50 protein-coding genes (2 of these 50 cut by a window edge) are annotated in these 57,671 nt (G+C 55.5%); 27 read left to right on the top strand and 23 right to left on the bottom strand.

All coding sequences use genetic code 11. The annotated features are described in order from the left end of the window. Positions 1-532: the 3' portion of a LacI family DNA-binding transcriptional regulator gene (locus A6U95_RS07450; RefSeq protein ID WP_065684033.1), read on the top strand. The gene continues 449 nt to the left of window position 1, outside the view; 532 of the gene's 981 nt are visible here — the last part of the coding sequence; its start codon lies beyond the left edge, outside the window; the stop codon is at positions 530-532. Positions 533-765: 233 nt separating this feature from the next. Continuing rightward, positions 766-1,950 (top strand): MFS transporter TsgA, encoded by a 1,185-nt coding sequence (gene tsgA, locus A6U95_RS07445; protein ID WP_021181688.1) that lies wholly within the window; start codon positions 766-768, stop codon positions 1,948-1,950. A 55-nt stretch (positions 1,951-2,005) separates the two neighbouring features. Here the strand turns inward: tsgA and A6U95_RS07440 are convergent, their stop codons facing one another. Beyond that, the gene (locus A6U95_RS07440) at positions 2,006-3,289 is read right to left on the bottom strand and encodes a cytosine deaminase (RefSeq protein WP_065684032.1); all 1,284 of its coding nucleotides are present in this window, start codon (positions 3,287-3,289) and stop codon (positions 2,006-2,008) included. Between the two features lie 286 nt (positions 3,290-3,575). Here A6U95_RS07440 and nirB point away from each other — a divergent pair, with 286 nt between their 5' ends. The 4 genes from nirB to cysG all read left to right on the top strand — a co-directional run bounded on the left by nirB (position 3,576) and on the right by cysG (position 8,962). Then, entirely contained in the window at positions 3,576-6,125 is a 2,550-nt protein-coding gene (nirB, locus tag A6U95_RS07435; RefSeq protein ID WP_065684031.1) for a nitrite reductase large subunit NirB, read from the top strand. Then, on the top strand, positions 6,122-6,451 hold the full coding sequence (nirD, locus tag A6U95_RS07430) for a nitrite reductase small subunit NirD (protein ID WP_065684030.1): 330 nt from the start codon (positions 6,122-6,124) through the stop codon (positions 6,449-6,451). Before nirB ends, nirD begins: the two co-directional genes overlap by 4 nt. Before the next feature lie 253 nt (positions 6,452-6,704). Further along, positions 6,705-7,505, top strand: coding sequence for a nitrite transporter NirC (gene nirC / locus A6U95_RS07425; protein WP_065684029.1), 801 nt, complete (start codon positions 6,705-6,707; stop codon positions 7,503-7,505). A gap of 53 nt (positions 7,506-7,558) precedes the next feature. Then, complete coding sequence (gene cysG / locus A6U95_RS07420) at positions 7,559-8,962, top strand: siroheme synthase CysG (protein ID WP_065684028.1); 1,404 nt, start codon at positions 7,559-7,561, stop codon at positions 8,960-8,962. Positions 8,963-9,089: 127 nt separating this feature from the next. Here cysG and trpS read toward each other — a convergent pair whose 3' ends face one another. The 12 genes from trpS to pilM form a co-directional block, all read right to left on the bottom strand. Further along, positions 9,090-10,094, bottom strand: coding sequence for a tryptophan--tRNA ligase (gene trpS, locus A6U95_RS07415; protein ID WP_021181695.1), 1,005 nt, complete (start codon positions 10,092-10,094; stop codon positions 9,090-9,092). Positions 10,095-10,096: 2 nt separating this feature from the next. Next, positions 10,097-10,795: a phosphoglycolate phosphatase gene (locus A6U95_RS07410; protein ID WP_065684027.1), complete on the bottom strand. Its 699-nt coding sequence runs from the start codon at positions 10,793-10,795 to the stop codon at positions 10,097-10,099. Further along, on the bottom strand, positions 10,788-11,465 hold the full coding sequence (rpe, locus tag A6U95_RS07405; RefSeq protein ID WP_065684026.1) for a ribulose-phosphate 3-epimerase: 678 nt from the start codon (positions 11,463-11,465) through the stop codon (positions 10,788-10,790). The genes A6U95_RS07410 and rpe overlap by 8 nt, the downstream gene beginning before the upstream one ends. A gap of 26 nt (positions 11,466-11,491) precedes the next feature. Then, positions 11,492-12,313, bottom strand: a complete 822-nt coding sequence (gene dam, locus A6U95_RS07400; RefSeq protein WP_024527566.1) for an adenine-specific DNA-methyltransferase — start codon at positions 12,311-12,313, stop codon at positions 11,492-11,494. Between the two features lie 84 nt (positions 12,314-12,397). Beyond that, positions 12,398-13,393, bottom strand: coding sequence for an SPOR domain-containing protein (locus tag A6U95_RS07395; protein ID WP_065684025.1), 996 nt, complete (start codon positions 13,391-13,393; stop codon positions 12,398-12,400). Positions 13,394-13,673: 280 nt separating this feature from the next. Further along, a complete protein-coding gene (gene aroB, locus A6U95_RS07390) occupies positions 13,674-14,771 on the bottom strand; it encodes a 3-dehydroquinate synthase (RefSeq protein WP_024527568.1) in 1,098 nt (365 codons plus the stop codon). Between the two features lie 94 nt (positions 14,772-14,865). Next, positions 14,866-15,387 carry a shikimate kinase AroK gene (aroK, locus tag A6U95_RS07385; protein WP_005271698.1) on the bottom strand — a complete coding sequence of 174 codons (522 nt, stop codon included), beginning with the start codon at positions 15,385-15,387 and terminating at the stop codon, positions 14,866-14,868. A gap of 552 nt (positions 15,388-15,939) precedes the next feature. Continuing rightward, a complete protein-coding gene (gene hofQ / locus A6U95_RS07380; protein WP_074423326.1) occupies positions 15,940-17,187 on the bottom strand; it encodes a DNA uptake porin HofQ in 1,248 nt (415 codons plus the stop codon). A gap of 9 nt (positions 17,188-17,196) precedes the next feature. Beyond that, on the bottom strand, positions 17,197-17,544 hold the full coding sequence (locus tag A6U95_RS07375) for a DNA utilization family protein (RefSeq protein ID WP_065684024.1): 348 nt from the start codon (positions 17,542-17,544) through the stop codon (positions 17,197-17,199). Next, entirely contained in the window at positions 17,537-18,043 is a 507-nt protein-coding gene (locus A6U95_RS07370; protein WP_065684023.1) for a hypothetical protein, read from the bottom strand. The genes A6U95_RS07375 and A6U95_RS07370 overlap by 8 nt, the downstream gene beginning before the upstream one ends. After that, entirely contained in the window at positions 18,036-18,572 is a 537-nt protein-coding gene (locus tag A6U95_RS07365) for a PilN domain-containing protein (protein WP_065684022.1), read from the bottom strand. The genes A6U95_RS07370 and A6U95_RS07365 overlap by 8 nt, the downstream gene beginning before the upstream one ends. Continuing rightward, positions 18,572-19,414, bottom strand: a complete 843-nt coding sequence (gene pilM, locus A6U95_RS07360) for a pilus assembly protein PilM (protein ID WP_065684021.1) — start codon at positions 19,412-19,414, stop codon at positions 18,572-18,574. The genes A6U95_RS07365 and pilM overlap by 1 nt, the downstream gene beginning before the upstream one ends. 121 nt (positions 19,415-19,535) lie before the next feature. Here pilM and mrcA point away from each other — a divergent pair, with 121 nt between their 5' ends. Beyond that, on the top strand, positions 19,536-22,094 hold the full coding sequence (gene mrcA, locus A6U95_RS07355) for a peptidoglycan glycosyltransferase/peptidoglycan DD-transpeptidase MrcA (RefSeq protein WP_065684020.1): 2,559 nt from the start codon (positions 19,536-19,538) through the stop codon (positions 22,092-22,094). 115 nt (positions 22,095-22,209) lie between these two features. On the opposite strand, the gene nudE is transcribed toward mrcA, so the two are convergent. After that, positions 22,210-22,764 (bottom strand): ADP compounds hydrolase NudE, encoded by a 555-nt coding sequence (gene nudE / locus A6U95_RS07350; RefSeq protein WP_065684019.1) that lies wholly within the window; start codon positions 22,762-22,764, stop codon positions 22,210-22,212. A 447-nt stretch (positions 22,765-23,211) separates the two neighbouring features. Here nudE and A6U95_RS07345 point away from each other — a divergent pair, with 447 nt between their 5' ends. From A6U95_RS07345 to pckA, 5 genes are all read left to right on the top strand, one after another. Then, positions 23,212-25,344, top strand: a complete 2,133-nt coding sequence (locus A6U95_RS07345) for an intracellular growth attenuator family protein (protein WP_065684018.1) — start codon at positions 23,212-23,214, stop codon at positions 25,342-25,344. Between the two features lie 84 nt (positions 25,345-25,428). Further along, positions 25,429-26,109, top strand: coding sequence for a GMP/IMP nucleotidase (gene yrfG, locus A6U95_RS07340; RefSeq protein WP_065684017.1), 681 nt, complete (start codon positions 25,429-25,431; stop codon positions 26,107-26,109). Further along, complete coding sequence (gene hslR / locus A6U95_RS07335; protein ID WP_065684016.1) at positions 26,106-26,513, top strand: ribosome-associated heat shock protein Hsp15; 408 nt, start codon at positions 26,106-26,108, stop codon at positions 26,511-26,513. The genes yrfG and hslR overlap by 4 nt, the downstream gene beginning before the upstream one ends. A gap of 25 nt (positions 26,514-26,538) precedes the next feature. Then, positions 26,539-27,417, top strand: a complete 879-nt coding sequence (gene hslO / locus A6U95_RS07330; RefSeq protein ID WP_024482748.1) for an Hsp33 family molecular chaperone HslO — start codon at positions 26,539-26,541, stop codon at positions 27,415-27,417. A 200-nt stretch (positions 27,418-27,617) separates the two neighbouring features. Then, positions 27,618-29,237, top strand: coding sequence for a phosphoenolpyruvate carboxykinase (ATP) (pckA, locus tag A6U95_RS07325; protein ID WP_065684015.1), 1,620 nt, complete (start codon positions 27,618-27,620; stop codon positions 29,235-29,237). A 182-nt stretch (positions 29,238-29,419) separates the two neighbouring features. On the opposite strand, the gene envZ is transcribed toward pckA, so the two are convergent. Next, positions 29,420-30,790 carry a two-component system sensor histidine kinase EnvZ gene (gene envZ, locus A6U95_RS07320; RefSeq protein WP_065684014.1) on the bottom strand — a complete coding sequence of 457 codons (1,371 nt, stop codon included), beginning with the start codon at positions 30,788-30,790 and terminating at the stop codon, positions 29,420-29,422. Next, the gene (ompR, locus tag A6U95_RS07315; RefSeq protein ID WP_004709363.1) at positions 30,787-31,506 is read right to left on the bottom strand and encodes a two-component system response regulator OmpR; all 720 of its coding nucleotides are present in this window, start codon (positions 31,504-31,506) and stop codon (positions 30,787-30,789) included. The genes envZ and ompR overlap by 4 nt, the downstream gene beginning before the upstream one ends. A 378-nt stretch (positions 31,507-31,884) precedes the next feature. Here ompR and greB point away from each other — a divergent pair, with 378 nt between their 5' ends. The 6 genes from greB (at position 31,885) to A6U95_RS07285 (ending at position 39,070) form a co-directional block, all read left to right on the top strand. Beyond that, positions 31,885-32,367, top strand: coding sequence for a transcription elongation factor GreB (greB, locus tag A6U95_RS07310; protein ID WP_024527581.1), 483 nt, complete (start codon positions 31,885-31,887; stop codon positions 32,365-32,367). Between the two features lie 125 nt (positions 32,368-32,492). Continuing rightward, positions 32,493-34,823: a Tex family protein gene (locus A6U95_RS07305; RefSeq protein ID WP_065684013.1), complete on the top strand. Its 2,331-nt coding sequence runs from the start codon at positions 32,493-32,495 to the stop codon at positions 34,821-34,823. A gap of 263 nt (positions 34,824-35,086) precedes the next feature. After that, positions 35,087-35,629 carry an RNA 2'-phosphotransferase gene (locus tag A6U95_RS07300; protein WP_065684012.1) on the top strand — a complete coding sequence of 181 codons (543 nt, stop codon included), beginning with the start codon at positions 35,087-35,089 and terminating at the stop codon, positions 35,627-35,629. 589 nt (positions 35,630-36,218) lie between these two features. Next, entirely contained in the window at positions 36,219-36,443 is a 225-nt protein-coding gene (gene feoA, locus A6U95_RS07295) for a ferrous iron transporter A (protein ID WP_024527584.1), read from the top strand. Positions 36,444-36,518: 75 nt separating this feature from the next. Beyond that, positions 36,519-38,831 (top strand): Fe(2+) transporter permease subunit FeoB, encoded by a 2,313-nt coding sequence (gene feoB / locus A6U95_RS07290; protein WP_065684011.1) that lies wholly within the window; start codon positions 36,519-36,521, stop codon positions 38,829-38,831. Beyond that, entirely contained in the window at positions 38,831-39,070 is a 240-nt protein-coding gene (locus A6U95_RS07285; RefSeq protein ID WP_065684010.1) for a FeoC-like transcriptional regulator, read from the top strand. The genes feoB and A6U95_RS07285 overlap by 1 nt, the downstream gene beginning before the upstream one ends. Positions 39,071-39,119: 49 nt before the next feature. On the opposite strand, the gene A6U95_RS07280 is transcribed toward A6U95_RS07285, so the two are convergent. Both A6U95_RS07280 and bioH read right to left on the bottom strand, forming a co-directional pair. Next, entirely contained in the window at positions 39,120-39,404 is a 285-nt protein-coding gene (locus A6U95_RS07280) for a YdgH/BhsA/McbA-like domain containing protein (RefSeq protein ID WP_065684045.1), read from the bottom strand. 300 nt (positions 39,405-39,704) lie between these two features. After that, positions 39,705-40,475 (bottom strand): pimeloyl-ACP methyl ester esterase BioH, encoded by a 771-nt coding sequence (bioH, locus tag A6U95_RS07275; protein WP_065684009.1) that lies wholly within the window; start codon positions 40,473-40,475, stop codon positions 39,705-39,707. A gap of 86 nt (positions 40,476-40,561) precedes the next feature. Here bioH and gntX point away from each other — a divergent pair, with 86 nt between their 5' ends. Both gntX and nfuA read left to right on the top strand, forming a co-directional pair. Continuing rightward, on the top strand, positions 40,562-41,245 hold the full coding sequence (gene gntX / locus A6U95_RS07270; RefSeq protein WP_065684008.1) for a DNA utilization protein GntX: 684 nt from the start codon (positions 40,562-40,564) through the stop codon (positions 41,243-41,245). Positions 41,246-41,303: 58 nt separating this feature from the next. Next, positions 41,304-41,879 carry a Fe-S biogenesis protein NfuA gene (gene nfuA, locus A6U95_RS07265; RefSeq protein ID WP_065684007.1) on the top strand — a complete coding sequence of 192 codons (576 nt, stop codon included), beginning with the start codon at positions 41,304-41,306 and terminating at the stop codon, positions 41,877-41,879. A gap of 73 nt (positions 41,880-41,952) precedes the next feature. On the opposite strand, the gene malQ is transcribed toward nfuA, so the two are convergent. Together malQ and malP are read right to left on the bottom strand one after the other, a co-directional pair. After that, positions 41,953-44,034, bottom strand: a complete 2,082-nt coding sequence (gene malQ / locus A6U95_RS07260) for a 4-alpha-glucanotransferase (RefSeq protein ID WP_065684006.1) — start codon at positions 44,032-44,034, stop codon at positions 41,953-41,955. 9 nt (positions 44,035-44,043) lie between these two features. After that, positions 44,044-46,449, bottom strand: a complete 2,406-nt coding sequence (malP, locus tag A6U95_RS07255; RefSeq protein WP_065684005.1) for a maltodextrin phosphorylase — start codon at positions 46,447-46,449, stop codon at positions 44,044-44,046. A 592-nt stretch (positions 46,450-47,041) separates the two neighbouring features. Here malP and malT point away from each other — a divergent pair. The 5 genes from malT (at position 47,042) to A6U95_RS07230 (ending at position 53,357) form a co-directional block, all read left to right on the top strand. Next, the gene (malT, locus tag A6U95_RS07250; RefSeq protein ID WP_065684004.1) at positions 47,042-49,756 is read left to right on the top strand and encodes an HTH-type transcriptional regulator MalT; all 2,715 of its coding nucleotides are present in this window, start codon (positions 47,042-47,044) and stop codon (positions 49,754-49,756) included. Between the two features lie 383 nt (positions 49,757-50,139). Beyond that, positions 50,140-51,129 carry an autotransporter outer membrane beta-barrel domain-containing protein gene (locus A6U95_RS07245; protein WP_065684003.1) on the top strand — a complete coding sequence of 330 codons (990 nt, stop codon included), beginning with the start codon at positions 50,140-50,142 and terminating at the stop codon, positions 51,127-51,129. Between the two features lie 114 nt (positions 51,130-51,243). Next, positions 51,244-51,570, top strand: a complete 327-nt coding sequence (gene glpE / locus A6U95_RS07240) for a thiosulfate sulfurtransferase GlpE (protein ID WP_021807441.1) — start codon at positions 51,244-51,246, stop codon at positions 51,568-51,570. Between the two features lie 158 nt (positions 51,571-51,728). Further along, entirely contained in the window at positions 51,729-52,565 is an 837-nt protein-coding gene (glpG, locus tag A6U95_RS07235) for a rhomboid family intramembrane serine protease GlpG (protein ID WP_024527602.1), read from the top strand. 33 nt (positions 52,566-52,598) lie between these two features. Continuing rightward, positions 52,599-53,357, top strand: a complete 759-nt coding sequence (locus tag A6U95_RS07230; RefSeq protein WP_021181740.1) for a DeoR/GlpR family transcriptional regulator — start codon at positions 52,599-52,601, stop codon at positions 53,355-53,357. 57 nt (positions 53,358-53,414) lie between these two features. Here the strand turns inward: A6U95_RS07230 and A6U95_RS07225 are convergent, their stop codons facing one another. Next, complete coding sequence (locus tag A6U95_RS07225; RefSeq protein WP_065684002.1) at positions 53,415-53,798, bottom strand: tautomerase family protein; 384 nt, start codon at positions 53,796-53,798, stop codon at positions 53,415-53,417. Continuing rightward, positions 53,798-54,106, bottom strand: coding sequence for a carboxymuconolactone decarboxylase family protein (locus tag A6U95_RS07220; RefSeq protein ID WP_021807438.1), 309 nt, complete (start codon positions 54,104-54,106; stop codon positions 53,798-53,800). The genes A6U95_RS07225 and A6U95_RS07220 overlap by 1 nt, the downstream gene beginning before the upstream one ends. 100 nt (positions 54,107-54,206) lie before the next feature. On the opposite strand from A6U95_RS07220, the gene A6U95_RS07215 reads away from it, so the two are divergent. Together A6U95_RS07215 and glpD are read left to right on the top strand one after the other, a co-directional pair. Then, on the top strand, positions 54,207-55,091 hold the full coding sequence (locus tag A6U95_RS07215) for a LysR substrate-binding domain-containing protein (protein ID WP_065684001.1): 885 nt from the start codon (positions 54,207-54,209) through the stop codon (positions 55,089-55,091). Positions 55,092-55,382: 291 nt separating this feature from the next. Further along, on the top strand, positions 55,383-56,891 hold the full coding sequence (gene glpD / locus A6U95_RS07210) for a glycerol-3-phosphate dehydrogenase (RefSeq protein WP_065684000.1): 1,509 nt from the start codon (positions 55,383-55,385) through the stop codon (positions 56,889-56,891). Between the two features lie 96 nt (positions 56,892-56,987). Here glpD and glgP read toward each other — a convergent pair whose 3' ends face one another. Further along, positions 56,988-57,671: the 3' end of a glycogen phosphorylase gene (glgP, locus tag A6U95_RS07205; RefSeq protein ID WP_065683999.1), read on the bottom strand. The gene runs 1,764 nt beyond the window's last position; only the last 684 of its 2,448 coding nucleotides appear in the window; its start codon lies beyond the right edge, outside the window — the gene reads right to left on this strand; the stop codon is at positions 56,988-56,990.

The following is a 57,671-nucleotide window of genomic DNA, read 5'->3' as shown; positions in this document are numbered from 1 at the left end:
CCTGGAAGATCGCTGTGTCACCTTCGATCACGTTTACGCCAGCCAGCTTGCTACCCAGCAGTTGATCGACGCGGGCCATCGGCGCATTGCCTGTATCAGCGGTCCAGTGCAGCGAGCCTCCAGCCAACAGCGGTTACAAGGGTTCCTCAATGCGATGCAGGCCGCCAATCTGCAACCGCTAGGCTGCCCGGAAGGGGTGTATGACCTGGAAAGCGGCTACCAGTGCGCTGACCAACTGCTGCGCAGTAAAGCGCTGCCTACGGCGATTTACTGCTGCAACGAAGAAATGGCGATTGGTGCCCTGCTGGCAATTAATGAGCGGCATTTGCGCGTACCACAGGATATCTCGCTAATCTGCTACGACAGCGGCGAGCGAGCGCCGTTTGTCCGCCCGGCGCTCACCAGCGTGCATTTCCCCATTACCGAGATGGCGCAATATGCCGCTCGTCTGCTGATAGATCCACTGACCGCGCCGGTGAGCTTTGAGCCGACCATCATCCAGCGCGATTCGATCGCCACACTCGGTAGCTGATCACATAAAAATCCAAAAACCTTTCATCTCTTGCATCAAAAAATCGATGCTCGTCACATAAACTCCCGTTGTCTATGCTAGGATCCGCCTCCTGGTGGCCTGATCGGGATCTTTTCCAGTTTTTACCAGGAAAAACCTGCGGCCTTATGCCAGCTTTAAACCCCAGGGATCTCAGGTTTCGGCCTGACGGCCCACGGGTATAAACCACAACAAAGATAATCAGGCCTATATACATGAATGACAGCAACCGCATCCGGCTAACCTGGATCAGCTTCTTCTCTTATGCGCTGACCGGTGCATTAGTGATCGTCACAGGGATGGTGATGGGAAACATCGCAGAGTATTTCAATCTGCCGGTTTCCAGCATGAGCAATACCTTTACCTTCCTTAACGCGGGTATTTTGATTTCAATCTTCCTCAATGCCTGGCTGATGGAAATCATTCCGCTGAAACGTCAGCTGATCTTTGGCTTTATCCTGATGCTGCTGGCCATCGCCGGGCTGATGGTAGGCAAAAGCCTGACCCTGTTCTCGCTGTGCATGTTTGTGCTCGGCGTGGTCAGCGGTATCACCATGTCGATCGGCACCTTCCTGATCACCCATATGTATGCTGGCCGCCAACGCGGTTCACGCTTGCTGTTTACCGACTCCTTCTTCAGCATGGCCGGGATGATCTTCCCGATCATCGCCGCAATGCTGCTGGCGCGTAGCATTGGCTGGTACTGGGTTTACGCCTGCATTGGGGTGCTGTACCTGGCCATCTTCGTGCTGACGCTGTGTTCCGAGTTCCCGGTTCTGGGTGACAAAGGGGAGAAAAGCAGCGAGCCGGTGGTGAAAGAGAAATGGGGTATCGGCGTGCTGTTCCTGGCTATCGCTGCGCTGTGCTACATCCTTGGCCAGTTGGGCTTTATCCAATGGGTACCGGAATACGCCACCAAAACCTTCGGCATGAATATCGACCAGGCGGGCAAGGTGGTCAGCAATTTCTGGACTTCTTACATGATCGGTATGTGGGTGTTCAGCTTCGTGCTGCGCTTCTTTGACCTGCAACGCATCGTCACCGTGCTGGCTGCGCTGGCAACGGGTGCCATGTACCTGTTTATCAGCACCGATAATCCTGAGTACCTGAGCTACTACATCATGGCTCTGGGCTTCGTCTCCAGCGCGATCTACACCACGCTGATCACGCTCGGTTCTCAGCAAACCAAGGTTTCCTCACCGAAACTGGTCAACTTTATCCTGACCTGCGGCACCATCGGCACTATGCTGACCTTCGTAGTCACCGGCCCGATCGTTGCCAGCAGCGGAGTCCATGCCGCGCTGACTACGGCCAACGGCCTGTATCTGGCCGTGTTTGTGATGTGTCTGCTGCTCGGTTTTGTGACCAAGCACCGCAACCATGGGCATACCACGCACTAACTGCTGCTAGTTTTCCCCATGAGGGTTCTGCCAACGCAGAACCCTTTTTTTATGTCTAACGCCTGAAGTCGACCTGTTCTTCCTGCTCCAGATACAGCGTGGTTTGCGCAGGCTGGGTGGCCGCGATGACCGCACCAGCACGGATCGAATAGCGTACCGGCGTCTGGCGGCGTACTGCGTCAAAACCGCTGTCTGCGGGTAAGATCACCAAATCGGCACTATTGCCTGCACGCAAACCGTAATCCGTCAGATTCAGGGTTCGTGCGCTGTGGGTGGTGATCAGATCCAATCCGTCATCGATCTGGCCATAGCCCATCAGTTGGCAGACGTGGAGCCCCATATGCAGCACCTGCAACATATTGGCGGTGCCCAACGGATACCAGGGGTCAAACACGTCGTCATGACCAAAGCAGACGTTGATGCCCGCCTCCAGCATCTCCTTCACCCGGGTGATGCCACGCCGCTTGGGATAGGTATCGAAACGTCCTTGCAGGTGAATATTCACCAACGGGTTGGCCACGAAGTTGATACCGGACATTTTCAGCAGCCGGAACAGCCTTGAGGTATAGGCCCCATTGTAGGAATGCATCGCGGTGGTGTGGCTGGCGGTGACCTTGCCGCCCATCTCCAGCTTCAATGCCAGCGCGGCCACGGTCTCCACAAAGCGGGACTGCTCGTCGTCAATCTCGTCGCAGTGCACGTCCACCAGCCGATCATATTTCTGTGCCAGGGCAAAGGCCTTGTGCAGCGACTCCACGCCGTATTCGCGGGTGAATTCAAAATGCGGGATAGCCCCAACCACATCCGCCCCGAGCCGTAATGCCTCCTCCAGCAAGGCTTCCCCATTGGGATATGACATGATCCCTTCCTGAGGAAAAGCCACGATCTGCAGCGTGATCCAAGGAGAGACCTCCTGCTTGACCTCCAGCATGGCGCGCAGCGCGGTCAGTGTAGGATCGGATACGTCAACATGGGTGCGCACATGCTGTACGCCGTTGGCGATTTGCCATTTCAGCGTCTGCCACGCGCGCTGCTTCACGTCTTCATGGGTGAGCAGTGCTTTGCGCTCTGCCCAGCGTTCAATGCCTTCAAACAGCGTGCCGGACTGGTTCCATGCGGGCTGCCCGGCGGTTTGCGTAGTATCCAGGTGGATATGCGGCTCGATAAACGGCGGCAGCGCCAGCCCGCCTTCGGCATCCAACACGTCGCTGCGCCACTCCAGACCCTCAGGCTGTGGAATGATATGCGCGATCCGCCCCTGCTCAATGGCCAACTGCCATAGCCCCTCATGCCCACTCAGGCGCAGATTATCGATAAACTTGACCGGATTGTTCGCCATTTTTTACCTCTGCTCGGCTCACCATTTCTTTCATCATACTGGGCAATGACGAGCTGACAAAATCACCGCTTGGCTTTCCTTCCCCCGGCTACTCCCCAATGAGTATTTTTTGCATTAACTGGCTCGATTCAGCTAAAGTTGAGTAAAAACCGCAACTTATCAAATATCGATAAAAATCATAGATATACCACCTTATAGGTATATAAAGGCTAACTTGACCTGCATCAATAAATTGCCTTCTGGGAGGAATAAGGTACATCCAGGAAATCAGAATTTTGAGGCAATAATGAGCAGAGTCCAACTCGCGGTCATCGGCAATGGCATGGTCGGCCACCGCTTTATCGAAGATCTGCTGGAAAAGGCAGACAAAGACCAGTTCGACATCACCATCTTTTGTGAAGAGCCGCGCATCGCCTACGACCGCGTGCATCTCTCCTCCTATTTCTCCCACCACACTGCCGAAGAACTTTCGCTGGTCCGCGAAGGCTTCTACGAAAAACAGGGCGTCAAAGTGCTGGTGGGAGAGCGCGCAATCACCATTAACCGCGCAGAGAAAGTGATCCACTCCAATACCGGCCGCACGGTGTATTACGACAAGCTGATCATGGCGACCGGCTCCTATCCGTGGATCCCGCCGATCAAAGGTTCAGAGACTCAGGACTGCTTCGTTTACCGCACAATTGAAGATCTTAACGCTATCGAATCCTGCGCCCGCCGCAGTAAACGTGGCGCAGTGGTGGGCGGTGGTCTGCTCGGCCTGGAAGCGGCTGGCGCACTGAAAAGTCTGGGCGTGGAAACCCACGTGATCGAGTTCGCGCCGATGTTGATGGCAGAACAGCTCGATCCGATGGGCGGCGACCAGCTGCGCCGCAAGATCGAGCGCATGGGTGTCAAAGTCCACACCGGCAAGAACACCACCGAAATCATCAACGGCGGCAAAAGCGCACGCAAAACCATGCACTTTGCCGACGGCAGCGAGCTGGAGGTCGACTTTATCGTCTTCTCCACCGGCATCCGTCCGCAGGACAAACTGGCTCACCAGTGCGGGCTGGCTACCGCCCCACGCGGTGGCATTGCGATTAACGATAACTGCCAGACCTCCGATCCGGACGTTTACGCCATTGGTGAATGCGCCTCCTGGCAGCAGCGCACCTTCGGCTTGGTAGCGCCGGGCTACAAGATGGCTCAGGTCGCCGCCGACCATCTGCTGAGCCGTGAAAACAGCTTCCAGGGTGCCGATATGAGCGCCAAGCTGAAGCTGCTGGGGGTCGATGTTGGGGGTATTGGTGATGCGCACGCACGTACCGAAGGCGCCCGCAGCTACGTCTATCTGGATGAAAGCAAAGAGGTGTATAAGCGCCTGGTCGTCAGCGCGGACAACAAAACGTTGCTTGGTGCGGTGCTGGTCGGCGATACCAGCGACTACGGTAACCTGCTGCAGCTGGCACTCAACAACATCGAACTGCCGGAAAATCCGGACAGCCTGATCCTGCCAGCCCATGCCGGCAGCAAGCCTGCCATCGGCGTAGATTCGCTGCCAGAGACCGCACAGATCTGTTCCTGCTTTGACGTCAGCAAGGGCGATATCATCAAAGCGGTGAATATGGGCTGCCATACCGTGGCGGCGATCAAGTCCGAGACCAAGGCCGGTACCGGCTGCGGCGGCTGTATTCCACTGATCACCCAGGTGCTGAATGCCGAACTGAGCAAACAGGGTATTGAGGTTAACCATCACCTGTGCGAACACTTTGCCTATTCTCGCCAGGAGCTATATCACCTGATCCGGGTTGAAGGCATCAAGACCTTCGACGAACTGTTGGCAAAATACGGCAAAGGCTACGGCTGCGAAGTGTGCAAACCGACCGTCGGTTCACTGCTGGCCTCCTGCTGGAACGAGTATGTGCTCAAGCCGCAGCACACCTCGCTGCAAGACACCAACGACAACTTCCTGGGCAACATCCAGAAAGACGGCACCTACTCGGTTATCCCACGCTCTGCCGGTGGTGAAATCACGCCGGAAGGTCTGATCGCCGTCGGCCAGATTGCCAAAGAATACAACCTGTACACCAAGATGACCGGCTCGATGCGTATCGGCATGTTCGGTGCGCAGAAAGACGATCTGCCCGCCATCTGGAGCAAGCTGATCGCCGCCGGTTTCGAAACCGGCCACGCCTACGCCAAGGCGCTGCGGATGGCGAAGACCTGCGTCGGCAGTACCTGGTGCCGCTATGGCGTGGGTGACAGCGTTGGCTTTGGCGTACAGCTTGAACACCGCTACAAAGGCATCCGTACTCCGCACAAGATGAAGTTTGGCGTTTCCGGCTGCACCCGCGAGTGTGCCGAGGCGCAGGGGAAAGACGTTGGCATTATTGCCACCGAGAACGGCTGGAACCTGTATGTCTGCGGCAACGGCGGGATGAAACCGCGCCATGCCGACCTGCTGGCAGCCGATCTCGACAACGAAACGCTGATGCGTTACCTCGACCGTTTCATGATGTTCTACATCCGCACCGGCGATAAGTTGCAGCGTACCTCGGTCTGGCTGGAAAGCCTGGAAGGCGGCATCGATTATCTGCGCAAGGTGATTATCGACGACAAGCTGGGCATCAACGCACAGCTGGAAACCGAAATTGCCCGCCTACGTGAAGCGGTGATCTGCGAATGGAAAGCAACTGTCGAAAATCCTGCATCGCAGGTGCGTTTCGCTCACTTTATTAACAACAGCCAGCGCGATCCTAACGTTCAGGTCGTGGCTGAGCGCGAGCAACATCGCCCAGCACGCCCGGATGAACGCATTCCCGTCACCTTGCTGGAAACCGAGGAGAACAACGCATGAGCCAGTGGAGCACCGTTTGCCCCATCGCCGATATTCTGCCCGCGACCGGCGTCTGTGCGCTGATCGGCACCCAGCAGGTGGCGATATTCCGCCCCTATGCCGACGAACGGCTGTTTGCCATCAGCAATATCGACCCGTTTGCCCAGGCCAGCGTGCTTTCTCGCGGCCTGATTGCCGAGCATCAGGGTGAATTGTGGGTCGCCAGCCCGCTGAAAAAACAGCATTTCCGCCTGCACGACGGTTTCTGTCTGGAAGATGAGAGCCGCTCTGTGGCCAGCTTCGCCAGCCGGGTAGTCGATGGCCTGGTTCAGGTGGCGGCTAAGTAATCCTTCGTCCCTCACTCCAGCCCTCTTCCAAAGGGAGAGGGAGCTGCCCAGAGCACGTAGTTATCCCATGCAGCTACGGAAAGTAGGGAGTGAGAACCACAAAGGCAAGGTAAAACGCTAAGCAATTAACTAGCTCGATCGGTCCCCTCTCCCTGTGGGAGAGGGTTAGGGTGAGGGCGTTTCTTTTTGCCTAACTGACCGGCATTACCCTTATTACAAACACACTTTTTATTATTTATTTCCAGGGAAATCTATGTTCACCGACACCATCAACAAATGCGCTGCCAACGCGGCACGCATCGTCAAACTGGCCAAAGAGAGTCCGCTCGGCTTCTGGATCAGCTCCGCTATGGCCGGGGCCTATGTCGGCCTTGGTATTATCCTGATCTTTACCCTCGGCAACCTGGTCGATCCGTCCATCCGTCCGTTGGTCATGGGTGCCACCTTCGGTATCGCACTGACGCTGGTGATCATCGCCGGTTCAGAACTGTTCACTGGCCATACCATGTTTCTGATGCTGGGCGTCAAGGCCGGTACCATCAAGCAGCGCCAGATGTGGGCCGTACTGCCACAAACCTGGCTAGGAAATCTGCTCGGTTCGGTGCTGGTCGCGCTGATGTATTACTACGGCGGTGGTAGCCTGCTGCCGATTGATACCAGCCTGGTGCATACCGTAGCGCTGGCCAAAACCACCGCCCCTGCAGAAGTGCTGTTTTTCAAAGGCGTACTGTGTAACTGGCTGGTTTGCCTGGCGATCTGGATGGCGTTGCGTGTTGAAGGCGCGGCCAAGTTCATCGCCATCTGGTGGTGTTTGCTGGCGTTTATCGCTTCCGGTTACGAACACTCGGTAGCGAACATGACGCTGTTTGCCCTGTCCTGGTTCGGCCACCACAGCGAAGCCTATACCCTTAGCGGTATCGGTCATAACCTGCTGTGGGTGACTCTGGGCAACATGTTCTCTGGTGCCGTCTTTATGGGCCTCGGTTACTGGTATGCCACGCCACGTGCCCAGCGTCCACAGGCTGAGATTGCAGCTGCTCGCCAAACCGCATAATGCTTTTGGGGGTGAACGATCGCCCCCGTTTACCACTTCCCCGAGGATTGCCGATGGATTACTTACCCATTTTCTGCCAACTGCAACACAAAGCCTGCCTGCTGGTCGGCGGCGGGGAAGTCGCTGAACGTAAGGCTCGCCTGCTGCTGGAGGCTGGTGCGCAGTTAACCGTCAACTCGCTTGAGTTCAGTGAGCAATTCCATATCTGGGCCGAACAGGGCCAGGTGACACTGGTCTCAGGTGAGTTTTCTGCCGACTTGCTGGCAGAGAAATGGTTAGTGATTGCCGCAACCGATCGGGTGGAAGTCAACGCCCTGGTCTATCAGTGCGCCAACCAACGGCAGGTGTTCTGCAACGTGGTGGACGACCCCAAACGCGCCAGCTTTATCATGCCTTCGATTATCGATCGTTCGCCGATTATGGTGGCCGTTTCTTCCGGGGGCAAAGCCCCGGTGCTGGCACGTCTGCTACGGGAAAAACTGGAAGCCATTCTGCCGCAGCACCTGGGCCAACTGGCTCAGTTGGCGGGTTCATTGCGCCAGCGGGTGAAGCAGGAGTTTGGCAGCATTGGCGCTCGTCGCCGCTTCTGGGAAAGGTTGTTCGTACACGACAGGCTGGCGCAATCCCTGGCCAACGGCGATACCCGGCAGGCCAACCAGCAGGTTGAAAAGCTGTTCGCCGATCGTCCTGAAGAACAGGGCGAAGTGGTGCTGGTAGGTGCAGGTCCCGGTGATGCTGGCCTGCTGACGCTGAAAGGTCTGCAACAAATCCAACAGGCTGACGTGGTCGTTTATGACCGCCTGGTCTCTGAAGAAATTATGGCCCTGGTGCGCCGCGATGCCGAGCGCATCTTTGTGGGCAAGCGTGCCGGATACCATTGCGTACCCCAGGAACACATCAATCAGATCCTGGTGGAACAGGCCAGGCGAGGCCTGCGTGTCGTCAGGCTGAAAGGGGGCGATCCCTTCATCTTTGGCCGTGGTGGCGAAGAACTGGAAACGCTGGCCGAAGCGGATATTCCCTTCTCGGTAGTACCAGGGATCACTGCGGCTTCGGGGTGTTCGGCCTACAGCGGCATTCCCCTCACCCACCGCGATCACGCGCAAAGCGTGCGTTTGGTGACGGGCCATGCCAAAGCCGACGGCGGATTGGACTGGGCACAGCTTGCCGCCAAGCAGCAAACGCTGGTGTTCTATATGGGGTTAACTCAGGCGGCAGAAATCCAGCAGCAGCTGATCGCTCACGGTATGGCTTCCTCGATGTCCGTGGCGCTGGTCGAAAACGGCACCTCAACTCGCCAACGAGTGATCGAAGGCCAGTTGGCACAACTGGGTGAGCTAGCAAAACAAGCTGAGAGCCCAAGCCTGATTATCGTTGGCAGCGTCGTCAGCCTGCGCAGCAAGCTGAACTGGTTTGCCAGCCAGGAAACACCGGCAGACCTGAGCAAAATAGCATAAAAAAAGCGACCCTTTGGCCGCTTCAGATTGGGAGCAATGTTGCTAAGTTTGTAGTTTCGCACCTAGGCTAGGGCGCCGCATGCTGCGCCCTAGCCTGGCGAACGGATTGAGACTGTATCTGCATCCATTAAGGGTGCGGTACAAAACCTACGGCTTCATACACCTTCGCCAAGGTTTCCTGCGCACGAGCTCGGGCTTTCGCCGCGCCATCACGCATCACCTGCTGTAACAGAGCCTCATCGTTGCGGAAACGGTGATAGCGCTCTTGCAGCTCGACCAACATACCAGACACGGCCTCTGCTACAGCGCCCTTCAGGTGACCATACATCTGGCCCTCAAACTCGGCCTCCAACTGGGCAATGCTCTTGCCGGTCACACCGGAAAGGATATCCAGCAGGTTGGACACCCCCGCTTTATTGGCAACGTCGTAACGAATGACTGGCGGATCTTGGGAATCGGTCATCGCACGTTTGATCTTCTTGGTCACCGCCTTCGGATCTTCCAGCAGGCCGATCACGTTGTTACGGTTATCGTCCGACTTGGACATCTTCTTGGTCGGCTCTTGCAGCGACATCACGCGCGCGCCAGATTTCGGAATAAACGGCTCCGGCACCTTGAACACGTCGCCATACAGCGCGTTGAAGCGCTGGCCAACGTCACGGCTCAGTTCCAGATGCTGCTTCTGGTCTTCACCGACCGGCACCTGATTGGTCTGGTACAGCAGAATGTCTGCCGCCATCAGTACCGGATAGCTGAACAGACCGGCGTTGATGTTTTCCGCATAGCGCGACGACTTGTCTTTGAACTGGGTCATGCGGCTCAGTTCACCGAAATAGGTGTAGCAGTTCAGCACCCAGCTCAGTTGCGTATGTTCCGGCACATGAGACTGCACGAAGATGGTACTTTTCTCTGGATCGATACCACAGGCCAGGTACAGCGCCAGCGTATCCAGGGTGGCTTTACGCAGCTGTTGTGCATCCTGACGCACGGTGATGGCATGCAGATCGACGATGCAGTAGATGCAATCAAACTCGTCCTGCAGCTGCACCCACTGGCGCAGCGCCCCCATGTAGTTGCCGATAGTCAGTTCACCGGACGGCTGCGCGCCGCTGAAAACGATGGGCTTACTCATAGTTAAATTTCCCGATCTTCTAAAGATGACAGCCCAAGTGCGGGCAACAAATCGGCGAAGCGCTCCAACACGCGGTCGGGGTGGCTCAGGGCGATCGCTTCACCGTAGTTATATCCGTAAGTCAGACCGACGCTCGGGCAACCTGCCGCCTGCGCCGCCTGAATATCATTGCGCGAATCCCCGACGAACAGCACTTCACCGGCCCGCAGGCCAAGCTTGCCGAACACCAGATACAGCGGGGCAGGATGTGGCTTTTTCTCCACCACGTCGTCACCGCCGATGATCAGCGAGAAAAAGTCGATAATGCCGAGCGACGTCAGCAAAGGGGCCACAAAGGGTGTCGGTTTGTTGGTGACCAGCGCCAGCGGGTAGCCAAGCTTGGCCAACTGAGCCAGCGTCTCTATTACCTGTGGGAACAGGCGGCTGCCGCTTTCTACGGTTTGCCCATAGAAATGGTCGAAACGTTGACGCATTTGCAAACACCGCTCCGGCGTGGCTTCCACCTCTGCCCAGCGCAGCGCACGCTGGACCAGCACATCGGCACCGTTACCAATCCAGGTGCCAACACGGGCCTCACCGGCCTGCGGCAGACCCATTTCCGCCAACGCCATATCAATGGCCGCCGCCAATCCCGGCGCACTGTCTACCAGCGTACCGTCGAGATCGAAGGCCAGACCACGGATGGCGCTAAAATCAGCCATGACTCGCCTTTGCCAGCTCACTGCGCATCTGATCGATCACCGCACGGTAATCCGGTTTGCCAAAGATGGCGGAGCCTGCCACGAACATGTCCGCCCCCGCTGCTGCGATCTCGGCAATGTTGTCGACCTTCACGCCACCGTCCACTTCCAGGCGAATATCGCGGCCGCTTTCGTCGATCAGTTTGCGAACCTGACGCAGCTTGTCTAACGTGCCATGGATAAAGGATTGACCGCCAAAACCGGGGTTGACCGACATCAGCAGGATCACGTCGATCTTGTCCATCACGTAATCGAGATAGCTCAACGGGGTCGCTGGGTTAAACACCAGGCCCGCCTTGCAGCCGTTCTCTTTGATCAGTTGGATGGTACGGTCGACGTGTTCGGAAGCTTCGGGATGGAAAGAGATGTAGGTTGCCCCAGCCTTGGCAAAGTCCGGCACGATGCGATCGACCGGTTTTACCATCAGATGGACGTCAATCGGTGCGGTAATGCCGTAATTGCGCAAGGCTTCGCACACCATTGGCCCGATCGTCAGATTAGGCACGTAGTGGTTATCCATCACGTCAAAATGCACCACGTCGGCGCCAGCGGCCAACACTTTGGCAGTATCTTCACCCAGGCGGGCAAAATCTGCAGACAGAATGGACGGGGCAATCAAAAACTTTTTCATCCGCTTCTCCAAACGTAGGGGTCGAGTTATTCAGCTTTTTTATACAGCGCCAGAAGTTCGTTCACTTTACTGCGGCCTAAAATATTGCGGCTGATGGTGCGACGAGCCTTCACCACATGCAGCGAAGCATGCTGATACCAGTCACGCGTCAGCTCGGTGTCATGGTTGGAAATCAACACCGGCACCTGGCTTTCAACCGACAGCTGATGTGCAATGCGCGCCAGCCCTTGCTGATCGGCCAGGCTAAAGCTGTTGGTGTGATAAGCGGTAAAATTCGCCGTTGCCGACAGAGGAGCATATGGCGGATCGCAATAGACCACCGCACCTTGGGTCGCCTTCACCATGGTATCGTGATAGTGCTCGCAGACAAAAGTGGCATTGCGTGATTTTTCAGCAAACCAATACAGCTCTTCTTCCGGGAAATAGGGTTTCTTGTAACGCCCAAACGGCACATTGAACTCACCACGCAGGTTATAGCGGCACAGGCCGTTATAGCAGTGGCGGTTCAGATACAGGAACAGCAGTGCACGCCGATACTCATCGGCGGTGGTGTTGAACTCTTCGCGCAGCAGGTAGAACTGCTCAGAGTTATTGAATTCGTCGGTGAAAAGCAAGCGGGCATCGCGCACGAAATCATTCGTGCGCAGCTTAACGATGTTATACAGGCTGATAAGGTCGCTGTTGATATCGGCGAGAATATAAGCCTCATACTCTGTGTTCAGGAAGACTGAACCCGCGCCCACGAAGGGCTCGATTAAGCAGTTACCCTCTGGTAAATGACGACGGATCTCGTCTATCAGCGGGTATTTTCCACCAGCCCATTTTAAAAAAGCGCGGTTTTTCTTCATGCCGTCAGTTAGCTACTTATTACAATTCAGAGCGGCGGATATGTACTCTGCTTCAGACAGCACATCAGCGCACAAAATTAATGATTATTTTTTCAGGTCTTGCTGTACTTGCTGTACAGGGCGGACCCATGGTTTTTTCGCCTGAACTTCCGCCGGCAGCGTAGCGATAGCACGCTTGGCCTCCGCCGAAGAAGCGTAGTTGCCGCTCACTAATACATACCAGGGTTTACCATCACGCTTGGTCTCGTACACCATAAAGTGTGGCAAATTCTGTTGCTTGGCAAAGGCATTCAACGTATCGGAGCGTGAGGCACTGCTCAACTGCAGCGTGTAATGGCTACCCGGTGCGGTTTTCAGTGAGCTTCCGCTGCCGCTCACCACACCACTCTTGCCTTTGGCCGGTGGGGTGTAAACCGTGGTGGTGGTCGCAGAAGGTTTGACCGATGCTGTCGGCTTGGTTGCTGCTGGCTTGGTGGCAGGCGTTTTATGCGGCTGCGTCGCAGCGGTTGCATTGCCATTCGCTGCCGGGCGCGCGGCAGCACCGTTCATCACGGTCGCCGGAGCGGTTGGTAAAGTGGAAACCGGGGCATTGATACTTTGCGCGGCAGCAGCATCAACCTGACCTTGTTGTGAAGACAAGGCATCGGCCATGTTGCCTGGCAGATCGACACGCTCACCAGCACCGCCCTGTGGCACTACAGGTTGTGCTTCGGTCGGCGTGCTGGAGATAGGCGGGACGCTAACAGTCTGAGGCTGAGAGGTGCTGACACCGTTGTTATCGTTGGTATCCGTAGTGCCCCCCGCAACGCCGTTGTTGCTGGTGGTCAGCGACGATGAGCCCGACAGATTGATGTCTCGGGTTGCCCCTTGCTGTTGCGCTGTCTCGTGTTTAGTAGGTGCCTTCAGCGCCGAACCGATGCCGATGATCAGCAACAGCAGCACCAAAATGCCAATCCCAATCATCATATGCTGACGTGAAACGGCAAAACGCGGCCCAGTTGCGGCTGGCCGACGTGAACGCGAAGGACGGCGATCGCTGGTATCAGGCCTGAGATCGTCTTCTGGTTTAAATTCATCCATCTGAAACCCTCCAACTAGAGGCAAAATCTCGCCACCCAGGTGGTTCGAGACTATTAACCCGATGATGGCAAAGCGACATCTGTCTCGCCCTGCGCACAATTTTTATAGAGTCTAACAGCAGCCAAGCTACTGTTATAGCCCGCAAGCTCAAGCACTGTCGACCTGCGTCAAATTACGCCATCCATGGAATTGCCCGGCGGGCAAGTACAGCTCAGATAGCAGCAGAGAAACGGCTGCATATCGACCTGGCGAAACGTTAATGCTATTGAGTGTAACCGACTTACGCGCGCTGTGTTGGTAAACAGTCGGCGATGGATGCCAGCACCAGCTCATGGGCGACACCGCCACGAACTTCTGCTTCACCAATACCCTTCGGCAATACCAAACGCAACGCCCCCGCCAACACTTTTTTATCACGCAGCATGTGTGGCAGATAGGCCTCAGGCGTCATTTCCTGCGGCCCGCAAACCGGCAACCCGGCGCGCAGCAGCAGCGCCTTGATCCGTTCGATATCGTCAGCCGAGAACTGGCCCAGGCGACGTGCTGTTTCAGCAGCCATCACCATGCCAGCCGCCACGGCTTCACCGTGCAGCCAGACACCGTAGCCCATTTCGGCTTCGATGGCATGGCCGTAGGTATGGCCCAGATTGAGCAACGCCCGCAGACCGTTTTCACGTTCATCGGCGGCCACCACTTCGGCCTTCAATTCGCAACAGCGGCGGATGCAGTACGCTAACGCGTCCATATCCAGCGCAACCAGCGCATCAATATTATTTTCCAGCCAGACGAAAAAATCACCATCGAGAATAATCCCGTACTTGATCACTTCCGCCAAACCAGAGGAGAGTTCACGCGCCGGTAAAGTACGCAGGCAGTCCAGATCTACCACCACCGAAGCCGGTTGGTAGAAGGCGCCGATCATATTTTTACCGAGCGGATGATTGACGGCGGTTTTGCCGCCAACGGAGGAGTCCACCTGCGAGAGCAGCGTGGTAGGAACCTGGATAAAACGCACACCGCGTTGATAGCACGCTGCGGCAAAGCCGGTCAGATCGCCAATCACGCCGCCGCCGAGGGCAATTAGCGTGGTATCGCGACCGTGGGGCTTTTCCAGCAGCGCCGAGAACACCTGCTCGAGTACGGCCAGAGATTTATACTGTTCGCCATCAGGTAGAATCACCTGATCCACCACTACGCCGCCCTGTTCCAGCACCGACCGGATACGCTCCAGATACAAGGGTGCCAAAGTCTGGTTGGTGACCAGCATGACCTGTTCACCCGCCTTTAGCGGCATAAAAGAAGCCGGATCGTCAAACAATCCGGCGGCTATGGTAATCGGGTAGCTACGCTCCCCAAGCGTTACGGTAATTCTCTCCATGTCGCGCTCAGTTCTCGGTGTGGTTTATCCCCGCCAACGCGGGGAACACAATCAGAATTTCCGCATTTGCCCGCGGCCAACACGGAACCCGCTATCAGTTACTTTCCAGCATGTTGATAATCTGGTTGGCAACCACTTTAGCGCTTTGATCGTCGGTGCGGATAGTGACATCTGCAATTTCTTCGTACAACGGATTGCGCTCTCTAGCCAGCGCTTCCAGCACCTCACGCGGAGGAGAGTCTACCTGCAGCAGCGGACGCTTCTTGTCGCGCTGAGTACGGGCCAACTGCTTCTCGATAGTGGTTTCTAAATAGACCACGACACCACGCGCCGACAGGCGGTTACGCGTTTCACGCGACTTAACCGAGCCCCCGCCGGTAGCCAGCACAATCCCTTGCTTTTCCGTCAGTTCATTAATGACTTTTTCTTCACGATCGCGGAAACCTTCTTCCCCTTCCACGTCGAATACCCAGCCCACGTCAGCTCCGGTACGTCGCTCAATTTCTTGATCGGAGTCGAAAAACTCCATATTGAGTTGCTGAGCTAACTGACGGCCAATAGTGCTTTTGCCGGCACCCATAGGCCCAACCAGAAAGATATTGCGTTTCTCTGCCATGTTTTTCGGTATTACTAAGACAATTCGTTAATGATAACCCGCCCCGCCAATCAAATTAGCGGCGGGACCTAAACTGAAACCTCATGAGCGATAGTGCGAGATCAGACGAAAAATTATCTCAACACTCTTGGTAGTTTGGCAACCGAATAAATCACTATCCACGCCGCAGGAGGGAAACCATACGTTTTTAACGGCGTCTTATACCCTATGGATCCCAGGTTTCAGCCTGGAAGACGACGGGTACAGCATTAACAAAAAAACCTCGGTGCTCAATTCGGTAACCCTTGTAAGCTAAATCGGCCGCAGCGTCAAACTCAGATGCCTCTAAGGCACGAAAAAAAGTGCATTTGCTTGCCAACTTTTAAGCGTTTTCAACGGCTAGGATTTTGGACTAAGACCTCGTGAACCGAGCATTGCAGCGAGATCTCCGCCTGGAGTTTATCTGAAAAAGTCACGGGATGTCGTGATTTGGCAGATTAACGGCAACTTTCGTCGGTTTCCCTCATTTGGCCTTGGCGTCATCACTGCACCAAACATCACCATCGAGACAATTTAGACTTTAACCAGTGTGGGCGTGATGAAAATCACCAACTCGCGCCTTTTATGCTGTTGGTTGCTGTGTTTGAACAGCGATCCCAGCAAGGGGATATCGCCCACACCAGGGACTTTATCGCTCGCCTGGTTGCGCTGACGCTGAAAAATGCCCCCTAAGACAATGGTTTCACCATCTTTCACCGTCACCTGGGTTTTAATCTCCTGTTTGTCGATCGCCAGCGCCTCTCCTTCGCCCTGTTTGATCGAACGCCCGGGCATATTCTGGCTGATCTGTAACGCCAGGGTGATGCGGCCATTGGGTAAAATCTTTGGCGTGACCTCCATGCCCAGCACCGCGTCCTTGAACTCGATTGAGGTGGCACCGCTGGAGCCGCTCGACACCTCGTAGGGGATTTCCGTACCCTGTTTAATACTGGCGGTTTGCAGATGTGCGGTAAGCAGGCGCGGGCTGGCGATAATCTCCACCTGATTTTCCTGCTCCAGCGCCGACAGCTCCAGATCCAGAATGCGCCCGCTGATGCGTGCCAGGTGGAAACCAGCCGTTATGGCACTGTTCTCTACCGGCAGACCAACGCTGAAATTATCTATCCGCAGCTTTTTGGCTGGCCTTTCTTCTGCCGCCAGCCCCCACCTTACGCCAAGCTCCCGCAAATTTTCGCTGCTGATGGTGACAATATGGGCAGCCAGCTGCACCTGTTCCAGCGGGGTATCCATCTCTGCCACCCAGGTTTTCAACTGGGCCAGCGCCTGAGCGGTGTCACGCAGCAGTAACGCGTTGGTGCGTTTATCTACCACGACGCTGCCACGCTCGGTCAATAATTTGCCGCGTTGGCTATCCAGGCTCTGCGCTATCTCGCTGGCCTCCGCGTTTTGCAGCGTGATCGTCAGGTTGTGCAGCGGCTCCTGCTGCGCCAACGCCCGCTGCCGACGAAGCAGCTCCTGCTCATCCGGCAGTGGGAAAACCATCATCACATTGCCCTCCAGCGTCATCGTCAGCTTGCCCATGCGTAACACCACGGCTAGCGCCTGCTGCCAGGGAACATTGTCCAACCGCAGCGTCAGATTGGTATCGACACCCTCGGCTGCGACCAGGTTCAGGTCTTGGTACTCCGCCAGCGCCTGTAAAATCAGGCTGACCGGGGTATCATGGAACGCCAGTGACACCGGTTTTTCCTGCTTTACGCCTGCCATCACCGCCAAAGGGAGAGCCAGCCACCCCACCAAAAGCCACTGATATCCTTTCATCACTTTTCCTTACGGTTTTTTCTCCAACGTGAGCACCACACTGCCCTTACGTGGCCGACATGCTTCAGCCCTATCCTGCGCGACGAGTTCAAGCTGCCGGGGTTGGATCTGCGCCACTTGCCAATCCCCATCAAGCACCCGCTGCCGGGGCAATAACCCCAACCACTGTCCCTGCGGAGTGACCACCCAGCCATAGCGCAAATCCGGTGTGCCAATAATCCCTTTCAACCGCCAGCCCTCTGGTGAAATGGCAGGATCGGCGCAGGCCGCCGTTAGCGGTGGCTGGAACGGATCGCGATACTGTTCAGCCCACAGCGGGGCCGAGAACAACAGCCAAAACCACCACGCCTTATTCATCCACCGCCTCTTCTGAGCAAATAAGAGTCAGTTGAGTGATTAACCCTTCGGGCTGCCTCTCGATCTTCATTTGCCCAATCCTGCGGGTGGATGGCAGCGCCTCCAACAAACGCAGCAAGCCCCCGAAATCTAGCTGTACCCTTATCTTTTGCTGGGCTGGTTTCACCTGCTGGAAACGTAGCAGCCGCCCCCCAAGCTGATAGAGCTGAGCCCCCAAGTCCCCCGGCTCATCAGGCACGATCAACACCTGCTGCCCCAACCGCTGCTCAAGCTCTGCTAACGGCGGTAGCTGACTCAGTTGCTGCCGGCGCTCGGCAATCTGGTGTACCAACTGCTGACGCTGCTCATCCAGCCTTTCCCACCGTTGCCATTCCCCCGAGATCAGCCCACTGCAGGCCAACAGCCCAGCCCCGGTTAATACCAGCCATTGAGCTGCCAGCAGTTGCCAACCAGGCCGGGCAAGCCAGGGGCTCAGCCACTCTGGCAGGGGCTTATCCATCTTGCCCCCAGCGTGCCGTTAGAGTGAACGCAAACCCTCCCTCCTTGCGTTGTGTGACTTCAACCAGTCGACAGCCCTGCAACAAAGGTAGCGCGGCCAACCGCCGCTCAAAGGTGACAATCTCCTCATACGCCCCACCTTGCCCCCGCAGCAAGATCCCCCTGGCGTTCTCTTCAAAATCCGTGAGCCACAGGGTTTCAGGCAGCGTTACCGAGAGTTGCTGCAATAGCGACAGGTAACGCAGGTTATGCGCACGATTGTGCTGGTAACGGGCGCTTTCTGCAGCCAAACGGGCCAGTTCGGCCATCTTTTGCTGCGTCTGCTGAATACGCCCTGCCAGCTCAGTGTGTTGCTGCGTCAAGCCCTGCAATATCGAATGTTGCCTGGCCTGTTGGTAGAACAGCAAACAGTAGGCTGCCGTGAGCGTAGCCAGCACCAGCAGCAATTGAGCAACGAAGCAGCGTAGCCAGAAGGTGTAGCGCTGCCGCTGCCGTCTGAGACGCCAGGGCAACAGATTGACCTGATACATCAGGCATCCTCGCGGCGCAGAGCCAACCCGCCAGCCAAAACAAACGCCATCGGCTGAGCGGGCAGCGGCGGGTATAAGCGGCTGAAAGTCGTGAAAGGTGACCAGGGCATGGTGCCTTCTGGCGCGGCCTCGTCCAGGACGCTGCTGTAATACACCTCTTTAGCCCCCATGGCTGGGCAAGCTGAACGCAGGGCTGCTAACACCTGCTTGACGCCGACGGCTTCCCCCGCAGGCAAGACACCATAAGCAAAGGGCATCGCTCGCGGTGCTACCCATAGCCATTCCGACTCCAGGCGATGCAGCAACCCGGCATCGGGAGCCAAACCAGCAAATGCGGCCATCATGCATAGCGCATTGGGTGTGATATCGATCACCTGGGGATGCAGATCCGCCAGTTGCAGGCATTGCAGCCATTGTTGCAGCTCCTGCTGGCGGGCCGCGGTGAGCAGCAACTGATGGGTATTGGGCTGCACCTGGCGGTAATCCATTGCCAACGTCTGGCTGTCTAACGGGAACTGTTTCAGGCCCTGGGTGGTGATGTAGTCATGGCGAACCGGCTCCTGTAAGCGCAGGTCTGGCAGGGGCAACGTCTGCTGTAAAACCCGCTGTGCGGGTAAAGCAATGCGTAAGGAAATATGTCTTGGTAACCGGCTACGCCACTGTTTGAGTACCGTCACCAGCATGGCAGAACTCTCTAAATGCCCCGCCCGCAGCGCCGGGAAGGGCAATGCCTGTTGCCACCAGTGGCGCAATTGCCAACCGTTACGCCGACGCTGCGCAGCCAGCGCTCTGATGCTGTGATCCTGGATATCCAATCCCACCTGCCACGTTTGAGAAAACATATTTCACCCCACCTCCGTACCCTCAGATAACAAAAGAACATATCCATGTTGCAGGCTTGCCTTTATACTACCGCGCGGTTGTTTATAAACTGCCCAATTGACATGAAATGGGAAATCTCAGGTGAAGTTCGTAAAGTATCTTTTAATCCTTGCAGTGTTTTGCATCGTGCTGGGAGCAGCCTCGATTTTTGGCTTGTACAAATATGTCGAGCCACAGCTGCCCGATGTCGCAACGCTGAAAGACGTGCGGCTACAAATCCCGATGCAGGTTTACAGCGCGGAGGGCGAACTGATCGCCCAATATGGTGAAAAACGCCGTATACCTCTCAAGCTGGACCAAATTCCACCGGTGATGGTGCATGCCTTCATCGCCACGGAGGACAGCCGTTTCTATGATCATCACGGGGTCGATCCCGTTGGTATCTTCCGTGCTGCATCGGTCGCGCTGGTTTCCGGCCATGCTTCGCAGGGGGCCAGTACCATCACCCAGCAGTTGGCCAGAAACTTCTTCTTGAGCCCGGAACGCACCTTGATGCGCAAAATCAAGGAAGCCTTCCTGGCGATCCGCATTGAACAGATGCTGACCAAGGATGAAATTCTTGAGCTGTATCTGAACAAAATCTATCTGGGTTACCGGGCTTATGGCGTGGGTGCTGCCGCGCACGTCTATTTTGGTAAGGATGTCAGCCAACTGACGCTGAGCGAAATGGCCACCATTGCCGGATTACCCAAGGCACCGTCTACCTTTAACCCGTTGTACTCCCACGATCGCTCCGTAGCGCGTCGTAACGTAGTGCTATCGCGAATGCTGGACGAGCACTACATCACGCAGGCGCAGTACGATCAGGCCCGCAGTGAACCTTTGGTCGCCAATTACCATGCGCCAGAAATCAGCTTCTCCGCCCCTTATCTTTCAGAGCTGGTGCGTCAGGAGATGATCAAGCGTTACGGTGAAAACGCCTATACCGACGGTTACAAGGTGTACACCACCATCACCAAGCGGCTGCAGCAAGGCGCTCAGGAGGCGGTACGTAACAACATCCTCAACTACGATATGCGCCACGGCTATCGCGGCCCGTCAAACGTACTGTGGAAAGTGGGTGAGCCAGCCTGGGATCAGAAACAGATTGTCGATTCCCTGAAGAACCTGCCGAACTACGGCCCGCTGTCTCCTGCGGTGGTCCTGCAAGCGGATGCCGAACAGGCTACCGCCATGCTGGCCGATGGCAGCCGCATTGCGCTCCCCATGTCTGGCATGCGCTGGGCTCGTGCGTTCAAGAGCGATACTCTGCAAGGCCCTACGCCGAAGCGCGTCACCGATGTGGTGCAGCCCGGCCAGCAGATCTGGGTGCGTAAAGTTAACGACAACTGGTGGCTGTCACAGGTGCCGGACGTGAACTCGGCGCTGGTGTCGCTCGATCCTAATACTGGCGCTATCAAGGCGTTGGTCGGCGGCTTCGATTTCAACCAGAGCAAGTTCAACCGCGCAACCCAGGCACTGCGCCAGGTGGGTTCCAACATCAAACCGTTCCTGTATACCGCGGCGATGGATAAGGGCCTGACGCTGGCCACCATCCTCAACGATCTGCCGATCACCCGTTGGGATGCCGGTGCCGGTACCGACTGGCGGCCGAAAAACTCGCCACCTACTTACGACGGTCCTATCCGACTACGCCAAGGCCTAGGCCAATCGAAGAACGTGGTGATGGTGCGGGCAATGCGCGCCATGGGCGTGGACTATGCCGCTGAATATCTGCAACGCTTTGGTTTCCCGGCGCAAAACATCGTGCATTCGGAATCGCTGGCGCTCGGTTCGGCTTCGTTCACCCCGCTACAGGTGGCACGCGGCTATGCCGTGTTGGCCAACGGTGGCTATCTGGTTGACCCGTACTTCATCACCAAGATCGAAGACGATACGGGTAAAGCGATATTCGAAGCCAAACCGAAAGTGGTCTGCGATAGCTGCAACCTGCCGGTGATCTACGGCGATACGCATCGTTCAGCCATGCTTTCCGATGATAACGTCGAGAACGTGGCGGTATCGCAGGAAGGCAACAATGCCAACGTCCCGATGCCACAGCTTGAGCAGGTAACCCCGGCACAGATGCAGCAGGATAACGAACAGCAGTATGCGCCACACGTGATCAGCACCCCGCTGTCGTTCCTGATCCGTGATGCGTTGAACACCAATATCTTCGGTGAACCGGGCTGGATGGGTACCGGCTGGCGCGCAGGCCGCGATCTTAAACGCCATGATATCGGTGGCAAAACCGGTACCACCAACAGTTCGAAAGATGCCTGGTTCTCCGGCTACGGCCCAGAAACAGTGACATCGGTGTGGATCGGTTTCGACGATCACCGCCGCAATCTTGGCCGAGCCTCCGCTTCGGGTGCCATCCCGGATCAGATTTCCGGTGGTGAAGGTGGGGCGAAGAGTGCTCAACCGGCTTGGGATGATTTTATGAAGGTGGCGCTGGAAGGCCTGCCAGAGCAGAAAGTCACGCCACCGCCGGGGATTGTCAGCGTAACCATCGACAAGAGCACTGGCAAACTGTCCAACGGGGGCGGAGGTAGCCGTTCCGAGTACTTTATCGAAGGTACTCAACCCACGGAGTTCTCGGTACATGATGCCGGAACCACCCTGACAGACCCTGGTGGCGAAAGCCACGAGCTGTTCTAAAACGACAATGGCCAGAGCAATCTGGCCATTTTTTTATCTTAACCGGCGGGCACAGCATGTTGTGAGTCCGGTGAGGGTTTGTCAGCAGCGCCCGTGCAGATGAATCGATGGAAGGTTAGCGTGAACCACGCAGGAAGGCCTCGGCGAGGAATAATGCGCTGACATTGCGCGCCTCACGAAAGTCCGGTTCCGCCAGCAGTGCCATCATCTTGGCTATCGGCCAACGTACCTGGGGTAACGGCTCTGGCTCGTCCCCCTCCAGGCTTTGCGCATAGAGGTCGTGTGCCAGCACGATATTCATCTGGCTGGAAAAATAGGAAGGAGCCATCGTCAGTTTGCTGAGGAAATCAAAGCGCCCGGCCCCAAAGCCGACTTCTTCCATCAGTTCGCGGTTAGCGGCTTCCAACACCCCTTCGCCAGGGTCGATCAGCCCTTTGGGGAAGCCCAGCTCATAGGATTCAGTGCCCACCGCATATTCACGGATCAGCAGCAAATCATCCCCTATCACCGGCACAATCATCACCGCTTCGCGTTCCGAAGGGCGCATGCGCTCATAGACCCGCCGCACACCGTTACTGAACTCCAGATCGACCGACTCCACGTTAAATAAACGCGAGCGCGCGACCGTTTCTACTTTCAGAATTTTAGGTTTTTGCAGCTGTTTATCCATGATTGCCTCAAATAGGTTAACCGCCTAATACACTGAATACTCAGTACTCTCAGGCAGGTAACCAGGATAATAATATGCGCGTTGTGGCAGACAGCAAAAGGGTCAACCACCGGCTAAACTCGATCTTGATCACATTGTGCGTTAATGGGAACCATTTCCGCAACGAGCTTAGCCTGTAATTTACTTTTTTTTAACAAACCTGGCCAGCAGCTATCCCGGTGGATAAAAAAACAGGTAGGCAAATAGGATAATCCTGATATCCGCACACCATGAGGATTGCTATGCTCGTGCAGGTTAAAAAATCGTACGGTAAATGCCTAACGATAGCCACGAATGAGAGCCGGATACAACTAAACGGTGGGTCATTCTATCTCTGGGCGGTTAACTCCGTATAATGTCTGGCTTTGCGTAAGATTGGCGGTTTCATGGGTGTGGGACGAGAATAGCATGAGCACAATAGCGTTGATATTGGCCTTAGCGCTAGCCTGCCTGATCGCTGCTGGCCTCTACTTGTGGTTTAAATTCCGCTCCCGGTCGGCCTTGACCGGTATCCTGCCGTTCGTCAAACCTACCCACCGCAAGCTGACCGCACCAGAGCGGGCAGCTATCGAGTTTTACCTCAACCAACAGAACCGCCTTGGCAACAAACTGCTGTCAGGTTCCGCTTCCCTACCTTCTGTCAGGCTGTCGTTGACCGCACAGAGCGACAACGTTTACCCGATCACCCATGCCATCACCCGCTATGGGCTGGCAAGCGATGAACCCAACAACTGGCGTTACTATCTCGACTCGGAAGAGATCCATCTTCCTCCGTTTTGGGAGCAGTACATCAGCGCCGATAACCATGTCGAAGTGATCAAGACCCAGACGCTACCGCTGGTGATCTCACTCAACGGCCATTCGCTGCTGGATCATATTTACGACAGCCCACCTTCGCCGGTAGTGACTACAACCCCGACAAGGAACGCCTCCATCCGCAAAGAAGAGAGCGAACATATTGAGTTGGTGAACATTCGCAAGGAAACCCGCGAGGAACATGAGCTTAACCGGCCGAACGGCGTCAAGGAAGCGGCCCTCATCTCTGCTGCCCTACTGCTGCTATTTCTCAGCCTGATCAGTCCGGTGGTAGTGATCCCCTGGATTATTCTGGTGGCGGTGCTGATGATCGTCTGGGGCTGCTGGCATCTGTTGCGCCGCCCGAGCGAAAAAGAGCTGAAAGAAGTGCACTGTCTGCGCGGCACGCCAAAGCGCTGGGGGTTATTCGGTGAGTCCAATCAGGGGCAAATCAGTAATATCTCTTTTGGCATTATCGATTTGATCTACCCCCCGCACTGGCTGCCTTACCTGAATGCAGACCTGGGTAAAACCACCAATGTGGATATCTACCTCAACCGGCAGGTGGTACGCCAGGGGCACTATCTTTCCCTGCATGACGAAGTGAAGAACTTCCCCTTGCAGCAGTGGGGCAAGAACGCCGTATTAGCGGCCAGTTCGCTCGTGGTGCTGTTGTTACTGTTAATCTACATTCCACTCAGCCTGCCCGCTAAATTGAGCACCGCGTGGTTACAGGGCACGCAGAAAACGGAAGTCACCAGCGTTCAGGCGCTGGAGGCCATCCCACTGCATATCGGCGATAGGCTGAAAATTCAGGGCAACGGCATGTGCTACGTTCCTTCGGGCAACAACAGCGCCACTGCGCCGAGCTTTATGCCTTTCGATTGTTCGGGGATCTACTGGAATACGGCTACCCCATTGCCACAGCCCGAATCGGAAGTGATCGATAAAGCTGCTGCGCTGATGGCCACCATCAACCGGCAACTGCACCCAAGCGGTGCCGAGCAGAAAGTGAACCCGCAGTTGGCCAGTGCCATTGAAAAGTCAGGCATGATCCTGCTGGATGACTTTGCGGATATCGTATTGAAAACGCAGGATCTGTGCGGCACTGAGGCCGACTGTGTGCGCTTGAAGAACGCATTGGTCAATCTGGGCAACGTCAAGAACTGGGCCAACCTGGTGAAACGGGCCAAATCCGGGGCGCTGGAAGGCGTTAACGTTCTGCTACGTCCGGTCAGTGCTGAATCGCTGGAAAACCTGAGCAACGCGGCTACCTCTGCCTTTGTGGTGCGGGAAACCCGTCAGGCCGCTGCGGCCCTCAATAGTCCACCGCCGGGCGGTTTTTTGATCACCAGTGACGAAGGCAAGCAGTTGGTGGATTATCCCTTGCCCACGCAACCGCTGAACGAATACAACTCACTCGACCAATGGAAAGAGCTACAGCGTCTTAGCAGCATGCTGCTACATACGCCGTTCCGGGCAAACGGGGTGATCACCAATATCTTTGTCGATGCCAACGGCACTCGGCATATCGCCCTGCATAGTGAACCGGATATCGTGACCCTGTGGCGCTATCTTGGCACCAGCCTGCTGTTGCTGGTGTTGGTCGTCGTGCTGGGTTACAACTCCTGGCGGCTGGTACAACGCTGGCGCAAAAACCAACATCGCCTCGCCGATATCCAGCGCTATTACGACAACTGCTTCAACCCGCAGCTCACCCCGATATCCATACGCCCGATGGCGTAGCCTCCGACCTGCCATCCGCCTATACTAGGCTGTATGTTTTTTATCATCCGCGGGATACCGCTATCCCGCCTATGGAGTTGGTACATGGTTCCTGAGTTTGACTGGCACGATATTGATACCGTACTGCTGGATATGGACGGCACCCTGCTGGATCTTGAATTCGACAGCCATTTTTGGCTAACGCTGGTACCGCAGGCGTTGAGTGAGCAACGGGCCATTCCCTTCGACGACGCCAGCAACATCATTCACCAGGAATACCTGGCCGTGCAACACACCATGAACTGGTATTGCTTTGATTACTGGAGCGAACGCCTCGGGTTGGATATCTACCAAATGACCAGCGAAGTCGGTAACCGCGCTCGGCTGCGTGAAGATACCCAGCCATTTTTGCAGGCGTTACGCGATGCCGGGCAGCGTACCATCCTGCTCACCAACGCGCATCCACACAGTCTGGCGGTGAAGGTTGAGCACACCGGTTTGGATCGACACCTTGATTTATTACTTTCCACCCACACATTTGGTTATCCAAAGGAAGATCAGCGTCTGTGGCAGGCCGTGCAGCAGCAAACCGGCTTTGATCCGCAGCGCACGCTGTTTGTGGATGATGGTGAACCCATTCTGGATGCCGCAAGCAAGTTTGGTATCCGCTACTGCCTTGGCGTGCAGAACCCGGACTCCAGCATGGCGAGTAAAACTTTCCAGCGTTATCCGTCAATGAGCGACTACCGCCAGTTGATACCGGCCTTGGAACGGAGGGAGCAATGAAAGCCAAAGCAACAGAGGATGAGGCCGTCCGCCTGGATAAATGGCTGTGGGCCGCCCGATTTTACAAAACCCGCGCACTGGCCCGCGACATGATCGACGGCGGCAAGGTGCACTACAACGGGCAGCGCGGCAAGCCGAGTAAAGCCGTTGAAATCAATGCAGAAATCAAGCTGCGTCAGGGCAATGACGAACGCACTGTCATCGTGCTGGCCATCAATACCCAACGGCGTGGAGCCGATGAGGCGCAGCTGATGTATCAGGAAACCGAGGCCAGCATTGCCAATCGCGAGAAAGTGGCGCTGGCACGCAAGATGAATGCGCTGACCATGCCGCATCCGGATCGTCGTCCGGACAAGAAAGAGCGGCGCGATTTAATTAAATTTAAATTTGGCGAGCAGGAATAACCCCTCGCCTCAATGAGAGAAAACTATGTCCAACCATGACCAATTGCACCGTTACCTGTTTGAAAACTACGCGGTGCGCGGTGAGCTGGTTACCGTCAGCGAAACCTATCAGCACATCCTGACCAACCATGATTATCCGGCACCGGTACAAAAGCTGCTGGGCGAATTGCTGGTAGCCACCAGCCTGCTCACCGCCACGCTGAAATTCGACGGTGACATTACCGTTCAGGTGCAAGGTGACGGCCCGCTGAAACTGGCGGTGATCAACGGCAACAATCGCCAAGAAATGCGTGGTGTAGCCCGTGTCGAAGGCGAGATTGTGGCCGACAGCACCCTGCACCAGATGCTGGGTAACGGCATTATGGTGATCACCATCAGCCCGTCTGAAGGTGAACGCTATCAGGGCGTGGTGGGTCTGGAAGGTGAAACGCTGGCCCAGTGTCTGGAAGGGTATTTCCGCCAGTCCGAACAGTTGCCAACGCGCCTGTTTATCCGTACCGGCGAAGCCGAAGGTAAACCAGCAGCCGCTGGCATGCTGTTACAGGTGCTGCCAGCTCAGGATGGCAATGCCGATGATTTCGACCATCTGGTACAGCTGACCGCCACTATCAAGGATCACGAGCTGTTCACCCTGCCGGCTAACGAAGTACTGTATCGCCTCTATCATCAGGAAGAGGTCACACTGTACGAACCCCAGGACGTGATCTTCCGCTGCACCTGTTCACGCCAGCGCTGTGCCGATGCCTTGATCACGCTGCCAACGGAAGAAGTGGCCGATATGCTGGAACAGGATGGCAACATCGATATGCACTGTGATTACTGTGGTAATCATTATGTATTCGATGCGTTAGACATCGCAGCCCTTCACAACGGCAATGCCGACAGCAGCACCCAACTGCATTAAGCAAAACCGCGGTGTGACGTGCGTCGAGTTGTGACGCACGTCAGCCCCCGCCGTTTGCACGCTTGCTTTATTCCGTGGTCTACATCTCATAACGTAACTAAAAAACGTTTAATACGTTAAATATTTGATACCTATCGCGGTTACATCTCCATGGATCCCTACAATTGTCGCCAGAAATTCTGTGATCAAGGAGTAGTGACATGCGTGTTAATGGTATAACCCACCAGGATCTTGCCGCTTATGGAATTCATAACGTTGGTGAAATCGTTCACAATCCGAGTTATGAATTACTGTTTAAGGAAGAAACGGACCCTTCACTGCAAGGGTTTGAGCGTGGTGTAGTAACCAATCTGGGTGCCGTTGCCGTCGATACCGGCATCTTCACCGGCCGTTCGCCAAAAGATAAGTACATCGTTCGTGACGATATCACCCGGGACACCGTCTGGTGGGCCGATCAAGGTAAAGGCAAGAACGATAACAAACCTCTCAGCCCTGAAGTCTGGGCAGATCTGAAAAAACTGGTCACCGAGCAGCTTTCCGGCAAGCGCCTGTTCGTGGTCGATACCTTCTGCGGTGCTAACGCAGACTCCCGCCTGAAAGTCCGCTTTATCACAGAAGTGGCCTGGCAAGCGCATTTCGTCAAAAACATGTTTATCCGCCCGAGCGATGAAGAACTGCAGGGCTTTGAGCCTGATTTCGTGGTGATGAACGGCGCCAAGTGCACCAACCCGAACTGGCAGCAGCAGGGAATGAACTCGGAAAACTTCGTGGCATTCAACCTGACCGAGCGTATGCAGCTGATCGGCGGCACCTGGTACGGCGGCGAAATGAAAAAGGGTATGTTCTCCATCATGAACTACCTGCTGCCGCTTAAAGGCATTGCCTCCATGCACTGCTCGGCCAACGTGGGCGAGAAAGGCGACGTGGCAGTGTTCTTCGGCCTGTCCGGCACCGGTAAAACCACCCTGTCCACCGATCCGAAACGCCAACTGATTGGCGATGACGAACACGGCTGGGATGACGATGGCGTCTTCAACTTTGAAGGCGGCTGCTACGCCAAGACCATCAAACTGTCGGAAGAAGCCGAGCCAGATATCTATCACGCCATCAAGCGTGATGCGCTGCTGGAAAACGTCACCGTATTGGCCGACGGTACCGTGGACTTCAACGACGGGTCGAAAACCGAGAATACCCGCGTTTCCTATCCGATCTATCACATCCACAACATCGTCAAACCGGTTTCCAAAGCGGGCCATGCTACCAAGGTGATCTTCCTGACTGCGGATGCCTTCGGCGTACTGCCGCCGGTGTCACGCCTGACGGCCAATCAGACCCAGTACCACTTCCTATCCGGTTTCACCGCCAAGCTGGCCGGTACCGAGCGTGGCGTTACCGAGCCAACGCCAACCTTCTCTGCCTGCTTTGGCGCGGCATTCCTGTCACTGCACCCAACCCAGTATGCAGAAGTGCTGGTCAAGCGCATGCAGGCAGCCGGAGCTCAGGCTTACCTGGTGAATACCGGTTGGAACGGCACCGGTAAGCGTATCTCGATCAAAGACACCCGCGGCATTATCGACGCCATCCTCAACGGTGAAATCGATAAGGCAGAAACCATCACGCTGCCAATCTTCGATCTGTCGATGCCAACCGCCCTGCCAGGCGTTGATCCGGCCATCCTCGACCCACGTGCCACCTATGCCAACCTAGAACAGTGGGAAGAGAAGGCGCACGATCTGGCCAATCGCTTTATCACCAACTTCGACAAATACACCGATACCCCGGCAGGCGCTGCACTGGTCAGCTCGGGTCCGAAACTGTAATAGCGTTGATTAACCATCTAAGCCAAGGCGCGGAATTCCGCGCCTTTTCTATTTGTGGCTGATTTGCACTTGAGGTGGGTTTGAATTCGTGGCTGACTTGCACCGGTGGTCGATTTGTAGGGGCGCAGCATGCTGCACCCGTTAATAAACAGGCCACAATGCTGCGGCCTTAAGTCAGGATATCAGGCGTTCTCTTTGGCTGGCGGATTCCCGCTGGCAGCTTCTTTCTTCTCGATTGGCAATGGGAGATAAGCCCGAATACGCAGGCCACCGCGCTCGCTGGTGCCGATATCCAGCACGCCAGCATGAGCATCAATGATACGCTGCACGATCGCCAGCCCTAACCCCGTGCCGCTGGTGCTACGCGCACTGTCGCCACGTACAAAGGGTTGGAACAGGTGCTTCAGCTCTTCCGGCTTGATACCGGGGCCATCATCCTCCACCTGGAACCAGCCGCGCTGCAGTTCGCGCCCGCTGCTAACCTTGATCCAACCGTTGCCATAGCGCGCCGCATTCACCACCATGTTCACCACCGCACGTTTGATCGATAGCGGATGCACATCCACCATCAGCTCACCCGGCAGAATATCGGTTTCAATCACCCGCTCGTAGCCACTTTCTGTCGCCACCACTTCGCCCAGAATGGAATTCAAATCGCAAATTTCGGTTTGCATCTCCTGGCCGGTACGCAGGTAATCAATAAACTGTTCGATGATGGCGTTACATTCTTCGATATCTTTATTGATCGACTCCGCCAGATAACCGTCTTGCTCGCTCATCATTTCCGTCGCCAGACGGATACGCGTCAGCGGCGTGCGCAAGTCATGACTGACCCCCGCCATCAGCAGCGTGCGATCGTCGGCCAGCAACTTCACCCCAGAGGCCATTTGGTTGAAGGCCCGGGTTACCGAGCGCACCTCAGAGGCACCATACTCACGTAGCGGCGGCGGAATAATGCCTTTGCCTACCTGCAAGGCAGCATGCTCAAGCTCCACCAGAGGGCGGTTCTGAATGCGGATAAACAGCCAGGCGCCGCCTATCGCCAGCAACATAATCGCCAGGGTGTAGCGGAACAGCGGCGAGAAATCGCCTTGATGGATTTCGGTCAGCGGGACGCGCACCCAGATATCCGGCTGCAACCAGGTTTTCAGCCAGACCACCGGGGAGTTTTTATTCACCTCGACGCGGACGTCGGTCGGCCCCCCCAGTTGCTGCGCCATCTGCTGGCTAAGGAATTGGTAGTGTTGCGCCCAGCGCAGGCCGCTCTCTTCCGCAGCCGCGTTGGTATAAAGCGAAATGCCCAGCTCGCGGTAAATCTCGCGGCGGAACGCTGGCGGCACCTCCAGCAAGGTACCGTCCTCCAGTTGCAGCCGATCGGTCATCAGCATACGAACTTCGTACGCCAATACCTTATTGAACTGCTGCAGACTGGGCAGGATGGCGAAGTTAAGCACCACCAGATAGGTCGTCACCAGGCTGACGAACAGCAAGGTGACGATCAACAGCAAAGTTCGGGCAAACGAGCTACGCGGTGAAAAGCGTAATCGCCTCATGCCTTACTGCCGTCCGGGACGAAGACGTAGCCAAGACCCCAAACGGTCTGGATATAGCGTGGATGTGCCGGATCTTCCTCAACCATGCGGCGCAGGCGCGAGATTTGCACGTCGATGGAACGCTCCATCGCACTGTATTCGCGGCCACGGGCCAGGTTCATCAGCTTATCGCGCGACAACGGTTCGCGTGGGTGACTGACCAGGGCTTTCAGCACGGCGAACTCACCGCTGGTTAATGGCATAGGTTCATCTTCACGGAACATCTCGCGCGTGCCGAGGTTCAGTTTGAATTTACCAAAGGCGATCACCGCCTCTTCCTGAGAAGGCGCACCCGGCAGTTCGTTGGCCTGGCGGCGCAGCACGGCACGGATACGAGCCAGCAGTTCACGCGGGTTGAACGGCTTAGGGATATAGTCATCGGCACCGATTTCCAGCCCGACAATACGGTCCACTTCTTCACCCTTGGCGGTCACCATAATGATCGGCATCGGGTTGCTTTGACTGCGCAGGCGACGGCAAATGGACAGCCCGTCTTCACCCGGCAACATCAGGTCTAATACCATCAGATGGAAAGACTCACGCGTCAGCAAACGATCCATTTGCTCAGCGTTGGCAACGCTGCGAACCTGGAAGCCCTGTTCGGTTAAGTAACGCTCTAAAAGCGCACGCAGGCGCATGTCATCATCGACGACCAGAATCTTGTGATTCTCTTGCATTGTCTGACTCCCAAAGGCTGTATTGCCTGATTCTAGACTGTGGCCCGCACTTATGCATTGGCACCGCTGGCGGCTATTTGGCAACAGCCTCGTATTGTTCAAAAACTCAATCATTACTGACAGCGTTTAATGGTATATATTCTAGACGAAATTGTTACAAAGCTTATTCTTTTGCCCAAATATCAACAATTTTCACTTAAACCGGAGCCGCAGATCGGTAAAAAACTTCCCGCTGCGTATGATGTACACTCTTGGCAGAAAACCGCAAGACTGGCGAATTGGCAGTGTACCTCAGGTTTATAAAAAAAACGCCAACGGATATGGTGGCCGCTTTATGCGAGAATGCCCACTGCTCCTGTGATTTGATGATGGATGACGATGAAAACATTGCTGATCACCCGTGAGGGTTACAACAAGCTCAAAAAAGAACTGGATTTTCTGTGGCGTGAAGACCGCCCGGAAGTGACCAAGAAAGTCACCTGGGCCGCCAGCCTGGGCGATCGAAGTGAAAACGCCGATTACCAATACAATAAAAAGCGGCTGCGTGAGATCGATCGCCGAGTGCGCTATCTCACCAAGTGCCTCGAGCAGCTGAAAATTGTCGATTATTCGCCACAGCAGGCGGGCAAAGTGTTCTTTGGGGCCTGGGTAGAGATCGAAAATGACGATGGCGATACCAAACGCTTTCGCATCGTGGGTTACGACGAAATCTTTGGCCGTAAAGACTACATCTCCATCGACTCACCAATGGCCCGCGCCTTGCTGAAAAAAGAGGTGGGGGATACGGCCACGGTTGAGACCCCGGCGGGGATTGCCTACTGGACCGTCAACGAGATCGAATATATCAAAGACGTAGAATAGTTGAGACCGTAGGGGCGCTGCATGCTGCGCCCGTCAAAACCTCGGCCCTCTGGACTGGCATTTTCCCCCTGCAAAACGTATAACTATCCCCCTATCGATTATCGCTGCTAACAGATACCTGACTTATGACTGATCCACTGAGCCGCATTATTGCAACCGAACTGCAGGCCCGCCCGGAGCAAGTTGACTCCGCCATCCGTCTGCTGGATGAAGGTAATACCGTGCCGTTTATCGCACGCTATCGTAAGGAAGTCACCGGGGGCCTGGATGATACCCAACTGCGTCAGTTGGAGACTCGTCTGGGCTATCTGCGTGAACTGGAAGATCGCCGCCAAACCATCCTCAAGTCCATTGAAGATCAGGGTAAGCTGACCGAACAGCTGGCGGGGGCAATCAACGCCACGCAAAGCAAAACCGAACTCGAAGACCTTTACCTGCCCTACAAACCGAAACGCCGCACCCGTGGGCAGATCGCTATTGAAGCCGGCCTGGAGCCGCTGGCAGACTCCCTGTGGCAAGATCCGCAACAGCAGCCAGAACAGCTGGCAGAAGGGTTTGTCGATGCCGAGAAGGGCGTGGCAGACGTCAAAGCGGCGCTGGACGGCGCACGCTACATCCTGATGGAACGCTTTGCCGAAGACGCGACCCTGCTGGCCAAGGTGCGTGACTACCTGTGGAAAAACGCCCATCTGGTGTCCAAGGTTGTCGAGGGCAAAGAAGAAGAAGGCGCGAAATTCCGTGACTACTTCGATCACCATGAACCTATTGCGCAAGTGCCTTCGCACCGTGCACTGGCAATGTTCCGTGGCCGCAATGAAGGCGTGCTGCAACTGGCGCTGAACGCCGATCCGCAGTTTGAAGAAACCCCGCGTGAAAGCCAGGGCGAGCTGATTATCACCAACCATCTCAACCTACGCCTGAACAATGCGCCGGCAGATGCCTGGCGTAAATCCGTGGTTAACTGGACGTGGCGCATCAAGGTGTTGCTGCATCTGGAAACCGAGCTGATGAGTACCCTGCGTGAGCGCGCGGAAGACGAAGCGATCAACGTTTTCGCTCGCAACATGCACGATCTGCTGATGGCAGCCCCGGCCGGTATGCGCGCCACCATGGGTCTGGATCCAGGCCTGCGCACCGGCGTTAAAGTGGCAGTGGTTGATGCTACCGGCAAGCTGGTTGCCACCGATACCGTCTATCCGCATACCGGGCAGGCAGCCAAAGCGGCTGCGGTCGTTGCCGCGTTGTGCATCAAACACAAGGTTGAGCTGGTTGCCATCGGTAACGGTACCGCATCCCGCGAGACCGAGCGTTTCTTTGCCGAGCTGCAACAACAGTTCCCAGAAGTTAAAGCCCAGAAAGTGATCGTCAGCGAGGCAGGAGCTTCAGTATATTCCGCTTCCGAGCTGGCCGCATTGGAGTTCCCGAACCTGGACGTTTCGCTGCGCGGTGCAGTTTCCATCGCCCGCCGTCTGCAAGATCCGTTGGCCGAACTGGTGAAGATCGATCCGAAATCTATCGGCGTGGGCCAATACCAACATGACGTCAGCCAAAGCCAGTTAGCCAAGAAGCTGGACTCGGTGGTGGAAGACTGTGTGAACGCCGTTGGCGTAGATCTGAACACCGCCTCCGTGCCGCTGCTGACCCGCGTAGCAGGCCTGACACGCATGATGGCGCAGAACATCGTCACCTGGCGTGATGAGAATGGCCGCTTCAGCAACCGTGAACAACTGCTGAAAGTGAGCCGTTTGGGGCCAAAAGCCTTCGAGCAATGTGCGGGCTTCCTGCGCATCAACCACGGCGATAACCCGCTGGATGCCTCAACCGTTCACCCGGAAACCTACCCGGTGGTGGAGCGCATTCTGGCAGCGACCCGCCAGGCTCTGCAAGATTTGATGGGCAACCCGAGCGCGGTACGCAGCCTGAAAGCCAGCGACTTTACCGATGAGAAATTCGGCGTACCGACGGTCACCGACATCCTGAAAGAGCTGGAAAAGCCGGGCCGTGACCCGCGCCCGGAATTCAAAACCGCCACCTTCGCCGAAGGGGTGGAAACCCTCAACGACTTGCAAGTGGGCATGATCCTGGAAGGCTCGGTCACCAACGTCACCAACTTTGGTGCCTTTGTTGATATCGGCGTTCATCAGGATGGCCTGGTGCACATCTCGTCATTGGCGGACAAGTTCGTTGAAGATCCGCATACCGTGGTGAAAGCCGGCGATATCGTCAAGGTGAAGGTGATGGAGGTGGATCTGCAGCGTAAGCGTATCGCACTGAGCATGCGCCTTGATGAGCAGCCAGGTGAAGGTTCACCACGCCGTGGCGGGGGCAATAATAACGCTCCAGCTCGCGATAAAAACTCACGCCCTGCAGCTAATAAGCCTAAACCACGCAACAGCACCCTGGCAGGTAACAGTGCCATGGGTGACGCGCTGGCCGCTGCATTTGGCAAGAAATAATGAGCTGAGGGGATAAACCCTTATCCCCCCTTCGGCTGTCTCTTGATTGGTTCTGCGATCAAGAGACAGCGCGGATTTATTAAAGTCGATGAGATCCATGTATTCAACTATGGACTTCTGGAGTTCGTAGGTAAATTAGTCATCAATCCACTAGCTCGGGGACGGCATCCCGCCTAACGTGGCTTCACCAAAATTGCTACCTTCATTGACACCAGCCCTAGATTACCCAGTAATATACGGATACTAACAACAGGGAATGTGAAATGAGTCATCAAAATCAAGACGTAAGCAAGTTTTTAAGCTATGTATTACGTCACCAACCAGAATCTATCGGTTTAACGCTGGACAGTGAAGGATGGGCGAATCTCGACTCGCTTATCGCCTGTGCAGCTAAAAAGGGTAGGATACTTGACCTGCCACTAATCAGATCGGTTGTAGAGAACAGTGACAAGAAGCGCTTTTCTATTTCTGATGATGGTGGTTATATCCGCGCTGTACAAGGGCACTCCTCAAAGCAGGTTGATATCAGCTATGAAGAACAGACCCCGCCACAGTACCTTTACCATGGCACGGCAACACGTTTTATCGTTTCAATTAATCAAGACGGATTGCTCGCTGGCTCCCGTCAATATGTGCATCTATCCGCTGATATCACTACAGCGACCGCCGTTGGCCAACGGCATGGCAAGCCTGTTGTGTTAACCATCGATGCTTTGGCAATGTACCAAAATGGCTTTAAATTTTATCAGGCTGATAATGGGGTCTGGTTGACGACAGCTGTACCAGTGACGTTTATTGGTGAGTGATGGCAGAAATGAAGGCATTTTTGCCATTTATCCTTCTAGCGCCTCCCGACAATTTTGACCTGCCGCAATAAAATGACGATTTTTTTGTCGTCCTGTTTCGCGTCATCGCCTTCATCCCCCACTCCGGTAAAAATACTCCGTTGTTAACACCCTTATTAACACCGCAGTTTCAGACCGTCGATTGTGCCGTAAACACAAATACTTACCCCTCTCATTTACAGCAGGCGATGTTGCCAGATTTGCGCCATAAAGCTTTCAGCCATGCCAATAGAACTACACCTGTTTCATTACCGCAAGAAAATGCACAAATTTGCAACTTAATTAACCTTTTGCACTCATTTGCAGTGCGTTTGGCTTAGTGCTAAAACTAGGGCTGGCAAGGCGTCCATTGCAGATATGACAGCATTTACAATTGCCCATACATTCCGTATTGAATACGATAATTGTTATCACTATGATTCTGTGTATTCAGTGCTCTGTTTTTGGCTCGGCGCTCCTGGCCCCATACACCTTTTCACAGGTAGTCTGGGCAGCAAATGTTCTGAAGGTGGCATTCCCGTGGGAATTCCCAACTCATTGAGAAGGCGATATGCAGCTGCTTCCTAAACATACCTATAAAATCACCGGCTTCTCCAACGAGATCAGCCCGGCTTACCGCCAGAAATTACTGTCGCTTGGCATGCTGCCCGGCTCGCAGTTTGACGTGGTACGCGTGGCACCGTTTGGCGATCCTATAGAAATAAAGACTCGCCGCGTTAGCCTGGTGCTGCGGAAAAAAGACTTAGACCTGATCCTGCTAGATAGCCAAGCGTAACGCGCTGTCCCCGCCTCAGGCAGTTGCCGGGTGCAAACGCGGCCGATACTTAATTTACTCATATCACGTTGGTTTATGAAAAAAATCACTATTGGCTTAATCGGTAACCCGAACTCGGGCAAGACGACGCTGTTCAACCAGCTCACTGGAGCACGCCAGCGGGTCGGTAATTGGGCCGGGGTGACGGTTGAGCGTAAAGAGGGCCAGTTTGCGACGCCGCAGTCACGGGTCACGCTGGTGGATTTACCAGGCACCTACTCGCTCACCACCATCTCCGAACAAACCTCGCTGGATGAGCAGATCGCCTGTCACTACATCCTGAGCGGCGATGCGGATATGCTGATCAACGTGGTCGATGCCTCCAACCTCGAACGCAACCTCTACCTGACGCTGCAATTGCTGGAGCTGGGTATTCCGTGCATCGTGGCCTTGAACATGCAAGATATTGCCAAGAGCCAGAATATTGAGATCGATGTCGCCGCCCTGGCCGAGCGCCTTGGCTGCCCGGTGGTATCCATGGTTTCTACCAAGGCCGACGGCATTGGCCTGCTGAAACAGACCATCGATAATCATCGCTTCAACCAGTTAAAAGCGCTGGTGGCCTATCCGCCGCTGCTGCTAGACGAAATCGCTACGCTGACCGAGGCCATGCCTCAACAGCTGCCCACCGAACAACGGCGCTGGCTGGCCCTGCAAATGCTGGAGGGCGATATTTATAGCCATCAGTTGGCCGGGAAAGCCACCGAGCTACTGGCACCCTCCAGATTAGCGCTGCAACAGCAGCAGCAGGAAGATCCCGCGCTGGTGATTGCCGATGCCCGCTACCAGTCGATCGCCACTATCTGCGATGCGGTCAGTAACTCTAAGCTGGCGTTGCCAAACCGCCTGACGGAGGTGCTGGATCGGGTGATCCTCAACCGCTGGCTGGGGGTGCCCATCTTCCTGCTGGTGATGTACATCATGTTCGTATTGGCGATCAACATCGGCGGCGCACTGCAACCGATCTTTGATCTCGGTTCGGCGGCCATCTTTATTCAGGGCATCCAGTGGGTCGGTTATACCCTGCATTTCCCGCAGTGGCTGACCGTCTTCCTGGCGCAGGGCGTGGGCGGCGGTATCAATACCGTGCTGCCGCTGGTTCCCCAGATCGGCATGATGTATCTGTTTCTGTCATTCCTGGAAGACTCCGGCTATATGGCACGAGCGGCTTTTGTGATGGACCGCCTGATGCAGGCGCTCGGGCTGCCGGGTAAATCCTTTGTACCGCTGATCGTCGGCTTTGGCTGTAACGTGCCGTCCATTATGGGCGCACGCACCTTGGATGCCCCACGCGAACGCCTGATCACCATCATGATGGCCCCCTTTATGTCCTGCGGCGCGCGTTTGGCAATCTTTGCCGTATTTGCCGCGGCTTTCTTCGGCCAGGATGGCGCGGGCGTGGTGTTCTCACTGTATATGCTAGGCATCGTGGTGGCGATCCTCACCGGCCTGGTGCTGAAATACACCATTATGCGCGGCGAAGCATCGCCGTTCGTGATGGAGCTGCCGGTTTATCACGTGCCACATCTGAAAAGCCTGCTGCTGCAAACCTGGCAACGCCTGAAAGGCTTCGTGCTTCGCGCCGGGAAAGTGATCGTCATTGCCAGCATCTTTATTGGCGGCTTGAACAGCTTCTCGTTCAGCGGCCAGCCAGTAGACAGCATCAATGATTCAGCGCTGGCCTCAGTCTCCAAGGTGCTGACTCCGCTGTTGCAACCCATGGGCGTACACAGTGATAACTGGCAGGCGACCGTCGGGCTGGTGACAGGGGCGATGGCCAAAGAAGTGGTGGTCGGGACGCTCAACACCCTGTACACCGCAGAGAACATCACCAATGAGCACTTTGATGCCGCCAACTTCAATTTGCTTGATGAACTCGGTGCCGCCGTCAATGAAACCTGGCAGGGCCTGAAGAACACCTTCAGCCTGAGCGTACTCTCCAACCCTATCGAAGCCAGCAAGGGCGATGGTGAGATGGGCGTGGGCTCAATGGGTGTTATGAGTAGCAAATTTGGTACTTCAATCTCTGCCTACAGCTATCTGATCTTCGTGTTGCTGTACGTTCCCTGCGTCTCGGTGATGGGAGCCATTGCGCGTGAGTCCAGCCGTGGTTGGATGACCTTCTCCATCCTTTGGGGGCTGAACGTGGCCTATTCGCTGGCAACGCTGTTCTATCAGATCGCGACCTTCAGCCAACATCCGCAATACAGCGCGACGGCGATCCTGATCGTGCTGCTGTTCAATGCGCTGGTGCTATTGGGCTTGCGCAAGGCACGTAGCCGCGTAACGATCCGTTTGCGTAGCGCCACCTCGGCGTCCTGTTGTCAAAGTTCGGGTGACTGCCACTAATGGCCAGCCTGCTGCAAATCCGTGATGCGCTTGCCCTACAGGGCGGCGCTCAGGCGCAACAGCTGAGCCAGCAGTTGGCAACGCCCTTGCCATTGGTTGAGGCAATGCTGCAACGTTTGACCGCGATGGGAAAAGTTGAACGTATTGAGCTCGATAGCAGCGAATGCCTGAGCGGCAGCTGCAAGAGTTGCCCAGAAGGGCTGGCTTGTAAAACGGTGATTTATCGTTTGAAGAAGTGAATGTGAATACAGGGGCGCAATAGTTTGCCTGCACCCCCTCACTTGAAGATTATTGCTTGTCTTTATACACGTCCGCTACGGCGCTGAACTTGCCGTGCTCACGGGCTGCCAGCACGACATAGTATTGGCCCCCTTTCTCATCGGCCAGTTTGGACAATTCATCTTTCAAGTCCATCGGATCGGTGGCCTGTGCAGTTGAAGACACGGTGCCAACTTTCTCATACTTGCCTGGGTTCTTGTCCAGTTCGTCTTTAGTTAGCAAGGTTGCTGCCATCGAACCGAAAGACACTGAACCTACAATCAACGCCGCAACGATCATCTTCAATGATTTCATGACAATACCTCTCAATGGATAAATTGGATTTTTATGAAAGCGACTAACAACAAATGCGTCATCGAGCTTGGCTACTGCGACGTCTAACAGCTTCGTTGCTTTCCCTGACGAAGCTCCCTCTGCCCAGAAACAAATCGCCAAGGTGAAGATTGATAAGCCCATATTCACCTTGTAGCCACGCATTTACCCCTTCAAGTATCGAACAGGTTTAGTTTTTATCCACTTATTGGTTAAAAATTTACCGCTGTTTTGTGCGTTTATAATCTGTAATCAATGAGATATCGCCGCCAGACCGCGCCATTACTCGGTTGCAACAAATTGATTAATAATGTTAGCGAATGCTTCGGGGTGAGAGATAAACGGCGCATGGGCCGCTTTGGCGATCACCTCCGAGGTGGAGTTTGGCCACAACTCATCCAGCAGGCTAGCCACTTTGCGCGGCACCAGTCCGTCGAGATAACCATAAATACGCAATACCGGCATCGTCAGTGCCGCCAATGATTGGCGTTGATCCACCGTACGCAGCATCTCCAGGCCCCCGTTAAGCACCTCAACGCCCGGCATCGGCTGGTTGAGCACCACGGTTTTCAACTGGCGCGCATCTTGGCGAGCGCTTTCCGTGCCCAACGTTTGCAACGCCAGGAAGCGCTCCACGGTGCGCTGGAAATCATGGCTGAGCTGCTGCTGGAAGCCACTGAGCACCTCCGGGCGGATCCCCGGCCACGGATCGTGCGCCGTAAAGCAGGGCGAAGAAGCCACGGTGATCAGCCCGGTTACCCGCTCAGGCTGCATAAGGGCGATCTGCCCGGCTACCAGCCCACCAAGGGACCACCCCAGCCAATAAGCCTGCTTGGGTGCTGCGGCCAGCAGTATCTCCGCCATCTCCATTAACGAGACGGCCCCATAGCCCTGGCTGCGGCCATAGCCGGGTAAGTCCACCAGGTGTAGGCGAAAATGCGGAGCCAATCGCTCCAGCGTGCAACCCCAGACCTCGGCATTCAATCCCCATCCGTGCAGCAGCACAAGATCGCGATCGCCTTCACCTAAGGTTTGCCAATACAGCTCTGTCATCAGTTATTGTCCTTACTCGTCGCCTTCCAAACGGTAGCGTTTTGCACAACTCGAAATTCATAGAATATTAAAAAGGGGAGGTGACCATGCTACCAATCCACAGCCGCTGTTGGCTATGCCGGCAACCATTACGGCTGATGCAACAGGGCATCTGCAGCTACTGCCTGCGGACGTTGCCCGCCAAACCTTGTTGCTGCCCAGTTTGCGGCCTGCCCAGTGGCGATCCCCATCAGCCTTGCGGACGATGTCTGCAAAAGGCGCCCCCTTGGCAAGCCTTGGTCTTTGTTTCGGATTATCGTCCACCCATCAGCACCCTGGTGAAAAATTTCAAATTCCAGCAGACACCCGCACTGGCTCCCACTCTGGCTCGTTTGATCCTGCTGCATTGGCTGCAAGCGCACCGAGAGCAACATCTGAACAGACCGGAGGTGATTTTAGCGGTACCCTTGCAGGATAAACGCTGCTGGCGGCGTGGCTATAACCAAAGCGAGCTGTTGGCCCTGCCACTGGCCCGCTGGTTGGGCTGCGAATATCGCCCTGGGGCATTACGCCGCATCAGGGCAACCGCGCCACAACAGCAATTGATAGCTCGCCTGCGGCGGCGTAATCTGCGTGGTGCTTTCCGTTGTGATGAGAGCCTGGCAGGAAAACATGTGGCGCTGCTGGATGATGTGGTTACCACTGGCAGCACCATGGCAGAAATCGCTACACTATTACAGAAGCAGGGCGTCGCATCGTTGCAGATTTGGTGCGTTTGCCGCACGTTGTAGTACCACGGCAATGGGCGTATTATAACCTACTATAGAAGTCAACTATTGAGCTAATGCTATGATCCGTATAACAGATGCTGCACAGGAACACTTTGCCAAGCTGTTGGCAAGCCAAGAAGAAGGCACCCAAATCCGCGTATTCGTGATCAATCCGGGTACGCCGACGGCCGAATGCGGTGTCTCTTATTGCCCGCCAGACGCGGTGGAAGCGACAGATACCGAACTCAAGTTCGAAAAGCTGTCCGCTTACGTCGATGAGCTGAGCGCGCCTTATCTGGACGACGCCGAAATCGACTTCGTCACCGATCAGCTCGGCTCACAGCTGACGCTGAAAGCGCCGAACGCCAAAATGCGTAAAGTGGACGACGATGCACCACTGATGGAGCGCGTAGAATACGTACTGCAATCGCAGATCAACCCGCAGCTGGCTGGCCACGGTGGCCGTGTGACGCTGATGGAAATCACCGACGACGCACTGGCCATCCTGCAGTTCGGCGGCGGTTGCAACGGTTGTTCAATGGTAGACGTCACTCTGAAGGAAGGGATCGAGAAAGAGCTGCTGCAAAAGTTCCCGGAACTGAAAGGCGTGCGCGATCTCACTGAGCACCAGCGCGGCGAACACTCCTACTACTGATAAATATCAGGGCGCAATTCCGTTCTGCGCCCTGCTTATCTCCATCGGGGTCGGTTAATCCGCCCCGATGCATTTAGCCTACCGAAACCTTTCTGCGTCGCTTATCCAAATCCTTCAATAAACGGTTGACCTCAGCATCGTCAAACATCGCTTCCAAGGTATGGCTCAGCTTACGCCGCCAGTTCGGGTACTGATCGCTGGTGCCTGGAATATTCACCGGTTCCGTCATATCCAACCAGTCTTCCGGTTGCAGACCCAGTAACGCGCTGGCACTGTCTGCCACATAGCGTTGCAGACCCCGGTTCAGCAACGGGCTCATACTCAATAGCGAGGCTTTCTTGCCGACCTTTTGCGGTACGCAGCCGTAGCGATGCAACCCGTCCAGTAGGCCCTGCTTGGCCCGTTCACGATCGGCAAACAGCTCTTTGAGCACTTCCGCATCTGGGTATAACCCCAGTTGCTTGCCGAGCGTCAGGTCGCCGCTTTGCCAATAACCACGCAGCGTTGGCAGATCGTGGGTGGTAATGGTCGCCATTGCCTGCACCGGATAAGACTGCGGCGCACGGAACTGCTTCTCCGCATCGTGCTCGAAATACAGTACCTTGTAGGAATAGACGCCGCTATCACGCAGTTTGCCGACAATCTCCACCGGCACGGTCCCTAAATCTTCCCCAATCACCATGCAACGATGGCGCTGACTCTCCAAGGCCAACAGCGCCAGCAGATCGTCAACCGGGTATTTCACATAGGCGCCGTGATCGGCCGTTTCACCATAAGGGATCCACCATAAACGCAGCATCGCCATCACGTGATCGATACGCAAGGCGCCACAGCTGGTCATGTTGGCCCGCAGCAAATCGATAAACGGCTGATACCCCCGCGCCACCATCACATGCGGATCCATCGGCGGCAGGCCCCAGTTTTGCCCCAGCGGCCCAAGAATATCCGGCGGTGCCCCCACCGAGGCTTGCATACAATACAGCTCCCGTTCACACCAGGTTTCCGCCCCGCCCTCTGCCACCCCGACCGCCAGATCGCGGTACAGGCCAATCGGCATCTGGCACTGCTGGCTTTGGCCGAAGCACTCGGCAAACTGGCTGGCCGCCAACCATTGCAGCCACAGGTAGAAGGTAACCTCATCCTCATGCTGCTTACAGAAGGTTTCCACTGCCGGGCTATTGCCCTGCTGATACTCTTTCGGCCAGGCTGGCCATCCCCACATCGTGCTGTCTTTAGCACTGAGATGGGCATGTAACGCGTCGAACGTTGCCTGCTGATACAGGCTGCTGCCCCCTTCGCCGACGAAGCGTTCAAATTCCTGCTTCAGCGCATCCTGCGGCTTGCGGGCCTGGAAATGCGGGAAAGCCAGCTTCAACGCCGCCAGCTTCAACTGCGTTACCGTGCTGTAGTCCACCAGCTCACTACTACGCGCTTTGGCCAACAGCTTCTGCGTCGCAGCCTTCTGCCACCATTTTTGCGCGGCCTGGCTGAGCTGGAAATCCTCCACTACGTTGACGTCGATATACACCACGTTCAACCAGCGGCGCGAAGACGGGCTATAAGGGCTGGCGCTTTCCGGGTTGGCCGGATACAGCGCGTGGATCGGGTTGAGCCCGATAAAGGCGCCGCCGCGTTCCCCCACCTCACCGACCATCGCCCGCAGATCGCCAAAGTCGCCAATTCCCCAGTTACGCTCGGAACGCAGCGTGTAGAGTTGTACGCAGGCTCCCCACAGCTTCTTGCCGGTCAACAATGCATCCGGCTCGTAGCAACGCTTGGGGGCGACAATCAGCCGGCAGGCCCATTGCTGCTCCCCCTGTGACAAAGTGAGCTGGTGATAACCCAGCGGTAACTTGCCCGGCAGGGTTAGGGTTTTATGCGCACTGGCACGGCCTTCTTGCTGGCTACCGTCCTCACGCAACAATACCCAATGAAACTCGCCATCTCCTCCCAGCGGCAGCGCCACCGGGTTGCCTTGATAAAAGACTTTAACCAGCGGCAAGGGAGCCGTTGACGGCTGCAACGACGCCGGATTCATCGCCGCCAATAGCTTGCGTTTGGTTTCCGGCGAAATTGCCTGCCGTTGGCCATGGGCATTGATGTAATCGGCAGCAATCCCAGCCTGAGCTGCTACCTGATCGATACCTTTACTCATTCGCACTCCTTAACGCTTGGCTTGCCAAATGCGTTGCTGATAGTCACGGATCGAACGATCCGAACTGAACATGCCTACGCGCGCGGTGTTAAGGATAGTGCGGCGCGTCCATTCGTCGCGGTCACGATACAGTTTGTCTACCTGCCGTTGAGCTTCGCAGTAGGAAGCAAAGTCCGCCAGCACCAGATACGGATCCCCCCCTTCCAACAGGCTGTGCAGCATCATATCGAAAGCGTGCTTGTCACCGTGACTGAATGCGCCGCTGGCCAGTTCGTCCAGGATCGCCTTCAGGTGCTTGTCTTTCTTGCGATAGCTCAGCGGGTCATAACCCTTGGCCAACAGCGCTTTGACCTGCTCCACGGTGTTGCCGAAGATAAAGATGTTGTCCTCGCCGACCTGCTCGGCGATCTCGACGTTAGCTCCGTCCAGCGTGCCAACGGTCAGTGCACCGTTCAGCGCCAGCTTCATATTCCCGGTGCCCGACGCTTCTTTACCGGCGGTGGAGATCTGCTCGGAAATGTCCGCAGCCGGGATCATCAGTTCAGCGACGGAAACGCGGTAATCAGGGATGAAGGCCACTTTCAGGCGATCCTTGACGATCGGATCGTTATTGATCTTCTCTGCAGCCTGGTTGATCGCATAGATGATGTTCTTCGCCAGGTAGTAGCCCGGCGCGGCTTTGGCACCAAACAGGAATACGCGTGGCACGATGTCCAGATCAGGGTTATCCCGCAATTGGCGATACAGCGAAAGAATGTGCAGCAGGTTCAGGTGCTGGCGCTTGTACTCGTGCAGGCGTTTGATTTGCACGTCGAAGATCGCGTCTGGATTGAGCGTCAATCCCATTACGCTGTGCACGTAGTTGGCCAGGATCACCTTGTTATCACGCTTGATCTGCTGATATTTCTCGCGGAATGCGGCATCTTCGGCATATTTTTCCAGCCCCTTCAGCGCATCAAGATCGTTGGCCCACTCTACTTTCAGGGTGGTATCGATCAGGCCTGACAATGCCGGGTTACACTGCTTGAGCCAGCGACGCGGCGTAATGCCGTTGGTGACGTTGTGGAATTTGTTCGGCCACAGCTGGTGATATTCCGGGAACAGATCTTTGACTACCAGATCCGAGTGCAGCTGAGCCACACCGTTCACCGCAAAACCGCTGACCACGCACAGGTTGGCCATGCGCACCTGCTTGTTGTGGTGCACTGCCAGCTTGGCCCACACCGCCTCATCGCCCGGCCAGTGTTGGTCTACCAACCGCTTAAAGTTGGTGTTGATCTGCTTGATGATAGAGAAGTGGCGCGGCAGCAGGCTGCGCACCAGTTTCTCATCCCAGCACTCCAAGGCTTCCGGCATCAGGGTGTGGTTGGTATAGGCAAAGGTCTTGCTGGTGATCGCCCAGGCTGCATCCCAATCCAGTTGATGCTCATCGAGCAGAATACGCAGCAGCTCTGGAATGGCGATGGTTGGGTGGGTGTCGTTGAGTTGGATCACTTCGTACTTCGGCAACTCTTCAATCTTGCGCCCGGCCAGATGGTGTTTACGCAGAATATCGGCCACCGAGCAGGCACACTGGAAATACTGCTGCATCAGGCGCAGGCGTTTGCCAGCCTGATGGTTGTCATTCGGATAGAGCACCTTGGTCAGCTTGGCAGCTTCTACGCCCTGCTTTTCCGCCTGCAGGAATTTGCCGTCGTTGAAATCCCCCAGATCGAATGGATGACTATGCGTTGCCTGCCACAGGCGCAGCGGCTGGGTGACCCCGTTACGGAAGCCCAACACCGGCAGATCCCAAGCTTCCCCACGCAGGGTAAACTCCGGGTGCCACTGCTCGCGGCCATCGGCCAGTTTCTCTATCTTGCCACCAATCCCGACATCCACCGCCAACGCAGCATTATGGCGGAACCACGGGTAGCTCTCGCGCTGCCAGTTATCCGGTGCCTCTTGCTGATGGCCCTCTTTGAACGACTGACGGAACAGCCCATATTGATAGTTCAGCCCATAGCCGGTAGCCGGTTGCTCCACCGTAGCCATCGAGTCCAGGAAGCAAGCGGCTAAACGCCCCAGGCCCCCGTTCCCCAACGCCGGATCGGTTTCCTGCTCCAACAGATCGGCCAGCTTGACATCCTGCTCTGCCAATGCGGCCTCAACGGTGTCATACCAGCCGAGGTTGATCAGGTTGTTGGCCGTCAGGCGGCCAATCAGGAATTCCATCGAGATGTAGTTTACATGGCGCAACGACTTGCTGCTTTTACGCGGTGCAGGCTGCGCAGCCAGCTGTTCGGCGAGAGCGGCACTCACGGCCTCCCACCATTGATGCTGAGTCATCTGCTGTGCGGAGCTGAGGCCAAAACGCTGCCACTGACGAGTCAGTGCAGCCAGAAAAACGTCCTTTTTGAGCATAGGCTGTGACATAGGTAAAACTCTCTATCCGGTGTACCCGTCGTCTTTCAAGCGGCAACTTGAGTTCCATTGGGTAGTAAATGGGCCAATTTTTTCACTATCGTGCCGGGGAGAACCCGCAATGGCATCATCCCGCCTGGGGGTTAGCTGGGGAGGAGGATTGGGGCGTAGCTGAAACTGTGATCTCAGGCACTTTTTAAGCCCCCTTGCGTGCGGTAAGAAAGCCCATCGATATCACCGGTGAGCATAAAATCGGCGGCAAACCTCAGGACGTTAGCACAGTTATGATAGCTGATGAAGTTTTGTACTTGTCCACTAACAGCCGAAAAACAGGGTAATTTCTGAGGGTAATCAGGCGCGATGTAAAGCGCAGTTAGAGCGGAACCGGGGGCAAACATAAAAAAGTGTGATCAATAGCAATTTAACTTCAAGCCAAAGCGCAAGCTTGTTGCATTACCGTTGACGATGTTCGAAGTTAAAGAGGGGGATTAATTACGAGCTACAAAATAATTAACTCAACCCGGTCCCGAGACAGGAACACGGTGAAATAATTCCTTCGGGCAGTCCTTCGGCGGCGGGAACCGCACTTTACACCTGGAATATTATGCTGATCCCATCAAAACTGAGCCGTCCGGTACGGCTGCAAAATACCGTGGTACGCGATCGTCTGCTGGCGAAGTTGGCCGGCGCGGCGAACTATCGCCTGACATTGGTCAATTGCCCGGCAGGCTACGGTAAGACCACGTTGGTGGCACAATGGGCTGCGGGCAAATCGGATCTGGGGTGGTACTCCCTGGACGAGAGCGACAACCAGCCAGAGCGCTTCGCCAGCTATCTGATCGCTGCGCTGCAACAGGCCACCACTGGCCACTGCGTGAAAAGCGAGGCATTAAGCCAGAAACATCAATACGCCAACCTTTCGGCGCTGTTTGCCCAGCTGTTTATCGAGCTGTCTGACTGGCACCAGCCGTTGTACCTGGTGATCGACGATTACCACCTGATCACTAATGACCAGATCCATGAAGCGATGCGTTTCTTTCTGCGCCACCAGCCAGAAAATCTGACGTTGCTGATCCTTTCCCGCACCCTGCCTCCCCTGGGGATTGCCAATCTTCGCGTACGCGATCAGCTGTTAGAGCTGAGCACGCGCCAGTTGGCTTTTAATCACCAGGAGGCGAAACAGTTCTTTGACTGCCGCCTTACCTCCCCACTGGAGCACAATGACAGCAGCCGTCTGTGTGACGAAGTGGAGGGCTGGGCAACCGCCTTGCAGCTAATCGCGCTCTCCGCTCGTCAATCCACCTCTTCCGCTCAGCAATCTGCCAAACGTCTGGCCGGGCTGAACGCCAGCCACCTGTCCGATTATCTGGTGGATGAAGTGCTGGATCGCGTTGATGCCGATGCCCGCGCGTTCCTGTTGCGCTGCTCGGTACTGCGTTCGATGAACGACGCGTTGATCGTACGCCTGACCGGGGAAGACAACGGCCAGCAGCGCCTGGAAGAGCTTGAACGCCAGGGCCTGTTTATTCACCGTATGGACGACACCGGCGAATGGTTCTGTTTCCATCCGCTGTTTGCCTCGTTCCTGCGCCAGCGTTGCCAGTGGGAATTGGCGCTGGAACTGCCAGGCCTGCACCATGCGGCGGCGGAAGGTTGGCTGGCGCTCGGGTACCCGGCGGAAGCCATTCACCATGCGTTGGCAGCCAGCGATGTCAGCATGTTGCGCGATATCCTGTTGCAACATGCCTGGTCGTTGTTCCATCACAGCGAACTGGCCTTGCTGGAGGAGTGTCTGAATGCCCTGCCGTACGAACGGCTGATCCAAAATCCGAAACTGGCGCTGCTGCAAGCCTGGCTGGCACAAAGCCAACACCGTTACAGCGAAGTGAACACCCAGTTGGAACGCGCCGAACAGGCCATGCTCCAGCAAAAGATCGTCATTGACCAGACTCTGCATGCTGAATTTGACGCGCTGCGTGCTCAGGTGGCGATCAACGCCGGTAAACCGGAAGAGGCCGAACGCCTGGCCACCGAGGCGCTGAAATTCCTGCCGCTATCCAGCTATTACAGCCGCATCGTGGCCACCTCGGTCACCGGTGAGGTTCACCACTGCAAAGGGGAACTGGCACGGGCGTTGCCCATGATGCAGCAAACCGAGCAGATGGCTCGCCGCCATCAGGCTTATCACTATGCGCTGTGGGCGCTGTTGCAGCAGAGCGAAATTCTGATCGCGCAAGGGTTCCTGCAAGCCGCCTATGAAACGCAGGATAAGGCCTTCGAACTGGTGCGTGAACAGCATCTGGAGCAGTTACCGATGCACGAATTCCTGCTGCGCATCCGCTCACAGGTGCTCTGGTCATGGTCACGGTTGGACGAAGCCGAAGAAGCCGCACGTGAAGGGCTGAAGGTGTTGGCTAACTACCAGCCGCAGCAGCAGTTGCAATGCCTGGCGATGTTGGCGAAATGCTCGCTGGCGCGTGGCGATCTGGATAATGCCAATGCTCACCTGCTGCGCAGCGAAGTCCTGCTGCATGGCTCACAGTATCACCGGGACTGGCTGACCAATGCCGATAAACCAAGGGTGATCTACTGGCAGATGACCGGTGATACCACCGCAGCGGCCAATTGGCTGCGCCATACCGAAAAACCGGGGATGGCCAACAACCACTTTATGCAGGGGCAATGGCGTAATATCGCCCGCGTGCAGATCCTGCTTGGGCAGTACGAAGAAGCCGAAGTGGTGTTGGACGAGCTGAACGAAAATGCCCGCCGCCTGCGGTTGGTGAGCGATCTCAACCGTAACCTGCTGCTCAGTAACCATCTCTACTGGCAGATGGACCGCAAAGTGGATGCCCAGCGCGCGTTGATAGAGTCACTTTCGCTGGCCAACCGTACCGGGTTTATCAGCCACTTTGTGATCGAGGGAGAGGCGATGGCGCAGCAACTTCGTCAACTGATCCAACTCAACACGCTGCCGGAAATGGAACAGCATCGCGCCCAGCGCATTCTGCGCGATATCAACCAGCATCACCGGCACAAGTTCGCCCATTTTGACGAGAACTTCGTCGATAAGCTGCTAACTCACCCGCAAGTGCCAGAATTGATCCGCACCAGCCCGCTGACACAGCGTGAATGGCAGGTGCTGGGTCTGATTTACTCCGGTTACAGCAACGATCAGATCGCCGGGGAACTGGCCGTAGCGGCCACCACCATCAAAACCCATATCCGTAATCTGTACCAGAAACTGGGGGTCGCACATCGGCAGGAAGCGGTGCAGCAGGCGCAGCAGTTGCTGAAAATGATGGGTTATGGTGCGTAGTTTTAAAGCAGATCAGTATGTTAAGTCCGGTGTGGCGGCCCTCACTCTCCCCCTCTCCCACAGTGAGAGGGGACCGAACGAGCCACATTTAACAACTGCGTTCGACCATAAATCCGCAAGGGATGTCTCTACAGCTGGTTTAACCTTCTACGCCGCTGCCTTGCTATCTATTTTGTCATCCTGGGTGATTTCCCAAGAGGGGCATTCATCCTCCTTTTATTAAGAAATCTATAGTTTAGAAAATATATAGGGCCTGATACATCCACCAAATAAATAGGTCGAGCGATATCACTGGCGGTCAATCTAAAGCCCGCCGGTTTTCTCATGACATTATCGTTTCATCTGGGTACTATTGCGGCAAATTTCCATAGGGAGTTGGGATTGTGGCAATAAACAAGAAAACACTTATTGTGGTCGGGATTTATCTGACCACTTCTCCGGCCATGGCGAGCACGGAAACCCTCATCGATTATAGTTCTCGGCCCGACGCCGGGGTTTATCTGGGTAATCAGGTTGCCGCATCAACGTTATTTTCTCATACCCTACACCAAAGAAAGACCGCGCCAGGGGACAGTCAATTCTGGATGCGCGTTTCGGGTTATCACAGCAAGGATCTGAGCGCGGGCGATAATGGCTTGCCCGTCGATATGGATCGTCAGGTCTTTATGCTGGGCGGGGATTTGCTGGCCTTGGATAACAACAAAGAAGAGTGGACGGCAGGCCTGATGACCGGCTACGGCCACGCCAAGAGCAGCGCTAACAACGCTACCCTCTCATCCGAAGGAAAAGTCGACGGCTATTCTGTCGGCGCTTACAGCACCTGGTATCAGGATAAGAAAAAGCATTCTGGGGCGTATGTGGATTCCTGGCTGCAATATGCCTGGTTTAACAACAGCGTGACCTCTGCCCAAGGCAAGCAGAATTATGACAGCACTGGTTTTAGCGCCTCGCTGGAAACCGGCTATGCCTTGCAGCCTTTTTCGGCACTCGAGTTGATTATCGAGCCACAGCTGCAGATTATTTATAACCGCTTCGATGCCGATAATTATCAGGATCCGGCAGGCGTCTATATTCATCAGGCCGATGCGCCAAACTTTACTTCACGCGTCGGTATTCGCTGGTACAGCGATCAAGACGATTATACTACCGCCTATCTCGCCACCAACTGGTGGCATAATAGTGGCAAGAACGCGGTCAATTTTAATGATACACGGGTAGAGACCAACGCCCTGGATGATCTTTTTGAGGTCAAGTTAGGCCTGCATTCGCCTAGTACTTACAACATGCAGCTGTGGTTCGAAGGCGGGATCACCATGGGAGCCAACAGCTACCAGGATTACGGTGGCACCTTGGGTGTGAGCTATCGCTGGTAACAACGCTACGGCTGCAAGACGGCGGGGATAAAGTCCCTGCTGTTGCTCTGGTCTAATGCCTGCAAAAATTGGATACAATAAAGACATTATCCCATTACCCGGTATTTTGCAGTTATGGAACAGTTTGAAACGATCGACGTTGTGCAAGCACACCAACGCCTGAAAGACGGTAGCGCCGCACTGGTTGATATCCGCGATCCACAAAGCTTTGAAGCTGGGCATACGCCAGGCGCTTTTCATCTGACCAACGCCACCCTGTCCGCCTTTATGCAGCAGAACGAGTTCGATCGCCCGGTGATGGTCATGTGCTATCACGGCAACAGCAGCCGCAGCGCCGCGCAGTATCTGCTGCATCAGGGGTTTGACGCGGTTTACAGTATTGATGGCGGTTTTGAGGCCTGGGCCCGCCAGTTCCCACAGGACGTTGAGACCTCCGCCTAATCCCCATTGGGCCGCCTTTCTGGGCGGCCAATTGCTGAATTCTGCACTGTTTTTGTCAGATCCCTTCCCTGCGCTCAGGATTTCAACGGTATAATCAGCCGCCAATGCCATCGGCGGTTTTGCCCGTGGCCAAAGTCATCTACTTAGACGGAAAATCTATGGTTCGAGTGATCGCCGTATCCAACCCTCGCCTGGCGCAGGCCTTTGTCGATTACATGGCAACGCAAGGGGTTGTACTTGAAGTCCGCGCAACAGGCGATGCAGCCGAAATCTGGCTGGCGGACGAGGCCCATCTGGAGCAGGTACAACACGAACTGCAACAGTTCCTGCTCGATCCGTTCAACCGCCGCTATCAGGCCGCCAGTTGGCAGGCAGGCAGCACCGATGCCGGTCTACAGTATCAACAGTTTTCTTACCTGCAAATCATCCGCAGCAAGGCCGGGCCGCTGACGCTAACGGTGATGAGCCTGTGTATTCTGGTCTATATCCTGATGCAGGTGCTGGGTGATGATACCGTCATGTTCTGGCTCTCCTGGCCGCAAAACAGCTCGCAATATGGCCAGCTGTGGCGCTGGGTCAGCCATGCGTTTCTGCACTTCTCGCTGCTGCACATTACCTTTAACCTGATGTGGTGGTGGTATCTTGGTGGTCCGCTGGAAAAACTCCTCGGCACCGGCAAGCTGTTTGTGATCGCCGTAGTGTCGGCCTTTTTCAGCGGCTGGGCGCAGTCGTTATTCAGCGGTGCGCTGTTCGGCGGGCTTTCCGGGGTCGTTTACGCGCTGATGGGCTATGTCTGGCTGAGCGGTGAACGTGCACCGGAACGCGGTTTGAACCTGCCCCGGGGCTTGATGGTCTTTTCCGCGCTCTGGCTGGTGGCAGGTTATTTCGATATTTTAGGAATGTCGATCGCCAATGCGGCACACGTTGCCGGTTTAGTGATAGGGTTATTAATGGCATTCTGGGATACGCGGCATCGCGCGCACAACGAACAATAACAACCAGGCACATCGGTGTATTAGGGGAATATCGTGAAGCAAACACAGCGTCATGACGCAATTATCGAATTAGTGCGCCTACAGGGATATGTCAGTACGGAAGAGCTGGTGGAGCACTTTGCCGTCAGCCCGCAAACCATTCGCCGTGATTTGAATGACCTGGCCGATCAGAACAAAATACAGCGTCATCACGGTGGAGCTGCGTTACCTTCCAGTTCGGTAAACACCGCTTATCACGATCGCAAGGTGATGTGGTCGGAAGAGAAAGCCCGCATCGCCCAGCGCGTAGCCAGCCAGATACCGGACGGTGCCACGCTGTTTATCGATATTGGTACCACGCCGGAAGCGGTAGCCCACGCCTTGATGGGCCATAAAAATCTGCGGGTCGTGACCAACAACCTGAACGTGGCCACCCTGCTCACCGCCAAGGAGGATTTCCGTCTGATCCTGGCCGGTGGCGAAGTCCGTACCCGCGATGGCGGCATTATGGGCGAAGCCACGCTGGACTTTATCTCCCAGTTCCGCCTGGATTTCGGCATTCTCGGCATCAGCGGCATCGATATGGATGGCTCGCTGCTCGAATTCGACTATCACGAAGTGCGAACCAAACGCGCGATTATCGAAAACTCCCGCTGCGTGATGTTGGTTACCGACCATTCCAAGTTTGGCCGTAACGCGATGGTGAACCTGGGGAACATGAACCTGATCGACTATCTGTTTACCGATCAGGCTCCGCCACCCAGCGTGATGAAGATTATCGAGCAGTACGACGTACAGCTGGAACTCTGCTGATCTCCCGGCCCCCCTCACCAAATGGAGAGGGGGCCTAACGTGCCACGCATTAGCCCATCACCCAGGGCAATACATGCGGCCATTGCTGAAGCTCCAGTCAGCGGCGTTGTTGAACTGAATAATCACCATGACATCATCGGGATGAATATTCAGCCCCCTGTTCAGGCGCTCACTCAGCACATGGTAAAAACTCTGTTTCTGCCCGGCGGAACGTGGCTTTCCCGCAATGATCTGAAACAGGATAAAGTTGTCGCTGCGTTCACCACTCTGATAACTCCGGTCAAAAATGCGCTGGCTGGCAGGTAGCGTTTCAATGACCTGAAAACGGTCGTCTGGCGGAACGTCAAACTCCTCCGTCAGGCTCTGGTGCAGAATGTCAGAAATTTTCTGAAGTTGTGTCTCACTGTAGCCTTGGCGAAGTGTAATTCGGCTGAAGGGCATCAGATACTCTCCTCATCAATACAGCCGATTGCAGATACTGCGGCCGGCCAGCCTGCATAAAAAGCCAAATGGGTGAACGCTTCAATAATCTCCTGGTGGCTCAGACCATTTTTCCGAGCAAAATCGAGGTGCCACGGTAGCTGTTGCACCCGCCCCAGCGCAGCCAGAGCAGACAATGTTATCAGGCTGCGATCACGCGGGGAGAGCTCACCGCGCTGCCATATATCATCAAAAAGAACCTCCTTACTCAATTCAGCCAGTTTGGGGGCCAGTCGGGCAAGCATGTCTCGGTCGGTGGATTGGGTCATGGCATTCTCTCCGTATTGACAGTCAGCCCATTCTGGCGCGATAGTCACATCCTGAAAATCGAATTAATCAGGACTAACCATCCTGAATATAAGGATGATAATGAAGAAGCTTTTACCCGCGCTGGATCTGGATGCACTACGCAGCTTTGTTACCGGCATTGAATGTGGCAGCTTTGCACTGGCGGCAACACGCCTGTCCCGCTCCACTTCTGCCGTCAGCGCCCAGTTAAAAAAGCTGGAAATGCAGTGCAACACGACATTGGTGATGAAAAAAGGGCGCCATCTGGAACTGACCCCTCAGGGTGAAATGCTGATGGGTTATGCGCGGCGCATGCTGGAGTTAAACGATGAAACACAGCGTGCTCTGAAAGGAGAATTGTTAAAGGGAGAGATCAGCATTGGTATGCAGGAGGATTTTGGTGAATCACTGATGCCTGGGATCCTCGGCCAGTTCAGACGCCATCATCCAGAGCTGAAGATCATCGCCAGGGTAGACCGTCAACGTGCGCTACAAACCGCATTAGACGATAAAACGGTCGATATGGCACTCATGTGGCAGCCAGATGCACAGATACGCGAAGGCCGACGGTTAGGCGAACGCCAGCTAGAGTGGATTTACCATCCGGACCTGGATCTTCCTGCTCTGCTGGCAAAAGGTGAGCCGCTACCACTGGTGATGTTTGAAAACCCGTGCCTGATGCGCTCGCGTGCTACTACCAGCCTGGATCATGCAGGGCTCCCCTGGCGGGTAATGTTTGTCAGCCACAGCCTGAGCGGTATCTGGGCTGCGGTAAAGGCCGGATTTGGCCTGACCGTGCGTACACGCCTTGGCATGCCAGGAGATCTGCGCATAGCGGGCAACCTTCTGCCAACACTCGGAAATCTGGGGATCACACTTGAGCAGACCAAGGCCGACGGTGAGAATCTCACTGCGCGGGCAATGCTTGGCCAGTTAATGGAGGAGGCGTTGTCAGGATTGAAATGATACCTATACTTATGTTCATCCTCTTATCCACCCCAGTCGCTTCGTCACCAAACTCAAAAACCTCCTTATATCCACGCCCGCTATAGGCATGGGTTTACGGTGGATACGGCTAAGCGAAAGCTGCGTCAAATACCCCTTCAATTTGTATACCTACTATCACCAAACTGTTACCTCTATCACGCAAGAATGTTTTTGTTTGGTTAACTCTTGGCTTGCTTGTTGGTTTCCGATTACAATAATGAGCGAAAACGAACATAAAAGAGCTATTTCGAACACCAGGAGGAAGTTAACGTGGAAACCAAAGACTTGATCGTTATCGGTGGTGGTATCAACGGAGCCGGCATCGCAGCCGATGCAGCCGGGCGTGGGCTGTCCGTACTGCTACTGGAAGCGCAAGACTTGGCCTGTGCTACGTCTTCCGCCAGTTCAAAACTGATCCACGGTGGCCTACGCTACCTGGAACACTACGAGTTTCGTCTGGTCAGCGAAGCGCTGGCCGAACGTGAAGTGCTGCTGAAACTGGCACCGCATATCGCCTTCCCAATGCGTTTCCGCCTGCCGCACCAGCCTCATCTGCGCCCGGCCTGGATGATCCGTATCGGCCTGTTCCTGTACGATCATTTGGGCAAACGCACCAGCTTGCCAGGCAGTAAAGGTTTGCGCTTTGGACCAGAGTCCGTCCTGAAGCCAGACTTAAAGCGCGGTTTCGAATATTCTGATTGTTGGGTAGACGATGCGCGCCTGGTCGTACTGAACGCCCAAGCCGTGGCCGAACGCGGTGGCGAAGTGCGCACCCGCACTAAAGTGACCCGCGCCTGGCGCGAAAATGGGCTGTGGATGGTGGAAGCCATCGACGTCGACAGCGGCAAAACCTTTACCTGGCGCGCCAAAGGCTTGGTGAACGCTACCGGCCCATGGGTAAAACATTTCTTCGACGATGGCCTGAAGCTCAAGTCTCCTTACGGTATCCGCCTGATCAAAGGCAGCCATATCGTGGTACCTCGGGCGCATAACCAGCCACAGTCTTATATCTTGCAGAACGAAGACCACCGTATCGTGTTTGTCATTCCGTGGCTGGACGAATTCTCCATCATCGGCACCACCGACGTGGAATACCACGGCGATCCGAAAGACGTGAAGATCGACGATAACGAAATCAACTATCTGTTGAAGGTGTATAACGATCACTTCAAAAAACAGCTGGGCCGTGACGATATCGTCTGGACCTACTCTGGCGTACGCCCGCTGTGTGATGATGAATCTGACTCACCGCAGGCCGTAACTCGCGACTATACGCTGGATGTGCATGACGAGCAGGGCAAAGCCCCACTGCTTTCCGTATTCGGTGGCAAACTCACCACCTACCGCAAGCTGGCCGAGCACGCGATGGAGAAGTTGGCTCACTACTATCCTGGCTGTGGCCCGGCGTGGACCAAAAACGGTTCCCTGCCGGGGGGCAATATTGACGGCGATCGCGATAGCTATGCCGCTAAACTGCGCCGTCAACACGGCTGGATGACGGAGTCATTGGCTCGTCGTTACGCCCGTACTTATGGTAGCCACAGCGAAATAATCCTGGCCAATGCCAATAGCCTGAGCGATTTGGGTGAAGACTTCGGCCATGACCTGTACGAAGCTGAACTGCGCTATCTGGTGGAGAAAGAGTGGGTTGTCGAGCTGGATGATGCCCTGTGGCGTCGTACCAAACTGGGGATGTGGCTCAGCGAAGAACAGCAGGCGCGGGTGAAAACCTGGCTGGCAGAAAATGCCAAACCAAAAGCGTTGTCATTGGCGTCTTGATTGAGGTGTGCGTAGGCGGGCGCAGCATGCAGCGCCCCTACGGCATACGGGACGCAACAAGTTAAATTCAAGGGCCGGTGATCCGGCCCTTGGCTATTACAGCTTTATCGGTTTGATATTCCAGATCTCGTCCGCGTATTCCTGGATCGTGCGGTCGGAAGAGAAGTAGCCCATGTTGGCGATATTGAGTATCGCGCGCCTGGTCCAGTCGTCCTGATTGAGATACACCTCATCCACCTTATCCTGCGTATCCACATAGCTGCGATAATCTGCCAACAGCTGATAGTGGTCGCCGAGATTGACCAGTGAATCGAACAGGCTGCTGTAGCGCTTGGGCTCTTCAGGGCTGAACACACCGGTAGCGATCTGCGTCAACGCCAGATGCAACTCTTCATCCTGCTCGTAATACTGACGTGGGTTATACCCATCGCGGCGCAGCGCTTCCACCTGATCGGCGGTATTGCCAAAGATAAAGATGTTCTCTTCGCCCACGTGTTCCAGCATTTCGACGTTGGCCCCGTCCAGCGTGCCGATGGTCAAGGCACCGTTGAGAGCAAACTTCATATTACTGGTGCCCGAAGCCTCTGTCCCTGCCAGCGAGATCTGCTCGGAGAGATCGGCCGCCGGAATGATCATCTGGGCCAGGCTTACCCCGTAGTTAGGAATAAACACCACCTTCAAATCATCATGCACTCGCGGATCGTTGTTGATCACCTTCGCTACGTCATTGATCAAACGGATGATCTGTTTGGCAGCATAGTAGGCCGAAGCCGCTTTACC

The sequence above is a fragment of the Serratia sp. 14-2641 genome (assembly GCF_001692375.1).
GTDB classification, from domain to species: domain Bacteria; phylum Pseudomonadota; class Gammaproteobacteria; order Enterobacterales; family Enterobacteriaceae; genus Chania; species Chania fonticola_C.
The sequence above is the reverse complement of the archived record's forward strand: the minus strand, read 5'-3'. Positions and strand labels throughout refer to the sequence as shown.

Coding starts and splice junctions, on each gene's coding strand:
- tsgA (WP_021181688.1), top strand. CDS start 766: ATGAATGACAGCAACCGCATCCGGCTAACCTGGATCAGCTTCTTCTCT.
- A6U95_RS07440 (WP_065684032.1), bottom strand. CDS start 3,289: ATGGCGAACAATCCGGTCAAGTTTATCGATAATCTGCGCCTGAGTGGG.
- nirB (WP_065684031.1), top strand. CDS start 3,576: ATGAGCAGAGTCCAACTCGCGGTCATCGGCAATGGCATGGTCGGCCAC.
- nirD (WP_065684030.1), top strand. CDS start 6,122: ATGAGCCAGTGGAGCACCGTTTGCCCCATCGCCGATATTCTGCCCGCG.
- nirC (WP_065684029.1), top strand. CDS start 6,705: ATGTTCACCGACACCATCAACAAATGCGCTGCCAACGCGGCACGCATC.
- cysG (WP_065684028.1), top strand. CDS start 7,559: ATGGATTACTTACCCATTTTCTGCCAACTGCAACACAAAGCCTGCCTG.
- trpS (WP_021181695.1), bottom strand. CDS start 10,094: ATGAGTAAGCCCATCGTTTTCAGCGGCGCGCAGCCGTCCGGTGAACTG.
- A6U95_RS07410 (WP_065684027.1), bottom strand. CDS start 10,795: ATGGCTGATTTTAGCGCCATCCGTGGTCTGGCCTTCGATCTCGACGGT.
- rpe (WP_065684026.1), bottom strand. CDS start 11,465: ATGAAAAAGTTTTTGATTGCCCCGTCCATTCTGTCTGCAGATTTTGCC.
- dam (WP_024527566.1), bottom strand. CDS start 12,313: ATGAAGAAAAACCGCGCTTTTTTAAAATGGGCTGGTGGAAAATACCCG.
- A6U95_RS07395 (WP_065684025.1), bottom strand. CDS start 13,393: ATGGATGAATTTAAACCAGAAGACGATCTCAGGCCTGATACCAGCGAT.
- aroB (WP_024527568.1), bottom strand. CDS start 14,771: ATGGAGAGAATTACCGTAACGCTTGGGGAGCGTAGCTACCCGATTACC.
- aroK (WP_005271698.1), bottom strand. CDS start 15,387: ATGGCAGAGAAACGCAATATCTTTCTGGTTGGGCCTATGGGTGCCGGC.
- hofQ (WP_074423326.1), bottom strand. CDS start 17,187: ATGAAAGGATATCAGTGGCTTTTGGTGGGGTGGCTGGCTCTCCCTTTG.
- A6U95_RS07375 (WP_065684024.1), bottom strand. CDS start 17,544: ATGAATAAGGCGTGGTGGTTTTGGCTGTTGTTCTCGGCCCCGCTGTGG.
- A6U95_RS07370 (WP_065684023.1), bottom strand. CDS start 18,043: ATGGATAAGCCCCTGCCAGAGTGGCTGAGCCCCTGGCTTGCCCGGCCT.
- A6U95_RS07365 (WP_065684022.1), bottom strand. CDS start 18,572: ATGTATCAGGTCAATCTGTTGCCCTGGCGTCTCAGACGGCAGCGGCAG.
- pilM (WP_065684021.1), bottom strand. CDS start 19,414: ATGTTTTCTCAAACGTGGCAGGTGGGATTGGATATCCAGGATCACAGC.
- nudE (WP_065684019.1), bottom strand. CDS start 22,764: ATGGATAAACAGCTGCAAAAACCTAAAATTCTGAAAGTAGAAACGGTC.
- A6U95_RS07345 (WP_065684018.1), top strand. CDS start 23,212: ATGAGCACAATAGCGTTGATATTGGCCTTAGCGCTAGCCTGCCTGATC.
- yrfG (WP_065684017.1), top strand. CDS start 25,429: ATGGTTCCTGAGTTTGACTGGCACGATATTGATACCGTACTGCTGGAT.
- hslR (WP_065684016.1), top strand. CDS start 26,106: ATGAAAGCCAAAGCAACAGAGGATGAGGCCGTCCGCCTGGATAAATGG.
- hslO (WP_024482748.1), top strand. CDS start 26,539: ATGTCCAACCATGACCAATTGCACCGTTACCTGTTTGAAAACTACGCG.
- pckA (WP_065684015.1), top strand. CDS start 27,618: ATGCGTGTTAATGGTATAACCCACCAGGATCTTGCCGCTTATGGAATT.
- envZ (WP_065684014.1), bottom strand. CDS start 30,790: ATGAGGCGATTACGCTTTTCACCGCGTAGCTCGTTTGCCCGAACTTTG.
- ompR (WP_004709363.1), bottom strand. CDS start 31,506: ATGCAAGAGAATCACAAGATTCTGGTCGTCGATGATGACATGCGCCTG.
- greB (WP_024527581.1), top strand. CDS start 31,885: ATGAAAACATTGCTGATCACCCGTGAGGGTTACAACAAGCTCAAAAAA.
- A6U95_RS07305 (WP_065684013.1), top strand. CDS start 32,493: ATGACTGATCCACTGAGCCGCATTATTGCAACCGAACTGCAGGCCCGC.
- A6U95_RS07300 (WP_065684012.1), top strand. CDS start 35,087: ATGAGTCATCAAAATCAAGACGTAAGCAAGTTTTTAAGCTATGTATTA.
- feoA (WP_024527584.1), top strand. CDS start 36,219: ATGCAGCTGCTTCCTAAACATACCTATAAAATCACCGGCTTCTCCAAC.
- feoB (WP_065684011.1), top strand. CDS start 36,519: ATGAAAAAAATCACTATTGGCTTAATCGGTAACCCGAACTCGGGCAAG.
- A6U95_RS07285 (WP_065684010.1), top strand. CDS start 38,831: ATGGCCAGCCTGCTGCAAATCCGTGATGCGCTTGCCCTACAGGGCGGC.
- A6U95_RS07280 (WP_065684045.1), bottom strand. CDS start 39,404: ATGAAATCATTGAAGATGATCGTTGCGGCGTTGATTGTAGGTTCAGTG.
- bioH (WP_065684009.1), bottom strand. CDS start 40,475: ATGACAGAGCTGTATTGGCAAACCTTAGGTGAAGGCGATCGCGATCTT.
- gntX (WP_065684008.1), top strand. CDS start 40,562: ATGCTACCAATCCACAGCCGCTGTTGGCTATGCCGGCAACCATTACGG.
- nfuA (WP_065684007.1), top strand. CDS start 41,304: ATGATCCGTATAACAGATGCTGCACAGGAACACTTTGCCAAGCTGTTG.
- malQ (WP_065684006.1), bottom strand. CDS start 44,034: ATGAGTAAAGGTATCGATCAGGTAGCAGCTCAGGCTGGGATTGCTGCC.
- malP (WP_065684005.1), bottom strand. CDS start 46,449: ATGTCACAGCCTATGCTCAAAAAGGACGTTTTTCTGGCTGCACTGACT.
- malT (WP_065684004.1), top strand. CDS start 47,042: ATGCTGATCCCATCAAAACTGAGCCGTCCGGTACGGCTGCAAAATACC.
- glpE (WP_021807441.1), top strand. CDS start 51,244: ATGGAACAGTTTGAAACGATCGACGTTGTGCAAGCACACCAACGCCTG.
- glpG (WP_024527602.1), top strand. CDS start 51,729: ATGGTTCGAGTGATCGCCGTATCCAACCCTCGCCTGGCGCAGGCCTTT.
- A6U95_RS07225 (WP_065684002.1), bottom strand. CDS start 53,798: ATGCCCTTCAGCCGAATTACACTTCGCCAAGGCTACAGTGAGACACAA.
- A6U95_RS07220 (WP_021807438.1), bottom strand. CDS start 54,106: ATGACCCAATCCACCGACCGAGACATGCTTGCCCGACTGGCCCCCAAA.
- A6U95_RS07215 (WP_065684001.1), top strand. CDS start 54,207: ATGAAGAAGCTTTTACCCGCGCTGGATCTGGATGCACTACGCAGCTTT.